This window comes from Micromonospora sp. NPDC005172 (assembly GCF_040608555.1).
In the GTDB taxonomy this organism is placed as follows: domain Bacteria; phylum Actinomycetota; class Actinomycetes; order Mycobacteriales; family Micromonosporaceae; genus Micromonospora.
The window spans coordinates 57,552-109,965 of the sequence record NZ_JBEXIL010000020.1 but is presented as its reverse complement, the minus strand read 5'-3'; the positions used below and the strand labels follow the sequence as shown (position 1 = coordinate 109,965).

Genomic DNA, 52,414 nt, shown 5'->3' with positions numbered 1-52,414 from the left:
CCCGGCTGCCGGCCGCGCCGAGGCGGTGCGGCAGGCCGCGCACGCCGGTCCGGGCATCGTCGGCGAGGTCGGGCAGCACGTTGGCGAAGTGCGCGCCGGCGCCGAGGCAGGCCGCCGCCGTCAGGAGCCAGACCGGCGGGGTCGGCTCACCGGGAAGCGCCAGCACCACGAAGCCCGGCAGCGCGCCGAAGGACACGGCATACGGCAGGACCGACAGCGCGGTGGCCTTGAGCGGCCAGTCGTAGAGCAGCGCGGAGACCAGGGCGACCGTGAGCCAGAGCGCCGCCGTGGGGTTCGTGGTCAGCGCCAGCAGCGGGCACGCCAGCGCGGCGACCGCGGCGGCCCAGGCCGTGCCGCGCCGGCCCACCGCGCCAGCGGCGACCGGCTTGTCGGTACGCCCCACAGTGGCGTCCCGCTCGGCGTCCAACGCGTCGTTGGTCCAGCCGACGGCGAGCTGGCTGGCGAGTACGGCCAGCACCACCGAGACGATTCCCACCGGCCGGTGCCCCACTCCCCAGGCCAGCAGACCGGACACTGTGGTCACCGCGGCGGCCGGTTCCGGATGGCTCGCTCTGACCAGCCCTAACACCCTCGACGACATAAGGGAAGTCTGGTCGTTACCGAGCAGTCGTGCCACGCTCGGAGCCATGCGAGACGTGGCGTCCACCGCTGAGCGGGTGCTGCCGCGCAACGACCCGCGCCAGTACGACGATCTGGCCGGCGAGTGGTGGCGACCAGATGGCGCGTTCGCGATGCTGCACTGGCTGGCCGAGGCCCGCGCGGCCCTCGTGCCGCCGGCGACGCGTCCGGACGCGGTCCTCGTCGATCTGGGCTGCGGGGCCGGACTGCTCGCGCCGCACCTCGCCGGCAAGGGTTACCGGCACGTCGGGGTGGACCTGACCCGTTCGGCGCTCGTCCAGGCTGCCGAGCACGGCGTACGCGTGGTCCAGGGCGACGTCACGGCGGTGCCGCTGCCCGACGGGTGCGCCGACGTGGTCTCCGCCGGTGAGCTGCTGGAGCATGTGCCGGACTGGCCGCGCGCGGTGGCCGAGGCGTGCCGCCTGCTGCGCCCGGGTGGGCTGCTGGTGCTGGACACGCTGAACGACACGGCGCTGGCCCGGCTGGTCGCGGTGCGGATCGCCGAACGGCTGCCCACGGTGCCCCGCGGCATCCACGATCCACGGTTGTTCGTGGACGCGCGGGCACTGGTGACCGAGTGCGCCCGACACGGTGTCGAGCTGCGCCTGCGCGGGATTCGACCGCAGGTCGGGGGGATGCTCGCCTGGTTGGTGCGGCGCGCCCGCGCCGCGCGGACGCCGGGTGCGCCGTCGACGGGTCGTGCGCCACGCATCGTGCCGACCCGGTCCACCGCCGTGCTGTACCAGGGCCAGGGGGTCCGCAGAGGATAGTCCGCTCGTGGCGGGGTATGGGACGCCGAGGAAGGAGCGATATGACGGTGCACGCGCTTGAGGCGGCCCGCCGTTTGACGCCGCGGTTCGCCGCGCGGGCGGCGGAGCACGACCGGAACGGCTCCTTTCCGATCGAGGACTTCCGTGACCTGCGGGAGGCCGGCCTCTTCGGGTTGATGGTCCCCCGCGCGCTGGGCGGCCAGGGCGCGAGCTTCGCGGAGTACACCGCGGTGGCGACCGAGCTGGCCCGGGGCAACGGCGCGACGGCGCTGGTGTTCAACATGCACGCCTCGGTCACCGGCGCGCTGGGCGCGGTCACCGAGGAGCTGGCCGAGGCCCTCGGTGTGCCGGACGAGGCGTTGGTCGCCCGGGACCGGCTGCTCACCGCGGCGGCCCAGGGCGCCTGGTACGGCGTGGCGATGAGCGAGCGTGGCACCGGTGCCCGGCTCTCGCAGCTGAGCACGGTCTACGAGCAGACCGACGGCGGCTGGCACCTCAAGGGCAGCAAGACCTTCTGCTCCGGTGCCGGTCACGCCGACGGCTACCTGGTGGCCGCGCGCAGCTCCACCGACCAGTCCGTGGTGTCGCAGTTCCTGGTGCCGGCCGGCGACGGTCTGACCGTCGAGCCGACCTGGGACGCCCTCGGCATGCGCGCCACCTCGTCGCACGACCTGCACCTGGACGTCACCGTGCCGGGCGACCGGCTGCTCGGCGGGGTCGAGGGGTTGGCGCTCGTGGTCGCCCAGCTGATGCCGCACTGGTTGGTGGCCAGCTACGCGGCGGTCTACGTGGGTGTGGCCCGCGCGGCCATCGACGCGGCCTCCGAGCACCTCAACGCCCGCAACCTGGCCGGTCTCCCGGCGGTGCGCTCGCGGCTGGGCCGGGCGGACGCGGCGACGGCGGCGGCGGAGCTGGCGGTGGCCGAGGCTGCCCGTCGGGTGGATGACGCGCCGGGTGACGCGGAGACCAACCGCTGGGTGTGGCGGGCGAAGCTGCTGGCCGGGACGACGGCCGCCGAGGTGGCGGCGTCGATGCTGGAGGCGGCGGGTACGTCGGCGACCCGGCGTGGTCATCCGTTGGAGCGGCTCTACCGGGATGCCCGGTGCGGCTCTCTGCACCCGGCCACCTCGGACGTCTGCGCCGACTGGCTGGGCATCGCCGCGCTGGGCGGCGACCCGGACCGCGACGGATCGGCACCTCGTTGGTGAGCCGGTGTCGCGGGACACGCACGGGAAAGGCGCCGGCCGCGGTGGCCGGTGGGAAGGCCAGGGGGAGGACAGCGTCTGACGAGAGGTGGGGATCGTGTCCGTACCAGTGATCGCGGGGCTCGGGACAGCGCAGCCGCCGTCCGCTTCCCAGGACGAGTTGTGGGAGGGTTTCTTCGCCAAGCACTTCTCCGGCAACACCCGGGCGTTGGCCGAGCGGATCTTCGCGAATTCGGGGGTGACCCGACGTCAGGCCGCGGTCAATCCGTTGATCGAGGACGTCTCGGACTGGCCGACCGAGCGCCGGATGCGTCGCTACCAGGTGGAGGCGCTGCCGCTGGGCAAGGAGGCGGTGGGGCGCGCGTTGACCGCCGCCGGCCTGGACGCCGGCGACATCGGGATGTTCATCGTCTGCTCCTGCACCGGGTACGCCACTCCGGGGCTGGACATCCTGCTCGCCCGCGACCTGGGCATGGCAGCGGACACCCAGCGCATGTTCGTCGGCCACATGGGCTGCTACGCGGCGCTTCCCGGGCTGGGCGCGGCGAGTGACTTCGTCACCGCCCGGGGCCGGCCCGCGTTGCTGCTCTGTGCGGAGTTGACAAGTCTGCACATCCAGCCGTCCACGGCCCGGGTGGACACCCAGCAGATCATCTCGCACGCGCTCTTCTCGGACGCCGCCGTCGCCGCCGTGGTGGTGCCCGGCGGCCGGGGGTACGCGTTGCGTGAGGTCGCGTCGGTCACCGACACCTCGACAGCGGACCACATGACCTGGGACGTCACCGACGCCGGATTCCGGATGGGGCTGTCGTCGAAGGTCCCGCAGGTCCTCTCCCGGCACGTTCGCGGTCTGGTCGACGACCTGCTGGCCCGGCACGGTGGCACCAGCTCCGACGTGGACGGATGGGCCGTGCACCCGGGCGGGCCGCGGATCCTCAACGTGGTCGAGCGGGAGCTGGCCCTGCCGCCGCAGGCGTTGGACGCGTCCCGGGCGACCCTCGACGAGCACGGCAACTGCTCTTCGCCGACGGTCCTGTTGATCCTGGACCGGTTGAGTCGTTCGACTCCGCCGCCCCGACGGGTCGTCATGCTGGCGTTCGGCCCGGGCCTCACCCTGTACGCCGTCCTGCTCGATCGACAGGAGTGAGCGCTCACGACCCGGCCGGTACGCTCCTCGCATGGATGCGGCGGCGGACGACCGGTTGCGCTCGGTGGTGCTGGTCGGGGTGGCTCTGGCCGCGCTGGCGCTGGGTGGCTGGTGGTGGCGTGCCGCTGCGCCCGCCCCGGTGGCCGGGCCGGTGGGTCCACCGGTGGTCGCGCCCAGCGTCAGCACCGAACTGGAGCGCATCGTGGCCAGTGGTGTGCCCGAGGACCGGGTGACGGTGTGGGTGGACCCGCAGACGGGCGAAGCCGTCCGGCTGGGCGGCGACCGTGGCCGGGTGATCGAGCTGGAGACGGATGCGAGTGCCGACACCGGCGCCGATGTGGGGGTCCTCGTACCCGGGAGCGACCTACCCTCGTTCCGCGACACGATCTGGAGAGAGCAGCGGGAGTTGGCGCCCGGTGAGGAGCGGACCCGACAGGCGTCCGACGACGGCGCGCGCTATCTGTTGCAGTACCGGTGCACCCGGCCCGGCACCCTGGCGGTGACGAGCACCGGGGCCGAAATTGTCGGTCCGCCGCGCATCGACTGCGACGGCACGCTCGCCTCGGCCCAGGTGCTGCCCGGCGGTGGGCCGTTCCGCGTGTCGCTGTCGGCCGTCGGGGACCGGCCCATCGACGTCCAGGCGCAGCTCGTCGCGCTGCCCCCGTCGTAGGCTGCGGGGTCGTTGCTCGTTCAGCGGGCCAGGGCGGTCAGATCATCCTGGTACGCGTCGACGGGCCCGACGCCGGGCAGCACCCGCGTCACCACGCCGGTGCGGCCGACCAGCAGCGCGTTGGCGGCACCGGGGCCCAGGAACGAGCGCAGACCGCCGGCGGGGTCGGCCAGCGCGCGGACGCCGTCGAGCGGCGGTGCGGTGGCGACGGCCCGGCCCTCGGTCACGGTGACGACCGTGACGCCGGCGGGCGCCGCCGCCACGGCCTCGGTGACGACGTCCGGGCAGCCACAGTCGTCCACCAGGATGATCATGGCGGGGAGCAGGCCACGGAGCGGCACGGGCGTCTGCCCGGCGTCGACCAGGTCCAGCGCGGGCAGCGCCCGGCCGGCGAGGGGCATGGGCGGCGTGGAGGGTGCCGGGGTGGGCCGGTCGGTGCTCCGGCCGGCGCGGGGCCAGGTGACGGCGAGCAGGCCGGTCAGGGTGGTGAGCACCGCCACCAGCAGGACGAGCAGCGGCAGGGCGAGTGCCCGGCGTCCGGCGTACCGGCCGGTGGCTCGGCGAAGGTCACGACGTACCTGGGCGGCTTCGCTGGCGAGAGCTGAGGCGTCGTCGGGAACGACGATGCGGCCCCACTCGGGTGGTAGGTCGGGCAGGCCGTCGGGCGGCCCGTGGCCCTCTGCGTCCGGCTTGCCCATCGGACCCCCCAGGAAGCGTCTCGAGAGCGGAGTGTGGCTCGGACTCCAGGGTCCCGCACCGGGGGCACCTCCCGCTACATCTGGGCGCGGTCCCGCACGCCGGGATACCATGGGAGGAGCGCATAGCCCTTGATCTCGACGTTCTGCTCATCCGTATCGGGAAGTCATCCGATCGTCACAGAGCGTGTTTGAACCACCGGTTTGACCGCCTGTCAAGCTGAAGAAAGACCTCTCACAGGGCCCCTGAGCTGCGCCAACGGTCAGGACATCGGTGAGACATCGTTGCCTGAGCGTGTTACCCTAGACACAGCGAAAGGGGTTTCGAACCTATGGTTTTCAGTGTCGGCGAGACCGTTGTCTACCCCCACCACGGGGCCGCACTCATCGAGGCAATCGAGACTCGGGTCATCAAGGGCGAGCCTAAGCAATACCTCGTCCTGAGGGTCGCGCAGGGTGACCTGACGGTCCGGGTGCCGGCTGAGAACGCCGAGATCGTGGGCGTTCGTGAGGTGGTCGGCGAAGAGGGCCTCGGTAAGGTCTTCGACGTTCTCCGGGCTCCGCACACCGAGGAGCCGACCAACTGGTCGCGGCGTTACAAGGCCAACCTGGAAAAGCTGGCCTCCGGCAACCCGCTGAAGGTCGCCGAGGTCGTGCGCGACCTGTGGCGCCGGGAGCGGGAGCGGGGCCTCTCCGCAGGCGAGAAGCGGATGCTGGCCAAGGCCCGCGACATTCTCGTCGGCGAGGTCGCGCTGGCTGAGAAGAGCACCAAGGACGAGGCGGAGACGCTGCTCGACAAGGTCCTCACCGAGGCCTAGTCCGCACACAGCATCGTCGTACCCACTTCGTAGCGAAGAAACCACCGAGGACCGCGACGTGACCGCGCAGCTCAACCCGCGCGGTGACGTCGCGGTCCTCGTGCCTGCGGCGGGTGCCGGCGTACGGCTCGGCCCCGGCCGACCCAAGGCGTTGCGTCTGCTCGCCGGCGAGCCGCTCCTGGTGCACGCGGTGCGCCGGCTCGCCGCCGCCGCATCGGTCCACACGATCGTGGTGGCCGCACCCGCGGCCGAGGTGGCGGGTGTCCGCGAGCTGCTGGCCCCGGTGGCACCGGTGACCGTGGTGGCCGGCGGCGCCGAACGGCAGGCCTCGGTCGCCGCCGCGCTCGCCGCCGTGCCGGCCGGCCCGACGATCGTCCTGGTACACGACGCGGCCCGCGCGTTGACCCCACCCGAGCTGGTCGAATCGGTCGCCGCCGCAGTTCGGAGTGGGCACGCCGCGGTGATCCCGGTCCTGCCGGTGGTCGACACGATCAAGGAGGTCGGTGCCGGCGAGGTGGTGCTGGGCACCGTCGACCGATCGGCCCTGCGCGCGGTGCAGACCCCGCAGGGTTTCCGCCGGTCGGTGCTGACCGCCGCGCACGCCGCCGCGGGTGATCCACTCACCGACGACGCCGGCCTGGTCGAGAAGCAGGGTGTAACGGTGACGTGTGTGCCCGGCTCGGAGTACGCGCTGAAGATCACCCGCCCGTTCGACCTGACACTGGCGGAGCATCTGCTCGCCGCCGACGCCTGACGCGTCACGCCGTGGCTCAGGACGGCGACGGGGGTCTCCGGCCCGGTGGACAGCGCCCCGTCGGGCGATTCGGCGCGGCAGGACCGGTTGTTCGTTCGCCGCGTACTCTCGGATCATGATCGTTCCTCGGGTGGCCATCGGCACCGACGTGCACGCGTTCGAGCCGGGCCGGCCCTGCTGGGTGGCCGGTCTGTTCTGGCCCGACCAGGATGGTCTGGCCGGGCACTCGGACGCCGACGTCGCCGCCCACGCCGCCTGCAACGCGCTGCTCTCCGCCGCTGGTCTCGGTGATCTCGGTTCCGCCTTCGGGGTGGGTCAGCCGGAGTGGGCCGGTGCGTCCGGGGTGGCGCTGCTGACCGAGACGGCCCGTCGGGTGCGGGCTGCCGGCCTGGAGATCGGCAACGTCTCCGTGCAGGTCATCGGCAACCGGCCCAAGATCGGTCGCCGTCGGGAAGAGGCCCAGCGGGTGCTCTCCGAGGCCGTCGGCGCACCCGTGACCGTCTCCGCCGCGACCACCGACGGGCTCGGTTTCGCCGGCCGCGAGGAAGGTCTGGCGGGCGTCGCCGTCGCCCTGGTGTACGACGCGCCGGCCGCCTAGGCTCGCCGCGATGTCCACCGATCCCGCTCCCGACCAGTTCGCCGCCGACGGCTACCTCGAACGCGCCCAGCTCCTCGCCGAGCTGGGCCGCCACGACGAGGCCGTCGGCGAGTTGACTGAAGGGCTCGCGTTGAAGCCCGCCGACCCGAAAGCCCTCACCATGCTGGCTCGGGTGCATCTCGCCGCCGACCGGCCGGTCGACGCGCTCGCCGCTGCGGACTCGGCCGTGGCCGCCGCACCGGACGCTCTGCCGGCGCTCGCCGCGCGGGCCATGGCGCTGGTCGACCTGGGGCGGTACGCGGAAGCGGCGGCCATCGCCGACCGGCTGTTGGCGCTCGGGCCGACCGACGCGTACGCGCAACGCAGCGCGGCGGCGATCCTGGCCGACGCGCGCAACGGCCAGCCGGCGCTGAACGCGGCCTGGCGTGGGGTCGAGCTGGCCCCCCAGGAGCCGCAGGCGCACCTGGTGCTCAGCCTGGTCGCTGCTCGGCTGGAGCTGTTCGACCTGGCCGAGCGGGCCTACCGGGAGGCGTTGCGGCTCGACCCCCGCCTCACCGAGGTCGGGCACGACGTCGGCGTCCTGCGCCTGGAGCAGCGCCGCTGGTCGGGGGCACTGGAACAGGTGGCGGAGACGGTCACTCCGGGCCCGAGCCGGATCGACTCCCCTCGGACGCTCGCCTACGGCCTGCATCGCCTGGTGCTCTACGGCGCGGGCTGGTCACTGGTCGCCGCGGTGGTGGTCGCGTTCGCGGCGTCGACGAGCGACGGGTTCTCCCGGGTCCTGGCGGTGCTCGCCGCGCTGACCGGCGCCGTCGTGGTGTGGCAGCTCGCGTCACGGCTACCGGGACTCACCCGGACCGTCCTGCCCGCCATGGTGCACGCCGACCGGACGATGGCCCTGGCCATCTACGCGGTGGCCGCCGCGCCACTGCTGCTGATCGTGTACGCGGTGGTCGGCTCGCCGTGGCCGCTGGTGCTGGCGATCGTCGCCACGGCAATAGCCGAGTTCGCGGTCTTCAGCCGAACAGCCTTCCGCTAGCCGCGACGCGCCCACGTCCAGGCGTACGCCTCGTCCTCGCAGGCGCGTGCCGCGTCGCAGAGGTCGAGGGGGCGGAAGGTGTCGACCATGACGGCCAGTTCGTCGAAGTAGTCCGCGCCGATGGAGCGCTCGGCGGCACCCGGCTGAGGACCGTGGGTGAACCCGGACGGGTGCAGCGAGATCGAGCCCTGCTCGATCCCGGAGCCGCGCCGGGCCTCGTAGTTGCCGCCGGTGTAGAAGAGCATCTCGTCGGAGTCGACGTTGTGGTGGTTGTACGGCACCGGGATCGACTGCGGGTGGTAGTCGACCTTGCGCGGCACGAACGAGCAGATGACGAAGTTCGGGCCCTGGAAGGTCTGGTGCACCGGCGGGGGCTGGTGGATGCGGCCGGTGATCGGCTCGAAGTCGTGGATGGAGAACGCCCACGGGTAGAGGTGTCCGTCCCAGCCCACCACGTCGAAGGGGTGGTTGGCGTACACGTGGCGGGTCCAGCCACGGCGGTGCCGGACCAGGACCTCGACCTCCTCGCCGTCGACGAGCAGGGGCGTGTCCGGGCCGCGCACGTCGCGTTCGCAGTACGGCGAGTGCTCCAGGAACTGCCCGCGTACGGAGAGGTAGCGCTTGGGTGGGCCGATGTGCCCGGACGCCTCGACGGTCAGCAGTCGGACGGGCGCGTCGCCGGTGGGGACCAGCCGGTGGATGGTCGAGGTGGGAATGACGACGTAGTCGCCGGCGACCGCGTCCAGGGCCCCGAACGGTGACTCGACCCGCATGGTGCCCGCCTCGACGTACAGGCAGTGATCGCCGGTGGCATCGCGGAACAGCGGCGACGGGCGGTCGGCGAGCACGTACCCGATGCGGACGTCGTCGTTGGCGAGCAGGTACTGCCGGCCGAGGATCGGGTCGGCGTCACCGGCGTCGAGCTTGTGGGTGCGCAGGTGGCGGGGCTTGAGCGGCAGGTTCGGCGCGCGGGTGAACGCGGGTGGGGTGAACTCGTCGGCGGCGATGATCGCGGTGGGCGCGTGCCGGTGGTAGAGCAGGGACGAGTCGGAGGAGAAGCCCTCCTGACCCATCAGCTCCTCGGCGTAGAGGCTGCCGTCGGGCTGGCGGAACTGGGTGTGGCGCTTGCGCGGCACCTCGCCGACGCTGCGGTAGTACGGCATGTCGCCTCCCGATCTATCCCGTTCACCGGCCGAAGGCGTCCGATAATCGGACGCTGTTGTCCGTTCCTCGTAGCGTCCCGTAGATTCTTGTTCCGTGTCAACGCAGGTGCCCGCGCTCCTTCACGCCCTGGTGGACGACGCTGCCGTCTTCCCACCGGGCAGCGCCACGCTGCACGACGCCGTGCAGGCGCACCGCAAGCACCGCACCGCCTGGTATGCCGACCTGGTCGGCCCGCTGCTCGTCCCCGCCTCGACCGTCGTGACCGGCGAGCTGAGCGGTCTCGTCGAGCCCGGCGAGGGCCTGGTGATCGGGCTGATCGGTGACACCGGGATCGCCGGCCTGCCGTTCGCGCTCTCCTTCCTGGCGCCGGACGGCGTCACGGCCCGCCAGGTCGAGGTGGCGGTCGCCAAACGGGGCGAAGACCCACTGCCCGGCACCACCGAGCTGCTGCGGCTGACCGAGGCCATGCCGGGCATCGAGGCCGTGTACGCCGAGCTGCCGTTGACCTTCGGGCTGACGGGTGCACTGGACGCGCTCACCGCCGCCCGGGCCGACGGCGTGCCGATCGCCGCCAAGTTCCGCACCGGCGGCCTCGCGGCCGAGCTGTTCCCCACCCCGGCCGAGCTGGCGGCGGTGATCTGCGCCTGCCGCGACCGCGCCCTGCCGTTCAAGCTCACCGCCGGGCTGCACCAGGGTCTGCGGCACCTGGACCCGGAGACCGGGTTCACCCACCACGGCTACACGAACGTGCTGGCCGCGACGCTCGCCGCCGCCGACGGGGAGAGCGTGCGGGTGGTCGCCGAGCTGCTGACCGCTCTCGACCCGCGTGTGCTGCTGGAACGCGTCAAAGGACGGCTGGACGCGCCGCGCCCACTCTGGGTCGGCTTCGGCTCGTGCAGCATCCTGGAACCACTTACCGATCTGATCCGGCTGGGGCTGGTGAACGGGGGCTACGACGCATGACCTGGGTGAGCGGCGTCGACGGTTCGCCGTACGGCGTGACGAACCTGCCGTACGGGGTGTTCTCCTCGGGCGGGGGCGAGCCGCGGATCGGCGTACGCGTCTCCTCGTGGGTGTTGGACCTGGCCGGGGCGGAGGCCGCGGAGCTGGTGCTCGCCGCCGGCACGCTGCGCCGGCCCGCCCTCAACGACTTCATGGCTCTCGGGCGTCCCCAGTGGACGGCGGTCCGGCAGCGGATCGTGGAACTGCTGACCGATCCGGCGCACCGGCCGGCGGTCGAGCCGCTGCTGGTGCCCCTGGCCGACGTGGAGATGCTGCTCCCGTTCGAGGTGGCCGACTACGTCGACTTCTACTCCTCGGAGCACCACGCGTCGAACGTCGGGCAGATCTTCCGCCCGGGTCAGCCGCCGCTGCTGCCCAACTGGAAGCACCTGCCGATCGGCTACCACGGGCGGGCCGGCACCGTCGTCGTCTCCGGCACGCCGGTGGTCCGGCCCACCGGGCAGCGGGCGTCCGCCGAGGGTCCGGTGACCGGCCCGTCGGTACGCCTCGACATCGAGGCCGAGGTCGGCTTCGTGGTCGGTGTGCCCAGCGCGCTCGGCGACCGGGTGTCGGTGGACGACTTCGCCGATCACGTCTTCGGGGTGGTGCTGGTCAACGACTGGTCGGCCCGGGACATCCAGGCCTGGGAGTACCAGCCGCTCGGCCCGTTCCTCGGCAAGTCCTTCGCCACCTCGGTCTCGGCCTGGGTGACGCCGCTGGAAGCGTTGGCCGACGCCTTCGTGCCTGCGCCGGACCAGGACCCGCCGGTCGTCGACTACCTGCGCGACGTGCCGCACCTGGGGCTCGACCTCCGGCTGGCGGTCGAGTGGAACGGCGAACGGGTCAGCGAGCCGCCGTTCGCCGGCATGTACTGGACGCCGGCCCAGCAGTTGGCACACCTCACCGTCAACGGCGCGTCCCTGCGCACGGGCGACCTGTACGCCTCGGGCACCGTCTCCGGCCCGGACCGCTCCCAGGTCGGCTCGTTCCTGGAACTGACGTGGGGTGGGGCCGAGCCCGCCAAGGTCGGCACCGAGAGCCGTACCTTCCTCGCCGACGGCGACACCGTCACCATCACCGCCACCGCGCCCGGTCCGGACGGCACCACCATCGCTCTCGGCGAGGTCACCGGAACGGTCCGCCCGGCCCGCTGACCCGGCCCGTCCCGCGGGCCTGCGCCCCGCCCGGACCGTCTGCCACCTAACTCGACTTCGGATTCACTCGACTTCGGCTTCCTTTGCTCTGCTTCACCCGACGCAACACCTGGGGCCGCTCAGTGTTGCGTCCGCTGAAGCAGAGCAAAGGGTCCGCCGGTTCACCTCGGCCCGCGCCGGAGCCGCCTGAGTGCCTGCCCGTCGGGCCGTCTCATCGATGAGACTCGTTATCGCACCGTCTGTGCGATAACCAGAAGCGGTTACCCCGTTGATCACGCGGATCACGTTGCCCCGCCACCCCTTCGGTCGGATTCCGTCCGGCCGGGTGGTGGGGCATCCCGACGCACACGGAGGTAACAACGATGCACGATCTCACCGGCGCGCTCTGGCGCACCAGCAGCCGATCCAACGACCAAGGGCTCTGCGTGGAGGTGGCGGACAACCTGGTCGACGTGATCGGCCTGGTCGCGGTCCGCGATTCCAAGGACCAGAGCGGTCCCACACTTGCTGTCAGCCCGCCGGGATGGACAGCATTCGTCGGCGCGATCAGGTCCGGTCGCTTCGAGCGCTGAGCGGTGTCGCACCGGTGAAACGGTGCGACATGGCCGCCGAAAAGGGACACGTGGCCTCCGGGTGGTGGAATTTCCGTCCGGGGGCCTCGTCCTGCCCGCACCTCCCGTACCGTCGACGGCACGGGAGGGTGACATGTCGACGGTCGCGGTTACCGGTTTCATCGAGGCGCATGCTGTCGATGTCTGGTGCCTGCTGACCGACCTGTCCGCCCGGGCCACCCGGCTGGCCGGGGCCGACACCGTCCACGTGCTGACCCCGGGTCCGTTCGGGCCGGGCACCGCCTGGCGGGAGGAGCGCGTCCAGCCCGGTGGCGGCACGGTTGTCGAGGAGTTCCTGGTGGTGGAGGCGTTCGCGCCGCAGCGGCTGGTGCTCTGCTCCTCCGGCGCCGGCGCGGACTACCGGATCACGTGGAGCCTGCGGCCGGTTCGCCGTCGCCGCCGCCCGTGCACAGCGATCACCGTCACCCAGGAGGCGGTGCCCACCGACCCGTACGGACGGGTGGTGGCACTGCTGCTCGGTGGCCTCGCCGCCCGCGCGGTCGAGGTGGCGCTCCGGCGTGACCTCGCCGACCTGGCCGTCGCGGCCCGGGCCCTCGGCTCGCTCGAAGCGGCCTGACCTTCCGCTCCCGCCAGAGGTTCGACCCGTACGACCTGGCCGGGCTCGGACCCGCTGCGCTGGGTAGGGTGCCGGGCGGAGGTGCGGCATGGGGTTCCCGAGGGGCCGGCGACGGCTCGTGCTGGCGGTGGCGGTGCTGCTCGCCGTGGCGGCCGTCGCGGTCGTCGTCCACCGGGTGCTCGCACCGGCCGAGGTGAGTACGCCGGCGCACGGTGCCTATCCGGCCGCGCCCCGACCGGCCGCCGGTGTGATTGGTCGACTGCCGGTCGCCCCGTTGATCGTGGACGGGACGCTGCGGGTGTACGCCGCCCACCGCCAGGTCTATGCCGACCGACCCGTGGACGGGCGGTACCGGACCACGCCCTACTGGTCGTACCGGCGGTGGCCGGCGGAGCTGACCGGGGTGGTGGCGAGCGGTAGCACCGTGGTCAGCCGCTGGTCGGACGGTCGGTTGGTCGCGCTCGACGCGTCCACCGGTCGGGTGCGGTGGCGAGCCGATGGCCCGAAGCCCACCGAGAGCCGGGCGGTGGCACGGCGTACCGGTGCGGCAGTCGTCTGGGATCCGCGCGGGCTGCACCTCGCCGACCTGACGGACGGTCGCACGGTGGTGGTGGTCAGCGGAGACGCCGAGGCACGCGGGGTCGAGGTGAACGGCGGTCAGCAGTTGTGGCGGGTCGACCTGCCCGGCCGGTGCCGCAGCGATGTCGGCACCACCGACGGGGGACAGCTGATCGGTCTGGACAGATGTGCCGGGCCCGCGACCGTCGAGTTCCGGGACGCGGCGACCGGCGCGGTGCGCGAACGGTGGCGACCGCCGGGTGGGTCGGACGAGTTGGTGGTGACTCCGCTCGGTTGTCGTACCGGCTGGTCGGACTGCCAGGCCCTGCGCACGGCGGGGCCGGGTGACGAGGCCGGTCGGGGGTGGCTGGTGGGTGCGGGCGAGCCGGTCGCTGCCTCCGCGCTCGACCCGGCCGGTGCCACTGTGGTGGGCGAGCAGGCCGTGGTGGTGCTCGACGGGGTGGCGGTGGGCCGCTCGGTGCGTACGGGCGCGGAGCTGTGGCGGCGTGCCGATCTCGGTGTGGCACGGGTCCTGGCGGCGCAGCCCGGCCGGGTGCACCTGCTGACCGAGGCCAACGACCTGGTGACGCTGGACCCGGTGACCGGTACGCAGCTGTCCCGCTTTCCGCTGGAGGTCGGACGGGACGGGACGGGGTGGCTGCCCGGGGCGGTGGGGGCCGAGGGCGGCTACGTCGCGGTGGAACGCCTGCGCAGGCCGGTCGACCCCGCCGGCGACGACAGGCGTTACTACCTGACGGCGGAAGCGGTGGTCCTGGCCGCCACCTGATCGTGGTGTTCCCGGTGGCTGCAGAGCTGAACTGTCCATACCCTTTGTCGGTAAAAGGTATGTTTTTCACGGTTCAGTTCTCCGGGAAGGGGTCAGTGCATGGGCAGGACAGGCAACTACCTCGTGGGTGGCGCGCTGGTCGCCGCGGCGAGCCTCGCACTGGCGGGTCCGCCGGCGCTCAACGCGGATGCCGCCTGGGCGCGCGGGTTCGGGGGCGTCCGGGTCGCGCCGTCGGCGGACACCGGCGTCACCTTCGAGATCCTGCCGGCGTCTCCGACGCCCACGCCGACACAACCCCCGCCACCCACGCCCACCCCCACGCAACCCACGTCGGCGCCGCCCCAGCCCACGCCCAGCCACGGTGGCCGACTGCCGGTCACCGGTTCGGGCGGTTCGACGTTGCTGCTCGCCGGTCTGGGTGTAACCCTGCTGGTGGTCGGTGGGTTCGCCGCCCGCCGGAGGAAGGCCTGACGTGCGCCTGCCGTCGGCGGTCGTGCGTCGCGTCGACGCCGGTGCGGCGTCGACGGCCCGACAGAAGTAGACAAACGGAGCCTATCTCCCCGATCTGGGTCAGGTTAGCGCCGCCTCCGCGGCGGCCAGAAACGCGTCGTTCTCGGCCGGGGTGCCGATGGTGACCCGGACGCCGTCCCCGGCGAACGGCCGGACGATCACCCCACGGGCCTCGCACGCCTTGCCGAACACCACGGCACGGTCGCCCAGCGGCAGCCAGACGAAGTTCGCCTGGCTGGTCGGCACGTCGGGCACGAACTTGCGCAGCGCCTCGGTGACCCGGTCCCGCTCGGCGACGACAAGCGCGCACCGGCGCTCCATCTCGTCCGCCTGGGCCAGTGCCGCGAGCGCGCCGGCCTGGGCTGCCGTGCTCGTGGAGAACGGCGTGACCACCTTGCGGACCGCCGCCGCCACGGCGGGCTGCGCGACCAGCCAACCGATCCGCAGCCCGGCCAGGCCCCACGCCTTGGACAGGGTGCGCAGCACCGCGACGTTCGGCCGAGCGACGTAGTCCAGGCCGTCCGGCACCTCGGGGTCGGTCACGAACTCCCGGTACGCCTCGTCGATGACCACCAGCACGTCGTCCGGCACGGAGTCGAGGAACCGGTCCAGCTCGGCCCGGCGTACGGCCGTGCCGGTGGGGTTGTTCGGGTTGCAGACCAGGATCATCCGGGTCCGGTCGGTGACCGCCGCCGCCATCGCGGCCAGGTCGTGACCGTGCCCGGCGTCGTTGGCGACCCGCACGCTTGTCGCGCCGCTGGTCGCCGCGATGATCGGGTACGCCTCGAACGACCGCCACGAGTAGAGCACCTCGTCGCCGGGCAGGCAGGTGGCCCGGACGAGGTGCTCGGCGAGCGCCACCGACCCGCAGCCGGTGGCGATCCGGTCGGGGTCCACGCCGTAGCGCTGTGCCAACGCGTCGCGCAGCGCGACGACGCCCATGTCGGGGTACCGGTGCGACGCGGTGACCGCTTCGGTGACGGCCTCGACCACACCCGGCAGCGGCCCGTACGGCACCTCGTTGCTGGCGAGCTTGATCGCCTCTGGCAGACCCAGCTCGCGGGCCAGGTCGGCAGGGCTGCGCCCGGGGACGTAGCTGGGCAGCGCGTCCAGGTCGGCGCGGGTCAGTCGCAGCGCCGGCTCGTGACGTCCGGAGTCGGTCATGGGGTGTCTCCCGAGGGCTGAGGGTGATCGTCGGTGGCGGGGGGACCGGTGGTCGCCGGGACCTCGACGACGACCGTCTGCGCGCGCCTGTCGTGCAGCGCCCGGCGCAGCGGGTGGTCGAAGAGGGGGGACAGGGAGACGACCAGTTGCAGCAGCAGGCCGAGCCCGAAGCAGTACCAGAGGAGTGTGGGCATGCCCAGCGTCGACCACCGACGCAGCGCCCGGCCGAAGCCCAGCGGCTGGTCGGCGGCGATGGGGACCGCGCGGATCCGCATGACCCGCTTACCGATTGTCTGTCCGTTGCCCGCCATCGCGGGCACCTCGTACGCCAGCCACAGCGCGGTGGCGATCACCAGGATCACGATCTGGAGGAGCCCGGCCTGCTCGCTGATCGGCGGCATCCCCTCGCTGGAGGTGTTGCCCTCCGAGGCGCGCCGGAACGCCTCCCGCCAGTACGGTGCCAGCTCGTCCAGCCACCGCCAGACGAACCAGCCGTTGACAAGCGCGTTCAGTGCGAAGACGAGGCTGAAGTCGATCAGTCGGGCGACGAGCCGCCGGCCGTAACCGGCCAATCTCAACCCGTGCGGACGCGGCTCGGGCGGCCGGCCGGGCCAGCCGGGGGCCCAGCCGGGCGGGGGGCCCTGCGGACCCCAGGCGGGAGGGCCGCCCGTTGGCGTCCAGCCGGGTGGAGGTCCCTGCGGTGGCCAGCCGGGCGGGCCGGCCTGTGGGCCCCAGCCGCCCGCGCCCGGGATGGGCTGCGAGCCGTACCCCGGATGCGGTGGTGGCCCGGGATGCGGTGGTGGCCCGGGATGCGGTGGCGACCCGGGGTGCGGCTGCCAGCCCGGCGTGGTGGTCACCGACGGGGAGGTGGCGGGCGCGGCCGGGACGACCGGTACGGGCGGGGGCTCGGGCGGCGGCGGCCCGTCGGGCGGGGTCGCGTCGACGGGAATGGGCGCGCCGAGCCAACCCTCGCCGTCCCAGTAGCGACGGGTCTCGGGGTCGGCGGGGTCGACGTACCAGCCGGGATCCACACTCACGCCGACGCTCCGCTGCCGTACCTGCTGGTTCGCTCGCTCACGCCGCAACCTTAACGACGACCGTTTTGGCGAACTTGTCGTGGAGGCACTGCTGCCAGGGCTTGTCCCAGAGTTGCCAGAATCCGTCGGCGTAACTCAGGCCGGGGACCAGCGAGCAGGCCAGGTACTGCACGAGCCAGCGGCGGCCGGCCATCCCTCGGTCGAGCGTGCCGTTCGGGTCGAGCGGCACCACGCGCAGCTTCATGATCTTCTTGCCGAGTGTCTGGCCGCCGCGCTTGAGGTACTCCACGTGGTAGAGCCAGTACAGCCCGAGCAGCACGACGAACAGCCCGACCTCGAACAGCAGCATCGGCAGGAAGAAGCTGGTGAAGAAGGTGGCCGGGTCGGGCTCCACGAGAGTGCCGTCCGGGTTGGTCCGGGTCATCTCGCTGAACATGCGCCACCACAGGATGAGGAAGACCGGCATGAACAGCACGAGCGACACGACGCTCGCCAGTGCCGTGTCGATGAGCCAGGCGAGCAGCCGGTCACCGAAGCTGGCCAGGGGCTGTCCCGCCGGGCTGAGCGCGGGCGGGACGGCCGGCCAGTACTGCGCGGGGTGCCCGGGTGGGGCGTACTGCGGCGGCACGGCGTAGCCCGGTGGGGCGTACTGCGGCGGCACCGCGTACCCCTGGGGGTGTGGGCCGGACGGCGGCGCGACGCCGCCGGCGGCGGGCGGAGGCCCACCCACCGGCGGCGTCTGGTAGGGCGGAGGCTGCGTCACGCTCGACAGTGTTACAGGTTGCCGCGCGCTTCCTGCTCCCGCTCGATGGCTTGGAAGAGCGCCTTGAAGTTGCCCTTGCCGAAGCCCAGCGAGCCGTGCCGCTCGATCAGCTCGAAGAAGACGGTCGGGCGGTCCTGCACGGGCTTGGTGAAGATCTGGAGCAGATAGCCGTCCTCGTCCCGGTCGACCAGGATCTTGCGCTCCTTGAGCTGCTCGATCGGCACCCGCACGTTGCCGATGCGGGCGCGCAGCTCCGGGTCCTCGTAGTACGAGTCCGGGGTGTCCAGGAACTCCACGCCGGCGGCGCGCATCGCGTCGACGCTGGCCACGATGTCGTTGGTGGCGACGGCGATGTGCTGGGCGCCCGGGCCCTGGTAGAACTCCAGGTACTCGTCGATCTGCGACTTCTTGCGGGCGATGGCCGGCTCGTTGAGCGGGAACTTCACCTTGCGGGTGCCGTTCGCGACGACCTTGCTCATCAGGGCCGAGTAGTCGGTGGCGATGTCGTCGCCGATGAACTCCGCCATGTTGGAGAAGCCCATCACCCGCTTGTAGAACTCCACCCACTCGTCCATGCGGCCCAGCTCCACGTTGCCGACCACGTGGTCGACGGCCTGGAAGAACCGCTTCGGCTGGATGCCGGCGTCGATCATCGGCTGCCGGTCGACGATCGGGCCGCGGGCCACGAAGCCCGGCAGGAACGGGCCGCGATAGCGGGAGCGGTCGACGAGCGTGTGCCGGGTATCGCCGTACGCGGCGATGGCGGCCATCCGCACGGTGCCGTGCTCGTCGGTCACGTCGTGCGGCTCGACGACGCTGGCGGCGCCCTGCGCGACGGCGTGGGCGTACGCGGCGTCGACGTTCGGCACCTCGAGCGCGATGTCGCTGATGCCGTCGCTGTGCTTGGCCACGTGCTCGGCGCCGTCGGCGTCCGGACGCACCGCGCCGGTCAGCACGAACCGTGCCGAGCCGCTGGTCAGCACGTACTGGGCGTGGTCGCGGTAGCCCTGCTCCGGCCCCCGGTACGCCACACAGGTCATGCCGAACGCGGTGGAGTAGTAGTGCGCCGCCTGCTTGGCGTTGCCGACGAGGAAGTGCACGTGGTCGAGCCCACGGACGGGAAACGGGTCGTGGCTGATGTCGTGGTCGACAGCGCCGACGAGCCGGTCGATGTCGACGTCCTCGGTCGACTGGGGTCGGTCGATCGCCTGGGTCATGGTGGCCTCCCTCGCGTACCGGCCGGCCTCGTGGGCCGGTTCTTCACCGAAGGATCGCGGTACGGGCACCGGCTGGGCAACTGTTGACATAAAGGCTGGTCAGGTTGCGCATTCGGTATGGTCTGGACCCATGAATGGTGAGCAGGCTGTACAGCTCGACGTGCTCGATGTCCGGTTGGTCGAACTGCTCGCCGAGGAGCCGCGGATCGGGGTGCTGGAGTGCTCCCGGCGGCTCGGCGTGGCCCGGGGCACCGTGCAGGCGCGGCTGGACAAGCTTGTCGACCGGGGCGTCATCCTGGGCTTCGGTCCGGAGATCTCGCCGGCCGCGATCGGGTTCGGGGTGACCAGCTTCGTCACCTTGGAGATCAGCCAACGGCAGGGCCACGACCCGGTCACGGCGCACCTCGCGGCGATCCCCGAGGTGCTGGAGGCGCACACCATCACCGGTTCCAGCGACCTGCTCTGCCGAATCGTGGCCCGTTCCAACACCGACCTGCAACGGGTCATCGACCAGATCGTCTCGTTCACCGGTATCACCCGCGCCTCGACGATCATCGCGCTCGCGGAGCAGATCTCGTACCGCACGCTGCCACTGGTCCGCAGCGCTGTAACACCTTCCGGCACAGAAAGCGCGGCGACACGGCGGCGCGGGCGTACGGAAGATCCGTGATCGTGGCTACGGTGTGCGGGTGGCGAAGGGGAGCGTGCGCGTCGGGCTGCTGGCCGGCCTCGCCGTGGTCGTCGCCCTCGCCGCCACCGGCGTCTGGAATCCGTTCCCGGGCATCTGGGACTGGGTGGACCGCAGCGAACCCATCTCCGAGCCGGACGTGGTCTGGCAGCAGCGGGTCGGTGGCACCCCGCGCAGCGTGACCATCGCCGGCGACGCCGTCGTGGTCGAGCAGCGCACCCGGGTGGAGGCCCGCAGCCTGGCCACCGGCGCCCAGCTCTGGGAGCGCAAGGCGGACTGGGCGGCGGTCGCCGGCGGCGACCGCGATCCGGTCGTCGCCGTGGGCAAACTCCTGGTCAAGGGGTACGAGCTGCTCGATCCGACCACCGGGGCGACCCGGCGGCGCGACAACGACGCCGTGGCCGTGTGGACGTACCGGAACCTGCTGCTGGACGCCCGCTGCTCGGACGCCACCGACTGCACCCTGAGCGCGTGGGACCCGCGCGGCACCGCACCACTGTGGACCGCCTTCCTGCCCGGCGTGCACAGCGGCCTCCTCGCCGACAACCCCGGCCTGCGCGGCACGCGCCGGCTGACCGCCACCCGCGTCGACGACGGGGTGGCCGGGCCCGAGGCCGCGCCTCCGCTGCTCGGCTTCCCGGTCGACGGCCGCGTGCACGTCGTCGACACCGCCACCGGTCGGGTGTTGCAGAACGTCGAGCCCGGCCGGGACGAGCGGATCTCGGTGGTGGGCGGCCGGATGCTCCGGATCGCCGCCCGGTCGCAGGACGGCACCTGCTACTTCGCCATCTCGGCCCGTGACCCGGCGACCGGACAGGAGGCGTGGCAGCGGGCCGGGGTCAACCTGCGCACCGCCGACACCGCCGGCTGCGTCCAGCGCGAGGACCCGCAGGGCGCACGGAACGTGCTGATCGGCGTCGGCCCGGACGGCCGCGAGGCGGTCATCGACGGGTACGACGGGCGACTGCTCTGGGTCGGCGAGGCGAGCACCAAGCTCGTCGCCGTCGACGACCGCTACGCGGTGTTCCGCTCCGCGGACAAGCGCTCGGTGGTGTCCCGCGAACTCGGCGCCGACCGGGTGCGCTGGACCCGGCCGGCCAGCGCCAAGGCGGGTGCTGCGCTCACTCCGTACGCGGCGGTGCTCGCCGACGAGAAGCCGTCGAGGCTGGTCGCCCTCGACCCGCGCACCGGGCGGGAGCTGGCCGTGCTGCGGACCTCCGCGAACGCCCTCGCCGTCGGCTCGCAGGGCATGATCATCGGCGAGGGTCGGGAGATCGGGTACGTCCGCTTCGGCACCACGCCCGGAGCTCCCGTCCCGCCTCCCGGCAACGGCGGCAACCCCGGCCCGGGCGGCACCCGTCCCGGGCAGGGCGACGACGGCAACGGTGACTGCGGGCCCAAGGGTGAGCTGTGCACCGAACCGGACGGCGGCAAGGACGGCTGAGCGGGCGGTACTCCGGCGCGTCGAGCGCGGCCGGCCCGGGCGGATGAGAGCGGCGTCCCAGACCCCGCCCGGCGGGTGGGAATGATCGACCGGTCTGCCCTAGGCTTGCCGCTCATGAGCAGTGCCGCCGCATTCTCGTACGCCCCCCTGCTGCCGACCGGCCCCGACCAGACGGAGTATCGCCTGGTCACCGACGAGGGAGTGGACGTCGTACACGGCCCGGGGGGTCGTCGTTTCCTCACCGTGGAGCCGGCCGCGCTCACCGCGCTGACCGCCGAGGCGATGCACGACATCGCCCACTTCCTGCGCCCCGCGCACCTGGCGCAGCTCCGGGCGATCATCGACGACCCGGCCGCGTCGCCGAACGACCGGTTCGTCGCGCTGGACCTGCTGCGCAACGCCAACATCGCCGCCGGTGGGGTGCTGCCCATGTGCCAGGACACCGGCACCGCGATCGTGATGGGCAAGCGCGGCCGACACGTGCTGACCGACGGCGCGGACGCCGAGGCCATCTCCCTCGGTGTCTACCAGGCGTACACGAGGCTCAACCTGCGCTACTCCCAGCTCGCCCCGCTGACCATGTGGGACGAGCGGAACACCGGCAGCAACCTACCGGCCCAGGTGGAGCTGTACGCCGAGGACCCGGACGGGCACCCGGACGCGTACAAGTTTCTCTTCATGGCCAAGGGCGGCGGTTCGGCCAACAAGTCGTACCTCTACCAGGAGACCAAGGCGCTGCTCAACCCGACGCGGATGATGCAGTTCCTGGAGGAGAAGCTGCGGCTGATCGGCACCGCCGCCTGCCCGCCGTACCACCTGGCCATCGTCATCGGCGGCACCTCCGCCGAGTACGCGTTGAAGACCGCCAAGTACGCCTCGGCGAAGTACCTGGACGCCCTCCCCACGCAGGGCTCGATGAGCGCCCACGGCTTCCGCGACCTGGAGCTGGAGGCGCAGGTGCTGGAGTTGACCCGTAACTTCGGCATCGGCGCGCAGTTCGGTGGGCGCTACTTCTGCCACGACGTACGGGTGGTCCGGCTGCCCCGGCACGGCGCGTCGTGCCCGGTGGCGATCGCCGTCTCCTGCTCGGCCGACCGACAGGCGGTTGCCAAGATCACCCCGTCGGGCGTCTGGCTGGAGCGCCTGGAGACCGACCCGGCGCGGTTCCTGCCCGAGGTCACCGACGACGCGCTCGAGGCCGAGACGGTCGTCCGGGTCGACCTGAACCGGCCGATGGACGAGATCCGCGCCGAACTGTCCAAGTACCCGGTGAAGACGCGGCTGTCGCTGTCCGGCCCGCTCGTGGTGGCCCGGGACATCGCCCACGCCAAGATCGCCGAGCGGCTGGACGCCGGTGAGCCGATGCCGCAGTACCTGCGTGACCACGCCGTCTACTACGCCGGCCCGGCGAAGACCCCCGAGGGGTACGCGTCCGGCTCGTTCGGCCCGACCACGGCCGGCCGGATGGACGCGTACGTGGAGAAGTTCCAGGCCGCCGGCGGCTCCCAGGTGATGCTGGCCAAGGGCAACCGGTCGGGTCAGGTGACCCGTTCCTGCCAGCAGCACGGTGGCTTCTACCTCGGCTCGATCGGCGGTCCCGCGGCCCGTCTCGCCCAGGACTGCATCAAGCACGTGCAGGTGCTCGAATATCCGGAGCTGGGCATGGAGGCGGTCTGGAAGATCGAGGTGGAGGACTTCCCGGCCTTCATCGTGGTCGACGACAAGGGCAACGACTTCTTCGCCGAGGTCACCAAGCCGGTGCTCACCATCGGCCACCGCTGACCGCTCCCTAACGCGAGGAGGCGCCAGGCGAACGCCTGGCGCCTCTTGCGTCGGTAATCGGGCTACGTCGAGCGGTGATCGCCGGACTACTCTGCTGGATGGTGTCCGATCGACGCGGAGGAGCAGATGCGGTTCGGGATCCTCGGGCCTCTGCGGGTTGGCGGTGGCGGGTCCACCGTCACTGCCGGCCGGGACCGGGTCGTACTGGCGATGCTGCTGCTCCGTGCCGGCCGGCTGGTGCCGGTCGACGAACTCATCGACGCGGTGTGGGAGGAGAGCCCTCCGGCCACCGCCCGTGCCCAGTTGCAGACCTGCGTTTCGCGGCTGCGGCGTCGCCTGACTGACCTGGGACTGCCCTCGCAGACCATCGTCACCGATCCGGCGGGGTACGGCGTTCGGATCGGACCCGCCGACCTGGACGCGCACGTCTTCAGCCAGGCAGTGGAGGAGGCCCGGTCCGCCGGTGGGGCTGGTCGTCTGCTCGACGCGCGTCTGCGGTATCGCGCCGCGTTGGGTCTGTGGCGGGGGCCGGCCCTGGGTGGTATCACCAGTCGCAGTGTTCGTCGTCGGGCGCAGACGCTCGACGAGCAGCGCCTGAGTGTGCTGGAGGAGTGCGTCGACGTCGAGTTGCGTCTCGGTCGGGCCGCTGAGCTGATCGAGGAGTTGGCCGAGAGCGTCGACCAGCATCCGCTGCGGGAGCGTCTGCGGGGTCAACTGATGCTCGCGCTGTCATCGGTGGGTCGGCAGGCAGACGCGCTCGCGGTGTACCGGGAGGGTCGGCGGGTCTACGCCGACGAGTTGGGCATCGAACCGGGTGCCGCGTTGCAGGAGTTGCACCAGCGGGTGCTCGCCGGTGACCTGGCCTTGGCCGGCCGGGAGACCCGGCCCGTCGTCCCGGTCCGCTCGCTACCCCGCGCGATCGGCGACTTCACCGGCCGGCAACAGACGCTGACGCGTCTGATGAAGGACGTGGAGGGCGGCGCGCGTATCCAGCTCATCGACGGCATGGCCGGCAGTGGCAAGACCACTCTGGCGGTGCACGTCGCCACCGTCCTCGCGGACGACTATCCGGACGCTCAGCTCTACATCGACCTGCACGGGCACAGCGAGAGTATTCCGGTGACACCGTCCGCGGCCCTGGCCATGCTGCTGCGACAGCTCGGTATGCCTGCCGACCAGGTCCCCACCAGTCAGGACGGCCGGTTGGCGCTGTGGCGGACGGAGCTCGCCGGCCGACGGGCCCTGGTGGTGCTGGACAACGCGGCCACCGCCGACCAGGTGACACCGCTGCTGCCCAACGGGTCGCACTGCCTGGTGCTCATCACCAGTCGTCGCCGGTTGGTCGGTGTGGACGAGGGTCGACCATCCTCGCTGCCCGTGCTCGACAGCGACGAGGCGGTCGAACTCCTCGGGCACGTGGTCGGTCCCGACCGGGTGGCAACCGAGCCGGAGGCGGCCCACGAGGTCGTCCTCCGCTGCGGGTACCTCCCGCTCGCCATCCGGCTGGCTGGTGCCCGACTGGCTCACCGGCCCCGCTGGCGGATAGCCGACCTCGCGGAGCGGCTGAGGAGCCGCTCCGATCCGTTGACCGAGTTCGAAGCGGGCGACCGGTCCGTCGGTCGGGCCTTCGCGCTGTCGTACGCCCAGGTGTCGACGGCGGCGCAGCGTGCGTTCCGGCTGCTGGGCCTGTACCCGGGAGTACGGTTCGACACCTCGGTCGCGGCCGTCCTCGTCGACCTGTCCCTGCCCGGCACACAGGATCTCCTGGACGAACTGGTCGACGCGCACTTGATGGAGGAGGCAGAGCCCGGCCGCTACCGGCTGCACGACCTGGTCCGCGAGTACGGTCGGACATTGATGGCTGACCCGGAGCGGGCGGGGGAGAGGCGGGACGGCATCGAGCGCCTGCTCGACCACCACCTGCACGTCGCCATGGCGATCGCCCGCAGCGGAGAACTCTCGGCCGCTCGGCCGCTGCTTGCCGGAACGGAGCCGATCCGTCCCGACCTGGCCACGATCGCGGCCGAACAGGGGAGCGCCTGGTTCGACGAAAACCTGGCCCTGTGGCCCGCCCTCGTCCGCTTGGCAGAAGGGGAGGGGTTCCTGCGGCACTGCTGGCAGTTGGCGAGGGCCTGCTGGAACGCCCAGTTCGAGAGCGGCCGCCTCGACGAGTTGATCGAGACGCACTCCGCCGGCCTGCGTGCCGCGGAGGAGTTGGGCGACGAGAAGGCACTGGGGACGCTGCTCAACTATCTCGCCTCGGCCCACTACCGGCTGAGTAACTTTCCCGAGGCGATCCGGGTGATGGAGAGATCGCTTGAGATCTTCCGCCAGCTCGGTCTGCATCGCGAGTATCGCAACACCCTCGGTAACCTGGGCATCTCGTATGCCGCGAACTTCGAGTTCCACCGGGCCACCGAGGCACACGACGCCGCTCGGACGCTGGCGACACGCATGCGTGACGACTTGGCGTTGGCGAACGAACTCAACAACCAGGCGATGACACTGCTGCTGTGGGGCTGGCTCGACGAGGCAGTGCGCGCCGCCCGCAAGCACCTGGGGATCGCACGGGAGCTCGGCGACCCGCGCCGGATCTCCAACGCCCTTGGGCACCTCGGCATGGCCCGGCACCGGTTGGGCGACCTCGAGCCGGCCAGCCGGCTGCTGTGGGCGGCGTTGCGCATGAAACGACAGGTGGGCGCCCGATTCGGTGAAGGCGAGGTGCTGAACGAGATCGGGACGATGGAACGGGAGGCTGGCCGTCCGGAGCGGGCCGCCGAACTGCACCGCGCGGCGCTCGTCGCGATGACCGACGTGGGGGACCGGACCGCCCAGTGCGTTTCGCGCATCCTGCTGGCCCGAGCCATCCTGGCCCAAGGGGACGTGACGAGTGCTCTCGACCTGTACCGACGGGTGTTCGCGGACGCGACCCGGTTGGGTGTCCGATACGAGCAGGCTCGGGCGCTGGAGGGTATCGGCCGGTGTCTGGGTACGACCGACCCGGCCGGGGCCCGCGCGTACCTGGGCCGAGCGCTGGACCTGTACCGCCAGATCGACGTGCCGGACCGGCACGAGGTGGAACGGCTGCTCGCCGAGTTGGGTTGACCGATCACTGCTGTCGGCGACGGGCGCGGCAGGATCTCGTCACGCGACGAGGCGCCAGGCTTTCGCCTGGCGCCCCTCCCGTCGGTAGCACTTCCACCGACATCGGTACGCCCGCCCACTGGGGGGTGGGGCGGTCGCACCGCCCCCGTCGGATGTCGTCACCGCCAACCTTGGACCAAGTCTGCGATGTATCGCACTCGATCCGCTCTCAGATCACTATCACCGGATCACGTCGAGCTGTGATCGTCGGACTACGCTGCTGGATGTTGTGTGATCGACGCGGGGGAGCAGATGCGGTTCGGGATCCTGGGGCCTCTGCGTGTCGGTGGTGGGGAATCCACTGTCACTGCGGGCCGGGACCGGGTTGTTCTGGCGATGCTCCTGCTTCGTGCGGGTCGGTTGGTGCCGGTGGATCGACGTGCCGGACCGGCACGAGGTGGAACGGCTGCTCGCCGAGTTGGGCTGACGGATCATCTGCGGGTCGGGCACGGGCGCGGCAGGATGGAACGCGTGACGACTCCAGAGACGACCGGCTACCGGATCGAACGCGACTCGATGGGCGAGGTGGAGGTACCCGCCGAGGCGCTGTGGCGGGCGCAGACCCAGCGCGCGGTGCAGAACTTCCCGATCTCCGGGCGGGGCATCGAACCCGCCCAGATCAAGGCCCTGGCCCAGATCAAGGGCGCGGCAGCCGAGGTCAACGGTGAGTTGGGCGTGATCGACGCCAACGTGGCCGCCGCGATCGCCGCCGCCGCCGCGCACGTCGCCGAGGGCGGGTACGACGACCAGTTTCCGGTCGACGTGTTCCAGACCGGTTCCGGAACGTCGTCAAACATGAACGCCAACGAGGTGCTCGCGACCCTGGCGAGCCGCGAGCTGGGCTCCCCGGTGCACCCCAACGACCACGTCAACGCCTCCCAGTCCAGCAACGACGTGTTCCCATCCTCGATCCACCTGGCGGCCACCCAGTTCATCGCGGAGGATCTGCTGCCGTCGCTGGCCCACCTCGCCGAGGCGCTGGAGGGCAAGGCGTCCGAGTTCGAGACGGTGGTGAAGGCGGGGCGTACGCACCTGATGGACGCCACGCCGGTCACCCTCGGGCAGGAGTTCGGCGGGTACGCCGCCCAGGTCCGCTACGGCATCGAGCGGTTGGAGGGCTCGCTTCCCCGGCTGGCCGAGCTGCCGTTGGGCGGTACCGCCGTGGGCACCGGGATCAACACGCCGCTCGGCTTCGCCGCAGCCGTGATCGGCAAGTTGCGCGAGTCGACCGGTCTGCCGCTGTCCGAGGCGCGCAACCACTTCGAGGCGCAGGGCGCCCGCGACGCCCTCGTGGAGACCTCCGGGCAGCTGCGGACCATCGCGGTGGGCCTCTACAAGGTCGCGAACGACATCCGCTGGATGGGTTCCGGTCCCCGGGCCGGCCTGCGGGAGCTGCGCATCCCCGACCTCCAGCCCGGCTCGTCGATCATGCCGGGCAAGGTCAACCCGGTGGTCGCCGAGGCGATGCGCCAGGTCTGCGCCCAGGTCATCGGCAACGACGCGACAGTCGGTTTCGCCGGCTCCCAGGGCGACTTCGAGCTGAACGTGATGCTTCCGGTGATGGGCCGCAACCTGCTGGAGTCGATCCGGCTGCTGGGCGCGGCGAGCCGGCTGTTCGCCGACCGCCTGGTGGCCGGCCTGGTCGCGGACGCCGAGGTCTGCCTCGCGTACGCCGAGGGGTCACCGTCGATCGTCACCCCGCTGAACCGCTACCTCGGGTACGACGAGGCGGCCTCCATCGCCAAGGAGGCGCTGGCGAAGCAGGCGTCCATCCGCGAGGTCGTCATCTCCCGAGGGCACGTCGACTCCGGCAAGCTCACCGAGACCCAGTTGGACGAGACCCTGGACCTGCTCCGGATGACCCACCCCTGACCGGCTTGCCGGGTGACTTTTCGCCGACCGCCTCAGGGCGGGTCGCCGCGCGGCGTCGCCCAGGCGAGGAACCGCGTGTAGAGGGCCTTCGGGTCCGGGCCGTCGTGCGGGTTGAGCCGGTACAGGTCGGCGACCGCGTCGTGCAGAACCGTGCACAGGTAGATGCTCAGGGCGATCCGGTCGTGGGCGTACTCCTGGCGGAGGGCCAGTCGGGCGACCGGGCACGGCCACGGCGCGGCGCAGACCCGGCAGAGCCACAACGGCCGCAACGGCAGGTGCGGTCGACGGGGTGCGATCGTGCGGTCGTCCGGGCCGGTCCGGGACATGTGTGGGAGTCCTCTCAAGCTGACCCGCTGGTGACCTCACCCCCGCACCCGATCAAGATCGTGCTCGATCCTGGATGTAGTGGCCTCGGCACGTGCGGATGCCACTGTTTCCACGATCGAGCACGATCTTGCGGGGTGGGACCGCCCGGCACGGGGGTTCGGGCGGTCCCGTACGACGCCGCTGGGCCCGGGGGACGGGGAGCGGCGTCGCACTTCACAGTCTGGTGATCGGACGACTACGGTCGGAAGGGATCGGCCGACCTGTCGTGGCTGCCCTGTTCCCGGGCGGTGCCGGCTCTGGTGGCCGTCTGGAGTTGATCGCCGGCGGGTTGGAGAGTGGTCGGGCATGGCCGATGGACAGATGACGGCGGCGGCGTTCCTGGTCGCGGAGCTGCGCCGGGCGCGCGCTCGACGGGGTTGGAGTCAGGACGAGTTGGCCAAGGCGGTCAACTACTCGCCGTCGATGGTCAGCGCGGTCGAGCTGGGCCAGCAGCCGCCCACAGCGAAGTACCTGGAACTCCTCGACCGCGCCCTGGACACCGGCGGCCTCTTCAGCCGCATGGCCACCGAACTGGTCAGCCTGGACAAGGCTCAGGTCTGGCTGCGTGGCTGGCGTGCGATCCTGGCGGAAGCAAGGGCACTGCGCTGGTTCGACCCGCTGCACATTCCTGGGTTGCTGCAAACCGAGGGCTATGCCCGTGCGATCTTCGAGTCTGATCGGCTGCTCGACGCCGAAGAGGTGGAGCGTCGGCTGGCAGACAGGCTGGACAGCCAGCAGGTTCTTTACCAGGACCGACCGCCGCACCTTGTCGCGGTAGTCGACGAGGCAGTTCTTCGGCGGCGCGTTGGCGGCCGGAAGGTGATGTGTGAGCAGGCCCTGCACCTGGCTCGGTTGGGGACCGAGCATCCTCGGGTGCAGCTACATGTGGTGCCGCGCAGCGCGGAGGAGTACCCCGGCCTGAACGGCCCGTTCATACTTGCCACGCTTGCCGACCACAGCGACCTTGCCTACCTTGGTGGTCAGATCGGCGGCCAGGAACTCGATCTGCCGGCCGATCTGCTCCACCTACAATGGACCTGGGAAGCGACCCTCGGGCAGGCGTTACCTCCGCAGGAGTCGATCGAGTTGTTGAGAGAAGTGGCGGAGTCGTGGAGCTGACCCGAGCCCAGTGGCGGAAGAGTAGCCGCAGTGGTTCCAACGACCAGTGCGTCGAGGTGGCTACGAATCTGGGGGGCGTGGTCGGGGTGCGAGACAGTAAGGACCCGGACGGACCTGTGCTGGTGGTCGACGCGTACTCCTGGCGGCTCTTCGTGGTCGCGCCCCCGCGCTGACGCGACAGCCCTGCCCGCGACGGTGGTCGCGGGCCTTTGCTCCGCAACTTCAGTGTTACTGCTGCTTCCGCGCGGTTTGAAGCAGCAGTTTCCCCGAAGTTGCGCGGATCTTGCGGTATTCGGCTCGACGGTGTCCGAGCGCGGCGGGATGATGCGGGGCGTGTGGGACGGCGATGGCGTGTCGACCGAGCGGTTGCGGATGCGCCGGCTGACCATTGCCGACGTGGACGCGTTGGTCGAGTTGGACGGCGATCCCGAGGTGATGCGTTTCCTGACCGGCGGCGTTGCGACCCCGCGCGCCACAGTCCTCGACGAGCACCTGCCGAGGCTGCTCGCGCAGCACGAGCGGCATCCCGGCCTGGGGCGTTGGGCGGCGCTCGACAGGGCCTCCGGTGAGTTCCTGGGCTGGTTCGCCCTCGATCCCTCGGAGGATGGCGCGGAGGCCGAGTTGGGCTACCGGCTGCGCCGCCCGGCGTGGGGGCGCGGTCTCGCGACCGAGGGGTCGCGTGCGCTGGTCCGTCACGCCCTCGACGTCGTGGGTGTGCGGCGGGTGTGGGCGCAGACGATGGCGGTCAACGAGCGGTCCCGCCGGGTCATGGAGAAGGCAGGACTGCGTCACGTGCGCACCTTCCACCTGGACTTCGACGACCCGATTCCGGGGACCGAGCACGGCGAGGTGGAGTACGAGCTGCGGGCCGACGTCGCTCAGGACCGGCCGGCGGCTCTGCGGGCCCGGTAGGCGGTCACGGCCGCGCGGTTGCCGCAGCCGGCCTCGCAGAATCGGCGCGACCGGTTGCGGGACAGGTCGACGACGACGTTGTCGCAGTCCGGGTACTCGCAGGTCCGCAGTCGGCTCAGCTCGCCCATCCGCACCAGGTCGGCGAGCGCCATCGCCGCCTCGACCGCCATCCGGGTGGCCAGCGGCGCGTCGCGGGGCACGGCGTGCAGATGGTAGGGCTCGTCGTCGTGCTCGATGAGCTGCGGCAGCGCCCGGTGTTCCCGCAGCAGACTGTTGATGATGTCGACGACCTCGGGCGGTTCGGCGTGCCAGACCCGGCGTAGGCGGGGCCGCAGCTGTCGTACGGCACGCAGTTCGGCGTCGGTGTGCTCGTGCCGTCCGCTGTAGGCGTGCTGGGTGAAGAACGCGTCCAGCGCCGCGACGTCGGGCAGGAGCTCGCCGTCCCGGCCCGCGGTGTTGACGAGCGCGGTGGCGGCAATCAGCGAACATTCGGTGTCATGAGCAAATAGCAACTTGACTCCTGTCATGATGGCCGTCTAACGTCACAAGCATAAGGATAGTTTGCTCATGACACCCGTGTCGAAGTGAGGAGCGCGAGATGCAGTCCCGACCCGCCGCCGGCGCCGCGCTGGCGCTGCTCTCCGCCGTCACGTTCGCCACCTCGGGCACCTTCGCGCGGTCGCTCATCGAGGCCGGCTGGTCGGCCGAGGCCGCGGTCGTCGCCCGCGTCGGTGTGGCCGCCCTGGTGTTGGCGATCCCCGCCCTGTTGTCGCTGCGCGGCAGGTGGCACGTGCTGCGCGGCAACAGCGCGGCGGTCGTGATGTTCGGGCTGCTGGGGGTGGCCCTGGCGCAGGTGTGCTTCTTCAACGCCGTGCGCTACCTGCCGGTCGGCATCGCGCTCCTGCTGGAATACCTGGGCATCATCCTCGTCGTCGGCTGGATGTGGCTGCGGCACGGCCAGCGCCCCCGCCGGCTCACCGTGTTCGGTTCCGCCGCCGCGCTGTGCGGGTTGGCGTTCGTCCTGGACCTCACCGGCAACGCCAGCTTCGACCCGGTCGGCCTGCTGTGGGGGCTGGGTGCCGCGTTCGGCCTGGCCGGCTACTTCGTGCTCGCCGGACGGGTGGACCCCCGGCTGCCCTCGGTCGCCATGGCCAGCGGCGGGATGGCCGTCGGCGCCGCCGTGCTGCTCCTCGTCGGGCTGACCGGGCTGCTGCCGCTGCGCGCCACGTTCGGTGAGGTCAGCTTCGCCGGGCACCGCACCACCTGGCTGCTGCCCATCGTCGGGCTCACCCTCGTCGCCGCCGTGATCGCGTACCTCACCGGCATCGCCGGCACCCGCATCCTCGGTCCCCGGCTGTCGTCGTTCGTGGGACTGACCGAGGTGCTGTTCGCGGTACTCATCGCGTGGCTGTTTCTCGACGAACTGCCCACCGCCTGGCAACTCCTCGGCGGCCTGCTGATCGTCGCCGGGGTCGCCCTGGTGCGCCTCGACGAACTGCGCGGCGTACCCGTGCCCACCGCGGAGGAGCCCGCGTTGGCAGCCTCCGCCCGGTGAGATCACCGCACGGTGGGAGAGTGGGTGCCGTGCTGACCACCGTGGTGTTCGACGCCGACGAGACCCTGCTCGACCTGCGGCCGGCGGTGACCGGCGGACTGGTGGCCGTCCTCGACGAGATGCGGCGGCGCACCCCGGCCGCAGTCGGCGTGACCCTCGCCGAGTTGGAGTCCGACTGGGGGGCGGTCTTCGGCGAGTTGAGCGCCGCGCCGGTGCTGGAGATCCGCCGCGCCGCGCTGGCCCGATCGCTGGCCCGCGCCGGCCTCGGCCAGCACCTCGACGAGATCGCCGCTCTCTTCTTCGCCCGCCGGTTCGCCCTCACCCGGCCCTTCCCGGACGTCCCGCCGGCGCTGGCGACGCTGCGCGGCCGGTACACGCTGGGTTTCGCCACCAACGGCAACAGCCGCGCCGAACGCTGCGGGCTCGCCGGCGAATTCGCCTTCGAGTTGTACGCGCACGAGAACGGCCTGCCCAAGAAGCCCGCCCCGGGGTTCTACGCGGCGGTGGTCGAAGCCGCCGGGGTACCCGCCGAACAGATCGTGTACGTCGGTGACTCGTGGGAGCACGACGTGGTGGCGCCCCGGCAGGCTGGCCTGCGGTCGGTGTGGCTCAACCGGCACGCGCTGCCCCGCCCGGCCGGGTTCACGCCCGACGCCGAGGTGTCCACTCTGAGCGATCTTCCGAAGGTCCTGGCCGAGCTGCCGTCGGCATCGTCCGACCGGCCGGACGTGGGCATCGAGCTGGGCGGATGAAGGAGAGATTCACCGGCATAACGGACGTTCACCTGGCGTAAAACCGCCGGGTGCTGTGTGATGGCGCCACGTCCCTCAACGAGAGGATTCGATGTGGTGAGCAAGCGCTTCACCGTCGGTGCCGTCGCGACCGCGGCGGTACTGGCACTTACGGCAGCGAGCCTGGGTGTACCGGCCAGCGCCGCACCGAGCACCTCCCGCACCTTCACCGTCGTCGCCGAGGACGGGGTGGCCGCCGACACGGCCGTCGCCGCCATCCGGGCCGCCGGCGGCACCGTGGTGTCCTCGTCCGACGAGGTCGGCATGTTCCAGGTCACCAGCGACCGGGCCGACTTCGCCGCCCGGGCGGCCGCCGCGCCGACCCTGATCGGCGCCGCCGAGCAGAAGGCCATCGGCCGCAAGCCCAAGCTGGACCGGGTCGAGCAGGAGCACCTGTTGACGGCGTCGGCCGCAGCGGGCGCCGCAGCCCGGCATGGCGCCACGATGGACCCGCTCGACGGCAAGCTCTGGGGCCTGGAGATGATCCGGGCCGACAAGGCCCGCAAGGTCGAGCCCGGTGACCGCCGGGTGACCGTCGGCGTGCTGGACACCGGCGTCGACGCGAGCAACCCGGACATCGCGCCCAACTTCAACTGGGCGTTGTCGCGCAACTTCGCGCCCGACCGGATCGACGTGGACGGCCCCTGCGAGGTGCCGAGCTGCCTCGACGCGGTGGGCACCGACGACGGCGGGCACGGCACCCACGTGGCCGGCACCATCGGCGCGGCCGCCAACGGCTTCGGCCTCTCCGGTGTCGCCCCGAACGTCTCGCTGGTCGAGCTGAAGGGTGGCCAGGACTCCGGCTACTTCTTCCTCGACCCGGTCGTCAACGCGCTGGTCTACGCCGGGCGCTCCGGGATCGACGTGGTCAACATGTCGTTCTACGTCGACCCGTGGCTCTACAACTGCACCGCCAACCCGGCCGACTCTCCCGAGGCGCAGGCCGAGCAGCGGGCCATCATCAAGGCCATGAAGCGCGCGCTGGTCTTCGCCCACAACAAGGGCGTCACCCTGGTCGGCGCGCTCGGCAACAACAACGAGGACCTGGGCGCGCCGCGCACCGACACGTCCAGCCCCGACTACGGCGCCGACCCGTACCCCCGCCCGATCGACAACAACAGCTGCTGGGACCTCCCCACCGAGGGCCCGCACGTGATCGGCGTGTCCTCGGTCGGCCCGTCCGGCAAGAAGTCTGACTTCTCCAACTACGGCACCGAGCAGATCTCGGTCGCCGCGCCGGGTGGCTGGTTCCGCGACGGCTTCGGCACGGACACCTTCCGCACCGACGCCAACATGATCCTGTCGTCCTACCCGAAGCACGTGCTCCAGGAGGAGGGCTCGGTCGACCCCGACGGCAACATCGTCGCCGGCTTCGAGGAGTCCGTCTTCAAGCAGTGCAAGCGCAACGGTGAGTGCGGCTACTACACCTACCTCCAGGGCACCTCGATGGCGTCCCCGCACGCCGCCGGTGTGGCCGCGCTGATCGTCAGCCGGTACGGCAAGCCGCAGGGCCGGGGTGGCTTCGGCATGTCCCCGGACCAGGTCGAGCAGCACCTCTACCGCACGGCGGCCGAGCACGCCTGCCCGGAGCCGCGCCTGCAGCAGTACCGCAACGAGGGCCGTGACGAGACCTACGACGCGTACTGCGCCGGTGGCCTCAACTTCAACGGCTTCTACGGGTACGGAATCGTCGACGCGTACGCGGCGGTGAAGACCCCGCTCAAGCTCAACGCCCGCCCGTAACGCACCAGCCGCAGGGCCCGGTCGACACGCGTCGGCCGGGCCCTGTCGCGTGCGGCACACGTCCGGCGCGGCGGGCGGCGGGGCGGCGGGCGGCGGCGCGTCGGGCGGCGGGGCGGCGGGCGGCGGCGCGGCGGGCGGCGGCATGATCGACTCCAGGTCGCCGATGTGGCGGTGTCAGGTGGCGGAGATACCCCCTTATCGGGGAGCTGGAGTCGATCACGGTTGGTGTGGTCAGCGGCGCCAGCCGCGGGAGAGCAGGGCCGACCGCACCTCGTCGAGCACGGCCGGGAACTCCCTGTGGAGCCTCCTGCTGGTCACGTGCAGCACCAGCCAGCCTGCCCCGACGAGGAGATTGAGCCGCCGACGGTCGAGGTGCAGTTGCTCCGGATCGCCGTGCCACCGGCCGTCGTACTCCACCGCCACGCGGAACTCGGGCCAGGCCAGGTCGGGATGGACCACCAGTCCGCGAGGCAGCCGGATCGGGTGCTGGGTGACCGGTCGAGGGAGGCCGCCCATCACCAGACGCACCCGCAGTTGCGACTCGGGCGGCGATTGCGCCCCCGGATCGGCGAGATCGAAGATCCAAAACGCACGTCGTCCGCCGGGCCGGTCGGCATTGGCGGTGGCGACAGTGGCCAGCGCGGTGCGGGTCAGGCCGGCCGCGAGCAGCGAGTCGACGATTCCGACCGCGCGCAGCGGATCCAACCAGACCGCCGTCTCCCACGCCGCTGATGCGGGATCGGTCTTGCGGAGGGTAGCGCCGCCGGATCGTGCGCCGGGCAGGGAGCGCACTTGCATGGACGGCTGCGGGCCGGTGGCCGGCGTGCGCAACGGCGTCGCGGCGGTATCGGGGCCTAGCACGTGTACGTGCAGGCCGGGCCGAGAATCGACGCGGGCGGCCTTCGGCACCAGCACGTGCACGTCGTCGTCAAAGCCGGCGGCATGCTCGACGCCGTGCAGGTAGGCGGACGACGGGCCGGCGATCAGCGCCTGCGGTGGCAGCCGTAGGGCAGCGGCACGGCAGGCCAGCTCGTGGTTGCGTTCCAGGCGGGCGTCCGCGTACACGTCATGGCGGAGTCGAACCCACGACGAGCCGCGTAGTTGGTGCCTGGTGATCAGACCTTGTTGGGTCACCGCGGAGCCACGGAAGACCTGCCAGGCGAGGGCGGGAGGCCGGTGGGGGTGTGGGGGCATGCGGCCAGCTTGCGATTCCCGACGCTGCGGCGAACACCCCCTGTGGACAGTGCCGCAGGCGCGCGCCGCACCTGCCTGTGGACAACCGCCGAGAGGCCGATGCACGTGCTATACGGCGAGATCATCACTAGGTCGGCGTAGTGGCGCTATCGAAGGCTCGTGATGGCGCCACATCGGTGATCTGGAGTGGATCAAGCGTCAGTGGAGGGTCGCCGCCACGGCTGTCGCGGCGGCGAGCACCTGGGGGCCGACCAGATCGACGTCCAGCGGGGCGAGCGCGACCACGCCGACGCTGGCCTCCAGACCCGGTACGCCCAGCACCGGCGCGGCCACCCCGTACGCCCCGGACTCCAGCTCACCGCTGCTGCTCACCGGCTCGGACGCGCCGCCCCTGCCGGCGAGGATGGCCCGACCCGCCGCACCCCGATCCAGGGGGTGCCGCGCCCCGGTCCGGTACGCGACGTGGAACGACGTCCAGCTCGGCTCGACCACGGCCAGGGCGACACCCTCGTCGCCCTCGACCACCGTCAGGTGCGCGGTGGCGCCGGCCTGCTCGGCGAGCCGGCGTAGCGCGGGCATCGCCCCCTCGGCGAACAGCGGCTGGGCGCGTCGGGCCAGGTGCAGCACCCCGGCCCCGAGGCGGAGCCGCCCGTCGTCGGCGCGGCGCAGCATGCCGTGCCCGATCAGTGGGCCGACCAGCCGATAGACGGCCGCCCGTCCGACGCCGAGTCGGTTCGCCGCCTCGCTGACGGTCAGCCCCGTCGGCGTGTCGGCGACCAGGTGCAGTAGCCGTAGACCCCGGTCGAGCGTCTGGGACGTCTCCCCGGTCCGGTTGGACCCTGCCGTCGCATCCACAGCACGCAGCGTACGACCCGGCACCGGCGGACCCGGACAGGCGTGGACGGCTACCCTTGTACGGTGACGCTACGCCTGTATGACACCGCCACCCGATCGGTGCGGGACTTCGTCCCGCGGGAAGCCGGCAAGGTGGGGGTCTACCTGTGTGGTCTCACCCTCCAGGCGCCGCCGCACATCGGCCATCTTCGCTCGGGCGTCAACTACGACGTGCTGCGCCGATGGTTGCTGGCCGCTGGCTACGAGGTCACGTTCATCCGCAACCTGACCGACATCGACGACAAGATTCTCGTCAAGGCGGGGGAGCAGGGTCGACCGTTCTGGTCGATCGCGTACGCCAACGAGTTGAAGCTCGCCGCGTCGTACCGGGCGTTGAACGTGCTCCCACCCACCTACGAGCCGCGCGCGACGGGGCACATCCCGGAGATGCACGAGCTGATCACGAAGTTGATCGCGGACGGGCACGCGTACTCCGCCACCGATGGCTCCGGCGACGTCTACTTCGACGTGGCGTCCTGGCCGGCGTACGGATCGCTGTCGGGTCAGAGCCCGGACGCGATGCAGTCGGCCGGCGACGCGCCGGACCGGGGCAAGCGGGACCCGCGCGACTTCGCGCTGTGGAAGGGCGCCAAGCCGGAGGAGCCGGCGGACGCGTACTGGCCGTCGCCGTGGGGGCTGGGCCGTCCGGGTTGGCACATCGAGTGCTCGGCGATGTGCTGGCGTTACCTGGGCCCCGAGTTCGACATTCACGGCGGTGGTCTGGATCTGACGTTCCCGCACCACGAGAACGAGATCGCCCAGTCCAAGGCTGCCGGGCTGCCGTTCGCCCGCTACTGGGTGCACCACGGCCTGCTCAGCATCGGTGGGGCCAAGATGGGCAAGTCGGCGGGTAACGCCCTGGACCTCGCGTACGTGGACTCGCTGGGTGTGCGGCCGGTGGAGCTGCGCTACTACTACGCCGCCGCGCACTACCGCTCGGTGATCGACTACTCGGAGGACTCGCTGCGCGACGCGGCCACCGCGTACCGGCGGATCGAGGGGTTCGTGCAGCGGGCCGCCGAGCGGGTGGGCGCCGGGCAGCTCGGCGAGCTGCCGGCCGGCTTCGTCGCGGCCATGGACGACGACCTCAACACGTCCGCCGCGTTGGCCGTGCTGCAACAGCACCTTCGGGACGGGAACACCGCGCTGGGCACCGGCGACGATGTGACCGTCCGCACCACCCTGGCCACGGTACGGGCGATGCTGGATATCCTCGGCATCGACCCCCTCGACGAGGCGTGGACCGGCGGCGATCGCTCGGACGATCTGCGTGCCGTGGTGGACTCCCTGATCGCGCTGGCCCTGGAGCAGCGCGCGCAGGCCCGGGGCCGCAAGGACTGGACCGCCGCCGACGCCGTGCGTGACCAGCTCAAGCTGGCCGGCGTGGTGGTCGAGGACACCCCCCAGGGCCCCCGTTGGACTATTGGAGAGCAGGACTGATGGCCGGCAACTCGCAGCGCCGTGGCCGGCGTTTGACGCCGAAGGCGGGCGCCCCCAAGGGCACCGGCGGCAAGAACAAGGACTCCCTCGCCGGTCGGGGGCGCACTCTGCCCGCCGACGAGCGACCCTGGCACAAGGGTTACTCGGGCACCGAGAAGCTGCCCCAGCGCACCGCCTGGAAGCAGGACAAGGAGCGCCGGGCGGCGGCCGAGGAGGGGCGTGCCCCGAAGATCGGCCAGCCGGGCAGCAAGGACACCACCTGGGGCAGGGGCGGCGGTCGGGGCGTACCGGCCGGGCGGGCCACCGGTCGTGGTGCCGCGGGCCGGGGCGGTGCGCCCGTCGGCCGCAGCGGTCCGCGGGTTGCGCCCGGGCGCAAGTCCAACCCGTCCAAGGACACCCCGGAGCTGTTGGTCGGGCGTAACCCGGTGCTGGAGGCGCTGCGCGCCCAGGTGCCGGCGACGGCGCTCTACACGGCCCAGGGCATCGACATGGACGACCGGATCAACGAGATCATCCGTACGGCCGCCGACCGGGGTATCGCCAACCTGGAGATCAGTCGCGCCGAGCTGGACCGGATGACCGGTGGGGTGTTGCACCAGGGCGTCGGGTTGCAGGTGCCGCCGTTCGCGTACGAGCTGTTCGAGGACCTGGTCGCCGCGTCGCTGGAGCAGCAGGCGCCGCTGCTGGTCGCGCTCGACGGGGTCACCGACCCGCGCAACCTGGGCGCGGTGATCCGTTCGGCCGCCGCGTTCGGCGCGCAGGGTGTCTTCGTACCCGAGCGACGGGCCGCCGGGATCACCGCGACCGCCTGGCGGACCAGCGCCGGCGCGGCCGCGCGCGTGCCGGTGGCCCAGGTCACCAACCTGACCCGGTCGTTGAAGGCGTGCCGGGACGCGGGCTTCATGGTGGTCGGCCTGGACGCCGACGGCGACACCGACCTGTACGACCTGGAGGCCGCCGTCGGTCCGCTGGTGGTGGTCGTCGGCTCCGAGGGGCGCGGGCTGTCCCGGCTGGTCGGGGAGACCTGCGACCTGACCGTCAGCATCCCGATGATCTCCGAGGTGGAGTCGCTCAACGCCAGTGTGGCCGCCGCGGTCACCCTGGCCGAGGTCGCCCGCCGCCGCTCGGTCGAGCTGTAACGACGTCGACGAAGCCCCCTTCCCGAACCGGGAGGGGGGCAGGGCCTGTTTCATAAGAACTCGCCGCCCGGACTCCGCCTCGGCTCGACCGCCCTTATGAAACAGGCCCTCGTCGTCAGATCTGGTGGGTCCAGGCGACGAAGAGCACCGCCCCGGCCGCCGCGATCAGCAACGTGGTCGGCAGCAGCCAGGCCGGACTCCGCTCCCCGTCGAGGCGTCGGGTCAGTCGTTGGTGCACGGCGGCGATGCCGATCAGCGCGGCCAGCCCGCCGGCCGCCAGTGGCAGCCCGACGAGGAAGTGCGCGAGCCACGCGCCGCCCCGGCTCGGGCCACCCCACGAGTGGTCGTACGGGCCGGGATCGACCAGGCCGTACAGGACGCCGCGCAGCACCATCAACACCTCGACCCCGAGGGGCAGCAGCGCCACAAGGCCGAGCAGCAGGCTGAGCAGCGCGTGGCCCAGTACCGCGAGCGTGCCGGGTCGCCGGCCGGGCGCGCCTGCCGGGGGCGCGGCGAGCAGGCCGGTGCGCAGGGCGCGCCACCGCTCCACAGCGGCATCGCGCCCACCCGTCGGGGCTTTCACCAGCGTGAACAGCGCGACCGGCGTCAGCGTCGCGCAGTAGGCCAGGCTACGACCGGCCCGGCGGGCGAGCCGGTACGGCCGGGAACGGGACGTCGGTTGAGCGGTGGCGGTGGCGGACACGGCGACTCCTCGGGCTCGATTTGCCGCGAACGCTATGGGCGCGGCACGCCCCGCCGCGTCACCCTCGGGAGCCACCCTCGCGCTGGCTCCCGAGGGTGAGGACCCATCCCGGGTACGACGAAAGGGGCGGCCCACCGAAGCGGACCGCCCCTCGCGTGTACGGCGTTACGTCAGATCCGGCTGCCGGTGGCGGCGTGGAAGACGTGGCTGCGACCGGCGACCGGCTTGACGAACACGGTGTCACCCATGTTCGGCATGCTGCGCCGGTCGGTACGGACGACGAAGCGCTCCGAGTTGCCACCCAGCGCGGCGTGGCCGTAGACGTTGGCGTCCGAACCGAGGTCCTCGACCAGCTCGACCACGACCGGCATGCCGCCCTCGGTCGGGCTGACCAGCTCGCAGTCCTCCGGGCGGAAGCCCACGGTGACCTTGCCGTCGCCACCTTCGGCGCGGGCCGCCTCGACCTGCTCGCGGGTCAGCGGGATGCGCAGCTCGGCGAACTCGGCGCCCTGCTCGTGCAGCGGGACGGTCTTGATGTTCATGGCCGGGGAGCCCATGAAGCCGGCGACGAACACGTTGGCCGGGGTGTCGTAGAGCGCCCGCGGCGTGTCGACCTGCTGGAGGACACCGTCGAGCAGCACGGCGACCCGGTGACCCATGGTCATGGCCTCGACCTGGTCGTGCGTCACGTAGACGGTGGTGACGCCCAGCTTGGCCTGGAGGGACGCGATCTGCGTACGGGTCTGCACACGGAGCTTGGCGTCGAGGTTCGACAGCGGCTCGTCCATGAGGAAGACCTGCGGCTCGCGGACGATCGCCCGGCCCATCGCGACACGCTGACGCTGACCACCGGAGAGCGCCTTCGGCTTGCGGCTGAGGTACTCCTCGAGTTGGAGCAGCGCGGCCGCCTCCTTGACTCGCCGGTCGATCTCCGACTTGGAGGTCTTGCGCAGCTTCAGGGCGAACGCCATGTTCTCGTACACCGTCATGTGCGGGTAGAGGGCGTAGTTCTGGAAGACCATCGCGATGTCGCGGGCCTTCGGGGGAAGGTGGGTGACGTCGCGCTGGTCGATGTAGATCGAGCCGGCGTCGACGTCCTCCAGCCCGGCGAGCATCCGCAGGCTGGTGGACTTGCCGCAACCCGACGGGCCGACGAGGACGAGGAACTCACCGTCGCCGATCTCGAGGTTCAGCTCGTTGACGGCGGGACGCTCGGTGCCCGGGTAGATCCGGGACGCCTTGGAATAGGTGACCGTAGCCATGGTGGTGCGCTTCCTTTCACCGGCAGGAACGTGCCGGACGATCCGAGTGAAGGAGCGACCGGCACGAACCCGTGCCGGTCAGCGGACGGCGGGTCGACCGCGGGGGCGGCCGGGCTGTCGTCCGTGTGACTGCACCGTAAACGGCTTTCCCCGCGCTGCCAAGACGAGGGACCCTCGGAAGTGATCCAACGACCACGCATTACGGGCAGTCGGGCACGGGCGGGCATCAATCGGCGTCGTGGTGGGACGTCGGGCGTCGGGTTGTTGACGTTTCCCGTGCTCGGGAGGCCTCGCGAGCGGGATATCCGGACGTCAGTCGCTATGCTGGCCTCGACACACGCGCCCCTGTAGCTCAGCTGGCCAGAGCACTCGCCTTGTAAGCGAGATGTCGCCGGTTCGATCCCGGCCGGGGGCTCCATATCCACTCAGGCGCTTCCCCGGACCGCAGGACCGGGAGCGCGGTGATTGACAGGTATGCGCAGCCGTCCCGCCCGGAGTGGTGGGGTCACCTCAGCCACTCAAAGCCATCACACACCTTGGGGCCGCCCGTCTCCAAGCCCACGGCCAGCCGCACGACGCCGGTCGTTTCGTCGGGGTAGGCCAGGGTGACCGGGAAGGTCAGGTAAGTGCCGTCGATGCCGGTGGACTCCGCCGGCTCGCCGATGGAGAACGACACGAACGGGCGCTGCTCGCGAAGGAACGCGGCGTAGTCCGACTCGGCGTACTCCGGTACGACGTCCGAGCAGAGCTGCTGGTAGGCCGCGCCGTAATCGGCGGCCTGCACCCGCTTTAGGTACGTGGTCAGGGCGGACGTGGCCTTGCTCCGGTCCTGTCGTTGGTGCATCTCACCCTGCCAGGTGAAGACTCCGCAGCACAGCAGCACGCAGGCCACTGACAGGAGCGCCAAGAGCAGGCGGCGTCGAGTGCGCCCAGCCAACAGGACCATGGAGCGGAGACTATCGGTCACAAGAGCAAGGAAGCCGCTCGTCCAGTGGAGTGTGGTCTTCAGCGATGACAGCGGCGATCGTCAAAGGAACGAGCTCCGCAGGAGACCTACGGAGCTCAACTAGCTTGGCCGAAGCGGCGTTTGGCGCCTAGCAGGTCGCCAAGTGCTTGACAGCCTCCGATGCCTTTTGCGCGATTCGCCTGCGAGTTGCGGGCAGTGGCGGCTTCTGGGCAAGAGCTACCCGCATCGCCTCCGCGCAGAACTCCAGACAGGCGAGAGCGGCGTCGTCGGCGCTCAAGTCGGCGGGAAGCTGCCACTCACGTTCGAACACGAGGCGGTTGTCGTAAGCAACGCCCATTGTCGTGTACCGAGGTCGTGAGGACTTGACGACGATGGTGTCGAGATAGTCCGAGTCGTCGTCCGCGTTGAGATGCTCTTCGTCGGGGTTCGTCAGCGGTACGTAGAGCCATACCGAGACATGCTCATCGTCGGAGAGTATTCGCCAGAAGAGGCAGGTCTCGCCCTGTGCTCGAGCAACCCCGAGGGTCGGCACTCCGTTGTATCGATCGATGATCTCAACGGCTTCGACGGTAGGTAGTGGTGCCCAAGCGAGTTTCCCAAGCTCGGGCGCAGGTCCGTAGCTACTCACGAGTACCACCTCCTCCGTGCGGTTCAGTGAAGCAGTCAGAGAACTTCTTGGCTTGTCGACGATCTTTCGTGCTTCGTCAACACCTACCCGTCCCAGAGCAGTGACACGTCTGGCTCGTTGATCTCTGCGCGCGGCCGATCCCTGAATCGGGTGGGGGAATCGAACGGCCCCTTCCCGCACTGGGTCAATTGCGCGCTGTCTGGGACATCTAGTGATCTTCCCGACCGCCTTGGCATGCATCCATCCCCGGGCTACTGCTGTTGCTGAACGCGATACAAGGATTACGGACAGCAGTATCGTAGGAGGCACTCCCGAGGTCAAACCTCCCAAAACTCTCGAACCTTCCGGTATGCAACGAGAGTAACGCGGCGGAGCTATTCTATGTGTCAACTTCTGGTCACCGTGCGCTATCGCTCTTCGATCTCCTTCGAAGCTCGGCTCCAGGCGCACCGACATCTGCCCGCCAGCGGCGCTGTCGGCTTGGGCCATCGATGGTCGGCCACTCCTATAGTTCGGGTACCACCGACGATCGAGGAGTCGCATGAGCCCGCTCGGCGCGATCGCCGGCAGCCTCCAGGACAACCGCGCCTACTTACCCGTCGTACGCGATGCGCAGTTGCTGGCCCGCCCGTGGGTGCCGCCGGGCGGTCCGCGGTGAGTCGGGCCGTGGAGGAGTCGAACCGGGCGATGCTGCGCGCCCGCGACGCGATGGACCGTGCGTACGCCGAACCGCTGGACATCCCGGCGCTGGCCCGGATCGCGCACGTCTCCGAGGCGCACTTCATCCGGACGTTCCGGGCGACCTTCGGTGAGACGCCGCACCGATATCTGCAACGCCGTCGGGTCGAGCGGGCGATGACGCTGTTGGTGGAGACCGGCCGGGACGTGACGGACATCTGCTACGCGGTCGGGTTCGGCAGTCTGGGCACGTTCAGTCGGACTTTCCGGCAGATCGTGGGGGAGTCGCCCTCGGATTTCCGACGTCGCCGCGAGGCTGCCGGCGATGTGCCGTCCTGTTTCACCAAGGCGTGGACGCGTCCCAGCAGTTTTGGATAAGCAGCAGGTCAAGGCCGCCCTCTAGGGTCGTTGGCATGACGATGAACGCGATCAGCCGCTCCCAGATCTACGTGCTCGACCAGGACGAGGCGCTTGACTTCTACGTCAACAAGCTCGGCATGGAGGTCAACACCGATCAGGATCTCGGCTTCATGCGCTGGCTGACGGTCAACCTGCCGGGCGACCCGGAGCGCGAGATCCTGTTGGAGAAGCCCGGCCCGCCGGCGCTGGACCCGGGGACGGCCGAGCAGGTGCGGGAGTTGCTCACCAAGGGTGCCCTGGGCGGGTACCTCTTCATGACCACCGACGACGCCCACAAGACCCACGAGGACCTGGTGGCGAAGGGCGTCGAGATCACCGACGAGCCGACCGAGCGTCCGTACGGGATCGACTTCGGCATCCGGGACCCGTTCGGCAACAAGATCCGTATCGGCCAGATGTTCCCCCGGGCGTAGCCACAAGATCAGATAATCGGAGGGCGCGGGCCAGCACCGCGCCCTCCGGTGTGTTGGGGTGTACGGCATGCGCACGCGGCTCCTGTACCTGACCCGACACGGCGAGCAGGACCTCACCGGGCACGCCGACACGGGTTCGACCGAGCCGGACACCGGCCTGTCCGAGCGCGGCCGTCGGCAGGCGGCGCTGCTCGCCGAGCGCCTGCGGGGCCGGTCGTTCGCGGCCGTCCACCACGGGCCGCTGCGCCGGGCCGCGCAGACCGCCGAGGTGGTCGCCGAGGCACTGCCCGGCGTTCCGGTGTACGCCTCCGAGCTGGCCGGTGACCACCTCCCGCACGACACGGACCCGACCGGCCTGCCGTCGGCGTACGCCGAGTTCCTGGCCGGATTCACGGCGGCCGAGCGTGCCGACGGGCCGCGCGTGACGGCGGACGCCGTGCGGCGCTTCACCGGACCGGTCGCCCCCGATGGCGTGGTGGCCGAGGGGGAGCTGGTCCGGGAGCTGGTGGTGACGCACACCTTCCTGATCGCCTGGCTGGTCCGGCACGCCCTCGACGCGCCGGAGCGGCGGTGGCTGGGCTTGAACCACCACAACGCGGGGTTGACCGTCATCCGGTACGGCGTGGCCGGGCCGCCGAACCTGATCGCCGTCAACGACGTGGCGCACCTGCCCCACGAGCTGCGCGGCACCGGCCTCCCCCCGGACTACCTCGTGTGACTGCCGGTCAGGCGGTGACCCGTAGCAGCAGCTCGACGATCGCCCGGGTGGCCGGGGGAGGTCCGGGGTCGGCGGGGCAGTCGACGTACCCCGTCTCGACACCGCCGACGGTCAGGCGGTAGCTGAACGCGTCCGCGCAGCTTGACGTGGTGGCCGTGCGGCGGGCCTCGGTCGTCAGCCGGGCATCGGCGGCCAGGCCGCGGAGCCGGCCGAGGTCGGCGGCGTCGAGTTTTCCGGTACGACGGCCACCGGCCCGGTCCACCACCGTCCACCGGCCGTCCGCTTCGATGGTGATGTTGTCGCCGCGTCCGGCGAAGCCGCCCGAGCGGAACAGCGTCACGCGCCCGGCCGCCGCATCTGTGGCACCCGGTCCAGGCGGCACGGGCCCGGTCGGCGCGGTGCCGGTTGGCACGGTGCCGGTTGGCGTGGTGCTGGTCGGTGTCGCGGTCGTTGGCGGCGGGGTGCCGGTGGCCGATGGTTGGTCAGCGGCGCTGCCGGCCCGGTCGGTGCCGGTGCAGCCGGCCAGGAGGGCGGCCAGGAGCGCGATCGTGACGCCGGTCGTCGAGGCGGGTCTCATGTCCGTCGGACGTGCCGATGCCTGCGTTGGTTCCCCTGTCAAGGCCCTCATCCGTTCGGCCAGTCTCAATGTCTGGGAGCGGTCCAAGACTTTTCTTTTCTTCAATGCATAGCTATATCTACATGCGTGACTACCCCCGTCACACCCTTACTCCTTCCAGGAGGGCACGTGAAACGACCCATCGCGGCCGTCAGCGCAGCGCTGCTCACCAGCGGCCTGCTGACCTGCGTCGCCACCGCGGCGCAGGCCGCCCCACCGCCCGCTCCCGCGCCGGACGCCTCCGCCGCGGCCCGGGCGGCAACCGTCCTGCGAGCGAACCCCGGCGCCGTCCAGGGTTCGAGCGCCGAGTCCTACCAGGTGCTCAGCACCCGGGTGGACGCCTCCGGCGCGGCGCACACCCGCTACTCCCGCACCTACCAGGGGCTGCGGGTGTACGGCGGTGACTTCGTCATCCACACCGCGCCGAACGGCACCTACGCCGGCAGTTCGGTCGGACTCGCCGCACCACTGACCCTCCTCACCGCGCCACGGGTCAGCGCCGACGCGGCGAAGAAGACGGCCCGCGCCGGGTTCACCGGCACGGCCGAGGCCGTGGGCAGTCCGGAACTGTTCGTCGACGCCACTTCTGGCAAGGGCCGACTCGCGTGGGAGACGGTCGTCAGCGGCTGGCAGCCGGACGGGCAGACACCGTCGCGACTGCACGTGATCACGGACGCCACCTCCGGCGCGACCGTCGGGTCGTATGACGAGATCGAATCGGTCACCGGCAGCGGCCAGGGCATCTACACCGGCACGGTCAGCATCGACACGACGCTCTCCGGCAGCACGTACCAGATGATCGACCCGGTACGCGGCAACGGCCGTACCTGCGACATGAACAACGGCACGTCGTCCTGCACCACGTTCACCGACGCCGACAACGCGTGGGGCACCGGTGCCAACTCGAACCGGCAGTCGGCCGGCGTCGACGCGCACTTCGGCGCCGCCAAGACGTTCGACTACTTCAAGAACGTGCACGCGCGTAACGGCATCTTCGGCAACGGCAGTGGTGTGCCGAGCCGGGTCCACTACGGCAACAACTACGTCAACGCCTTCTGGGACGGCGCCCAGATGACCTACGGCGACGGCTCGGGCAACTCCCGCCCGCTGGTCGCGTTGGACGTGGCCGGGCACGAGATGAGCCACGGTGTCACCGAGGCGCTGGCCGGGCTGGTCTACTCCGGCGAGTCCGGTGGCCTGAACGAGTCCACCAGCGACATCTTCGGCAACATGGTGGAGTTCTACGCCGCCGCGCCGAGCGACCCGGGCGACTACCAGGTCGGTGAGAAGATCAACATCAACGGCAACAACACGCCGTTGCGCTACATGTACAACCCGTCGCTGGATGGCTCGTCCGACTCCTGCTGGTCCACCAGCACGAAGAACAAGGACGTGCACTACTCCTCCGGCGTCGGCAACCACTTCTACTTCAACCTCGCCGAGGGCACCGGCGCCACGTCGTACGGCACCTCGCCGGTCTGCGGCTCGGCTCCCGCGGTGACCGGCATCGGCCGCGCCAAGGCCGAGAAGATCTGGTACCGGGCCCTGGACGTCTACTTCACCAGCAACACGTCGTACGTCAACACCAGCAACCCGGCGAACACCGCCCGCGCCTACAGCCTGCGGGCGGCCACCGACCTGTACGGCAGCTGCTCGACCGAGTACAAGGCCGTGCAGGCCGCCTGGACGGCGGTGAACGTGGCCGGCAACGACGGGACCTGCTCCACCGGCAACGACTTCTCCGTGTCGCTGTCGCCGACCGCCGGCTCGGTGAACCCGGGCAGCGCGGTCTCCACCACCGTGTCGACCGCCACCACGAGTGGTTCGGCGCAGACCGTGACGTTCTCCGCGTCCGGCCTACCCAGCGGCGCGAGCGCCGCGTTCAGCCCCGCCTCGGTGACCTCGGGCGGCTCGTCGACCCTCACCATCAGCACCTCCGCGAGCACCTCACCGGGCACCTACTCGATCACCGTGAACGGCGCGGGCGCGGTCACCCGCAGCGCCACCTACACGCTGACCGTGAACGGCACCGGCGGCGGCTGCACCTCCTCGGGCCAGAAGCTGGCCAACCCGGGCTTCGAGTCGGGCGCGACCGGCTGGACGGCCAGCTCCGGGGTCATCACCAACTCCAGCGGCCAGGCGGCCCACGGCGGGTCGTACAAGGCGTGGCTGAACGGGTACGGCAGCACCCACACCGACACGCTCGCCCAGTCGGTGGCGCTCCCGACGGGCTGCTCGTCGTACACGGTCAGCTTCTGGCTGCACATCGACTCGGCCGAGACCACCACCAGCACGGCGTACGACAAGCTCAACGTGCAGGTGCTCAACTCGGGCGGGACGGTGCTGGCCACGCTGGCGACGTACTCGAACCTGAACAAGGCCTCCGGCTACAGCCAGAAGTCCTTCTCCCTGGCCGGGTACGCCGGCCAGACCGTCACCCTGAAGTTCACCGGCACCGAGGACTCCTCGCTCCAGACGTCCTTCGTGGTCGACGACACGGCGGTCAACGTCTCCTGACCTGACCAACGCCCGGACCCGGCGGCCACCGCAACGGTGGTCGCCGGGTCTGGCAGTCTTGGGCGGTTGGCGTGGGAAGAGGGGGCTTGCGTGTCGGACGCGGAGTTGACTGTCGCGGTGGCCGGACCGGTGGCGACGGTCGTGATCCACAACCCGGCTCGCCGGAACGCGATGACGGCGGCCATGTGGCGGCAACTCCCCGAACTGCTCGACCGGCTGGAACCCGACCCCGACGTGCGGGCCCTGGTGCTCACCGGCGCGGGCGACGCCTTCTGCGCCGGTGCCGACCTCGGTGATCTGGCCGAGCTGCTGGAGGCCGGCGACACCAGCATCGCGGTGGCCGCCGAGGAGCGGCTGGCAAGCTTCGCCAAGCCAACCATCGCGGCGATCCGGGGTGCCTGCGTCGGGGGCGGCGCGCAGCTCGCGGTCGCCTGTGACCTGCGGATCGCCTCGGACGACGCCCGGTTCGGCGTACCCCCGGCCCGGCTCGGCCTGGTCTACCCTGCGCCGACGACGCGCCGGCTGGCGCGACTGGTCGGCCCGTCCGCGGCGAAGCACCTGCTCTTCACCGCCGAGCTGATCGACGCCGAGCGCGCCCTACGGATCGGCCTGGTCGACGAGGTCCTGCCGGGCGACCGTCTCGCCGGGCGGGTGGACGACCTCACCGCCACGATCGCCCAGCGGTCACCGCTGAGCGTCGCCGCCGCCAAGGAGATCGTCGACGACCGGGCCGGACCGGCGCGGATCGCCTGGTGGCACCGGAAGGTCGCGGACAGCGGCGAGGCCCGGGAGGGCGTGGCGGCCATGGCGGAGCGCCGTGCTCCCCGCTTCGCCTGGCAGGCGCCGAGCGAGCGCTGACGCTGGTCGCCCACGCCCGTCGTCGCCGTCTGCGGCCGAGGCGTCGCTGAGGTGGATCCGCCGCGCTGGGCCCCGGTGCCGGCTCCGCCCGGTAGCGCCCGCCACCTGCCTTCGCTCCCTTTGCTCTGCTTCAGCGGAGGCAACAGCCACGGGTCGTGGGTGTCGCCTCCGTTGAAGCAGAGCAAAGGGCGTGCTCAGGTACTCGGGGGCCTCGCCTGCCGGGCCGGCCACGCCCCGGTCGGGTTCCACCCATTGCGAAACCTCGATCCCGCGTGGTGCCCGCCCCGGGTCGTACGGCAGGCTGTCCGTCGTGCAGCGTGATCAGTTGCTTGCGGGCCGCTACCGGCTCCTGGAGCGTCTCGGCAGCGGCGGCATGTCGGCGGTGTACCGGGCGTACGACGAGGTGCTCGAACGGGACGTGGCGGTGAAGGTGCTCGTCGCCTCGGACCCCAACGCCCGGCAGCGAATCCGGGCCGAGGCCAAGGCGGCGGCCCGGTTGTCGCACCCGCACGTGACGAACGTCTACGACTTCGGCGAGTCGCTTCTGGACGGTGCCCAGGTGCCGTTCGTGGTGCTGGAACTGCTCAACGGCGACACCCTCGAACGACGGCTGGCCGCCGGCCCGCTGCCGCCCCGCGCCGCGCTGCGGGTCTGTGCCGAGGTGGCATCCGCCATCGAGGCAGCGCACGCGCAGGGGCTGGTGCACCGGGACGTGAAGCCGAGCAACGTGATGCTCACCCCCACCGGCGCGAAGGTGCTCGACTTCGGTATCGCGGCGGCCGCCGGTGACTCCGAGATCGACTTCGACGGCCGGCTGCTCGGTACGCCCGCGTACCTCGCCCCGGAGCGACTGGCGGCCGGCGAGGTCCTGCCGGCCTCCGACGTGTACGCGCTCGGCCTGCTCCTGCACCGGACGCTCACCGGCCGACTGCCGTGGGCTGCCGAGACGCAGACCGGAATGCTCCGTGCCCACGTGCACGTCGATCCGGACCCGCTACCCGAGATCGACCGGGTGCCCGCAGAGGTCCACCGGCTCTACCACTGGTGTCTGGCTCGCAACCCCGACGACCGGCCCCCGGCCGCCGAAGTGGCCCGCATCCTGCTCACGGTCGTCTCCGGGCTGGCCGGCGAGACCGCCGCTGCCGGGTCGACCGCTGCCTCCGGTGCGACCGCTGCTTCCGGGCCGTCCGGCGGGGACAGGTCGGCCGCCACCGGCTCGCCCGCTGCCCCCTCGGCCGGAGCTGGTGAGGTTGGCGCTGGTGAGGCCGGGGCGGATGGGGCCGCGGGTGAGGACCCGGAGCGTAAGGCCGCAGCGGGTGAGGACCCGGAAGTTGGTGGCGGCGTGGCGGCCCCGACGGCTGACGGCGTGAACCGGGCTGCTTCCGGCGCTCCCCAGCGACGGTCCTGGCGTCGCCGACGGGTGGCGCTGGTGGTCGGCGGTGCGGTGATCGCCGCGGTAGCGGTGGCTGGTTCGCTCGGCGACTACGGCACGCGGCGGCACGACGGGACGAACCCGCGAACCGGGATCGGCACGGGCGGCACCACCACGGTGGGCCTGCCGGAGACCGTCGCGCAGCCCGAACCGTCCACTGTGCGTCCGCCCGCCGACCCGACCGCCCCTGCTACGTCGGCCGCTCCCCGACCTGGCCCCGGAGCGGGCCCGGGCCGGCCGTCGGCCCCGGGTCAGCCGCCGCCGACCCTCGCGCCGACTGTCGCGCCCACGGACGCGTCAACGCCCGCCGAATCCCCGGGGCTCACGGTGCGAGCCCAGGGCGGAACGGTCACCGTCCGCTGTGTCGGGGGTTCGGCCGAACTGCTCACGGTCAACCCCGCGTCGGGTTACCGGGTGACGCCGTACGACGCGGGGCCGGCGAAGCAGGTCAGGGTGGAGTTGACCTCACCCGAGCACACCAGCGAGATCCGCGTCCACTGCGCCGCCGGGCGGCCGAAGCCGAAGGTCAGTGAGCGCGCCACCTGACCTGGGGGCCGGCGGGTGCCGCGCCGGGGTGTACCCCCGGACGCGGCCCCCCGTTCCCGCCGGCCGGTCGATCACCGCCCGGCGAGCGCCGACCAGCCCGGGGTCACCGGCTCCCGGCGCAGCGGCATGCCCGCCTCGGCCGGGGTCCGGTCGCCCTTGCGCTGGTTGCAGCCGTAGCAGGCGGCGGTGGTGTTGCGCCACGTGTTCCGGCCACCTCGGGAACGCGGCAGGATGTGGTCGATGGTCGACGCCGGACCATCGCAGTACGCGCAGCAGCGCTCGTCGCGGCGCAGCACTCCGGCCCGGGACCAGGCCGGTCCGGAGTTGAACCGCCACCGGGTGACGACATAGCGGACCAGCCGCACCACCCGGGGCAGCGGGAAGACCCCGATCAGCCGATCCGGCTCCGCCTCGTGGATCTCGGCCACCCGTCGGCAGAGCATCCGTACGGCGTGTTGGACGGTGACCCGGTGCAGCGGGCCGAGGTCGGCGTTGACGACGAGGACGGCGTCCACCGGGACTCCTTTCGACAGTGGCGACGGACAGCAAAGAGCCGCCCGGTCCGGCGTTCGGACGGGCGGCTCGGCGCGTACGGGTACGCGTCAGTCGGGCCGGCCCGGCCGGGGACCTTCCACAAGGCGACCGCGGCCGCGCAGCAGCGACGACGGCACGGTGGTGACGTGCGACATCGTCATGATCTGCTCCCGCGGTGGTGGTTGACCTTGCGCGATCACGGTAGGTCCGCACGGGAGCGGGGGGCAACGTATTTCGATCGGCCGCCCGGCTCCTCGGGACGACGCTGCCGCCGGGTTTGGGGAGCGACCCCGGCCGCGCTGCGGGCGGTGGTCAACGGGCGGTCCAGCCGCAGTGCCATCCGGGCGGTGAGTTCGCTGTCCAGCAGCGGCCGGTTGATCTCGCTGGCGACCGCCAGCGCAGGTCCGGAGACCGAGCGCCAGATGGCGGCCAGCCCGGCACCCAGGCCGAGGAGGGCGACGGCGGCCCGCGTGGTCGGTGAGCCGGCCGCCGCGGCGGCACTGACCCCGACCAGCGCGAAGAGCACCACCAGCAACGGCACCAGCACCGGCCAGAAGATGCCCCGGGCGGCCTGGGCCACCAGCCGCCGGTCCCGGATGATCAGGTTTCGGGCGACCACCGCGTAGTCCTCCTCGTCGAGCAGGTCGCGCGGGTGCAGTCCGCCGGTAAGCACGCCGCGCCAGAGGTCGCCCTGGTTGCGCAGTTCGCGGCTCAGCTCGGCGGGCTCCGGTTCCGCCGGATCACCTCGACCCGCCCGTTCGACGGCGACCGCCCACGCGGCCAGCGAGCGGCGTACCACCGCGGCCGAGTACGGGGGAAGCACGCTGGCCAACTCGTCCAGCCACCGGCTGATCTGGATCTGCCGGCCGTCGAAGCGGCGCAGCAGTTGGGCGGCGTCGCCGGGGCGAACCGTGTCGGCCAGCGACCGGCCCAGCCGGTAGGCCAGCCCGACCCGGAGGTTGGTGGCCATCGCCCAGCGCAGCACGTCCACGTTGAGGTCGTCGAGGGCGAGCAGCAGCGGTTCGGTGTCGATCAGACCGGGCTGTTCCAGGTCGGGCAGCCGGTCCGGGTCGGGCATACGGTCCAGGTCGGGCAGGTGGGTGCGGGCGGCGGACGTGTCGGGCAACGAGCCGCTGTGCCGGGTGAGGGCCGAGATCTGG

The 52,414-nt window shown here is 71.5% G+C and carries 52 protein-coding genes and 1 tRNA gene (1 of these 53 running past the window's edge); 35 read left to right on the top strand and 18 right to left on the bottom strand.

Going from position 1 to position 52,414, the window contains the following annotated elements:
- Window positions 1-649, bottom strand: a 649-nt coding sequence (locus tag ABZV06_RS16610) for a UbiA family prenyltransferase (protein ID WP_355622209.1), incomplete at its 3' end; no start/stop codon positions are given.
- Between ABZV06_RS16610 and ABZV06_RS16605 the strand changes: the two genes are divergently transcribed.
- From ABZV06_RS16605 to ABZV06_RS16590, 4 genes are all read left to right on the top strand, one after another.
- Window positions 648-1,409 carry a methyltransferase domain-containing protein gene (locus tag ABZV06_RS16605; RefSeq protein ID WP_355238435.1) on the top strand — a complete coding sequence of 254 codons (762 nt, stop codon included), beginning with the start codon at window positions 648-650 and terminating at the stop codon, window positions 1,407-1,409. The genes ABZV06_RS16610 and ABZV06_RS16605 overlap by 2 nt on opposite strands.
- 41 nt (window positions 1,410-1,450) lie before the next feature.
- A complete protein-coding gene (locus tag ABZV06_RS16600) occupies window positions 1,451-2,617 on the top strand; it encodes an acyl-CoA dehydrogenase family protein (RefSeq protein ID WP_355622206.1) in 1,167 nt (388 codons plus the stop codon).
- Between the two features lie 85 nt (window positions 2,618-2,702).
- Window positions 2,703-3,761 (top strand): type III polyketide synthase, encoded by a 1,059-nt coding sequence (locus ABZV06_RS16595; RefSeq protein WP_355238429.1) that lies wholly within the window; start codon window positions 2,703-2,705, stop codon window positions 3,759-3,761.
- Between the two features lie 31 nt (window positions 3,762-3,792).
- Entirely contained in the window at window positions 3,793-4,431 is a 639-nt protein-coding gene (locus tag ABZV06_RS16590; RefSeq protein WP_355622203.1) for a hypothetical protein, read from the top strand.
- A 20-nt stretch (window positions 4,432-4,451) separates the two neighbouring features.
- Here the strand turns inward: ABZV06_RS16590 and ABZV06_RS16585 are convergent, their stop codons facing one another.
- Window positions 4,452-5,129 (bottom strand): hypothetical protein, encoded by a 678-nt coding sequence (locus ABZV06_RS16585; RefSeq protein WP_355238423.1) that lies wholly within the window; start codon window positions 5,127-5,129, stop codon window positions 4,452-4,454.
- A gap of 329 nt (window positions 5,130-5,458) precedes the next feature.
- On the opposite strand from ABZV06_RS16585, the gene ABZV06_RS16580 reads away from it, so the two are divergent.
- The 4 genes from ABZV06_RS16580 to ABZV06_RS16565 all read left to right on the top strand — a co-directional run bounded on the left by ABZV06_RS16580 (window position 5,459) and on the right by ABZV06_RS16565 (window position 8,335).
- Window positions 5,459-5,944: a CarD family transcriptional regulator gene (locus ABZV06_RS16580; protein WP_007073334.1), complete on the top strand. Its 486-nt coding sequence runs from the start codon at window positions 5,459-5,461 to the stop codon at window positions 5,942-5,944.
- Between the two features lie 58 nt (window positions 5,945-6,002).
- Window positions 6,003-6,698, top strand: a complete 696-nt coding sequence (ispD, locus tag ABZV06_RS16575) for a 2-C-methyl-D-erythritol 4-phosphate cytidylyltransferase (RefSeq protein WP_355622200.1) — start codon at window positions 6,003-6,005, stop codon at window positions 6,696-6,698.
- Window positions 6,699-6,810: 112 nt separating this feature from the next.
- Window positions 6,811-7,296: a 2-C-methyl-D-erythritol 2,4-cyclodiphosphate synthase gene (gene ispF / locus ABZV06_RS16570; RefSeq protein WP_355238832.1), complete on the top strand. Its 486-nt coding sequence runs from the start codon at window positions 6,811-6,813 to the stop codon at window positions 7,294-7,296.
- 10 nt (window positions 7,297-7,306) lie between these two features.
- On the top strand, window positions 7,307-8,335 hold the full coding sequence (locus tag ABZV06_RS16565; protein WP_355622197.1) for a tetratricopeptide repeat protein: 1,029 nt from the start codon (window positions 7,307-7,309) through the stop codon (window positions 8,333-8,335).
- Here the strand turns inward: ABZV06_RS16565 and ABZV06_RS16560 are convergent.
- Window positions 8,332-9,498 (bottom strand): homogentisate 1,2-dioxygenase domain-containing protein, encoded by a 1,167-nt coding sequence (locus ABZV06_RS16560; RefSeq protein WP_355238413.1) that lies wholly within the window; start codon window positions 9,496-9,498, stop codon window positions 8,332-8,334. The genes ABZV06_RS16565 and ABZV06_RS16560 overlap by 4 nt on opposite strands.
- Before the next feature lie 94 nt (window positions 9,499-9,592).
- On the opposite strand from ABZV06_RS16560, the gene ABZV06_RS16555 reads away from it, so the two are divergent.
- The 6 genes from ABZV06_RS16555 (at window position 9,593) to ABZV06_RS16530 (ending at window position 14,659) form a co-directional block, all read left to right on the top strand.
- The gene (locus tag ABZV06_RS16555) at window positions 9,593-10,462 is read left to right on the top strand and encodes a hypothetical protein (RefSeq protein WP_355622195.1); all 870 of its coding nucleotides are present in this window, start codon (window positions 9,593-9,595) and stop codon (window positions 10,460-10,462) included.
- On the top strand, window positions 10,459-11,655 hold the full coding sequence (fahA, locus tag ABZV06_RS16550; RefSeq protein WP_355238407.1) for a fumarylacetoacetase: 1,197 nt from the start codon (window positions 10,459-10,461) through the stop codon (window positions 11,653-11,655). Before ABZV06_RS16555 ends, fahA begins: the two co-directional genes overlap by 4 nt.
- 362 nt (window positions 11,656-12,017) lie before the next feature.
- Window positions 12,018-12,227 (top strand): DUF397 domain-containing protein, encoded by a 210-nt coding sequence (locus ABZV06_RS16545; RefSeq protein ID WP_355050986.1) that lies wholly within the window; start codon window positions 12,018-12,020, stop codon window positions 12,225-12,227.
- A 133-nt stretch (window positions 12,228-12,360) separates the two neighbouring features.
- Window positions 12,361-12,843, top strand: coding sequence for an SRPBCC family protein (locus tag ABZV06_RS16540; protein ID WP_355622192.1), 483 nt, complete (start codon window positions 12,361-12,363; stop codon window positions 12,841-12,843).
- Between the two features lie 88 nt (window positions 12,844-12,931).
- Window positions 12,932-14,188, top strand: a complete 1,257-nt coding sequence (locus tag ABZV06_RS16535) for a PQQ-binding-like beta-propeller repeat protein (RefSeq protein ID WP_355622189.1) — start codon at window positions 12,932-12,934, stop codon at window positions 14,186-14,188.
- A 99-nt stretch (window positions 14,189-14,287) separates the two neighbouring features.
- Window positions 14,288-14,659, top strand: coding sequence for an LPXTG cell wall anchor domain-containing protein (locus tag ABZV06_RS16530; protein WP_355238398.1), 372 nt, complete (start codon window positions 14,288-14,290; stop codon window positions 14,657-14,659).
- 99 nt (window positions 14,660-14,758) lie between these two features.
- Here the strand turns inward: ABZV06_RS16530 and hisC are convergent, their stop codons facing one another.
- Genes hisC through hppD form a run of 4 tightly spaced genes read right to left on the bottom strand, consistent with a single transcriptional unit; the run spans window position 14,759 to window position 18,879 of the window.
- Window positions 14,759-15,862: a histidinol-phosphate transaminase gene (gene hisC, locus ABZV06_RS16525; RefSeq protein WP_355238394.1), complete on the bottom strand. Its 1,104-nt coding sequence runs from the start codon at window positions 15,860-15,862 to the stop codon at window positions 14,759-14,761.
- Window positions 15,859-16,899 carry an RDD family protein gene (locus tag ABZV06_RS16520; RefSeq protein WP_355622186.1) on the bottom strand — a complete coding sequence of 347 codons (1,041 nt, stop codon included), beginning with the start codon at window positions 16,897-16,899 and terminating at the stop codon, window positions 15,859-15,861. The genes hisC and ABZV06_RS16520 overlap by 4 nt, the downstream gene beginning before the upstream one ends.
- Before the next feature lie 37 nt (window positions 16,900-16,936).
- Entirely contained in the window at window positions 16,937-17,662 is a 726-nt protein-coding gene (locus tag ABZV06_RS16515; protein WP_355622183.1) for an RDD family protein, read from the bottom strand.
- An 11-nt stretch (window positions 17,663-17,673) separates the two neighbouring features.
- Window positions 17,674-18,879, bottom strand: coding sequence for a 4-hydroxyphenylpyruvate dioxygenase (gene hppD, locus ABZV06_RS16510; protein ID WP_355238385.1), 1,206 nt, complete (start codon window positions 18,877-18,879; stop codon window positions 17,674-17,676).
- A gap of 130 nt (window positions 18,880-19,009) precedes the next feature.
- On the opposite strand from hppD, the gene ABZV06_RS16505 reads away from it, so the two are divergent.
- From ABZV06_RS16505 to ABZV06_RS16480, 6 genes are all read left to right on the top strand, one after another.
- Window positions 19,010-19,549: an Lrp/AsnC family transcriptional regulator gene (locus tag ABZV06_RS16505; RefSeq protein ID WP_355238382.1), complete on the top strand. Its 540-nt coding sequence runs from the start codon at window positions 19,010-19,012 to the stop codon at window positions 19,547-19,549.
- Between the two features lie 46 nt (window positions 19,550-19,595).
- Window positions 19,596-21,011, top strand: a complete 1,416-nt coding sequence (locus ABZV06_RS16500) for a PQQ-binding-like beta-propeller repeat protein (protein ID WP_355238829.1) — start codon at window positions 19,596-19,598, stop codon at window positions 21,009-21,011.
- Window positions 21,012-21,125: 114 nt separating this feature from the next.
- Window positions 21,126-22,793 (top strand): fumarate hydratase, encoded by a 1,668-nt coding sequence (locus ABZV06_RS16495; RefSeq protein WP_355238379.1) that lies wholly within the window; start codon window positions 21,126-21,128, stop codon window positions 22,791-22,793.
- Window positions 22,794-22,919: 126 nt separating this feature from the next.
- Window positions 22,920-25,898 (top strand): BTAD domain-containing putative transcriptional regulator, encoded by a 2,979-nt coding sequence (locus ABZV06_RS16490; RefSeq protein ID WP_355622181.1) that lies wholly within the window; start codon window positions 22,920-22,922, stop codon window positions 25,896-25,898.
- 328 nt (window positions 25,899-26,226) lie between these two features.
- Window positions 26,227-26,364 (top strand): hypothetical protein, encoded by a 138-nt coding sequence (locus ABZV06_RS16485; RefSeq protein WP_355238373.1) that lies wholly within the window; start codon window positions 26,227-26,229, stop codon window positions 26,362-26,364.
- A gap of 35 nt (window positions 26,365-26,399) precedes the next feature.
- Window positions 26,400-27,809 carry a class II fumarate hydratase gene (locus tag ABZV06_RS16480; RefSeq protein WP_355622178.1) on the top strand — a complete coding sequence of 470 codons (1,410 nt, stop codon included), beginning with the start codon at window positions 26,400-26,402 and terminating at the stop codon, window positions 27,807-27,809.
- 32 nt (window positions 27,810-27,841) lie between these two features.
- On the opposite strand, the gene ABZV06_RS16475 is transcribed toward ABZV06_RS16480, so the two are convergent.
- The gene (locus ABZV06_RS16475; RefSeq protein WP_355238367.1) at window positions 27,842-28,135 is read right to left on the bottom strand and encodes a hypothetical protein; all 294 of its coding nucleotides are present in this window, start codon (window positions 28,133-28,135) and stop codon (window positions 27,842-27,844) included.
- A gap of 346 nt (window positions 28,136-28,481) precedes the next feature.
- On the opposite strand from ABZV06_RS16475, the gene ABZV06_RS16470 reads away from it, so the two are divergent.
- The 3 genes from ABZV06_RS16470 (at window position 28,482) to ABZV06_RS16460 (ending at window position 30,206) form a co-directional block, all read left to right on the top strand.
- On the top strand, window positions 28,482-29,294 hold the full coding sequence (locus ABZV06_RS16470) for a helix-turn-helix transcriptional regulator (protein WP_355622175.1): 813 nt from the start codon (window positions 28,482-28,484) through the stop codon (window positions 29,292-29,294).
- Window positions 29,285-29,467 (top strand): DUF397 domain-containing protein, encoded by a 183-nt coding sequence (locus tag ABZV06_RS16465; RefSeq protein WP_355238361.1) that lies wholly within the window; start codon window positions 29,285-29,287, stop codon window positions 29,465-29,467. Before ABZV06_RS16470 ends, ABZV06_RS16465 begins: the two co-directional genes overlap by 10 nt.
- A gap of 151 nt (window positions 29,468-29,618) precedes the next feature.
- Complete coding sequence (locus ABZV06_RS16460; protein ID WP_355622215.1) at window positions 29,619-30,206, top strand: GNAT family N-acetyltransferase; 588 nt, start codon at window positions 29,619-29,621, stop codon at window positions 30,204-30,206.
- Here the strand turns inward: ABZV06_RS16460 and ABZV06_RS16455 are convergent.
- On the bottom strand, window positions 30,173-30,733 hold the full coding sequence (locus ABZV06_RS16455) for a CGNR zinc finger domain-containing protein (RefSeq protein ID WP_355622173.1): 561 nt from the start codon (window positions 30,731-30,733) through the stop codon (window positions 30,173-30,175). The genes ABZV06_RS16460 and ABZV06_RS16455 overlap by 34 nt on opposite strands.
- 71 nt (window positions 30,734-30,804) lie before the next feature.
- Here ABZV06_RS16455 and ABZV06_RS16450 point away from each other — a divergent pair, with 71 nt between their 5' ends.
- The 3 genes from ABZV06_RS16450 to ABZV06_RS16440 all read left to right on the top strand — a co-directional run bounded on the left by ABZV06_RS16450 (window position 30,805) and on the right by ABZV06_RS16440 (window position 34,295).
- Window positions 30,805-31,761 (top strand): DMT family transporter, encoded by a 957-nt coding sequence (locus ABZV06_RS16450; RefSeq protein ID WP_355622170.1) that lies wholly within the window; start codon window positions 30,805-30,807, stop codon window positions 31,759-31,761.
- A 29-nt stretch (window positions 31,762-31,790) separates the two neighbouring features.
- Window positions 31,791-32,513 carry an HAD family hydrolase gene (locus ABZV06_RS16445; protein WP_355238823.1) on the top strand — a complete coding sequence of 241 codons (723 nt, stop codon included), beginning with the start codon at window positions 31,791-31,793 and terminating at the stop codon, window positions 32,511-32,513.
- 96 nt (window positions 32,514-32,609) lie between these two features.
- Window positions 32,610-34,295: a S8 family serine peptidase gene (locus ABZV06_RS16440; RefSeq protein ID WP_355238352.1), complete on the top strand. Its 1,686-nt coding sequence runs from the start codon at window positions 32,610-32,612 to the stop codon at window positions 34,293-34,295.
- Between the two features lie 231 nt (window positions 34,296-34,526).
- Here the strand turns inward: ABZV06_RS16440 and ABZV06_RS16435 are convergent, their stop codons facing one another.
- Together ABZV06_RS16435 and ABZV06_RS16430 are read right to left on the bottom strand one after the other, a co-directional pair.
- On the bottom strand, window positions 34,527-35,489 hold the full coding sequence (locus tag ABZV06_RS16435) for a hypothetical protein (RefSeq protein ID WP_355238349.1): 963 nt from the start codon (window positions 35,487-35,489) through the stop codon (window positions 34,527-34,529).
- A gap of 198 nt (window positions 35,490-35,687) precedes the next feature.
- Window positions 35,688-36,344, bottom strand: a complete 657-nt coding sequence (locus tag ABZV06_RS16430) for a helix-turn-helix domain-containing protein (RefSeq protein WP_355238346.1) — start codon at window positions 36,342-36,344, stop codon at window positions 35,688-35,690.
- Between the two features lie 63 nt (window positions 36,345-36,407).
- Here ABZV06_RS16430 and cysS point away from each other — a divergent pair, with 63 nt between their 5' ends.
- Both cysS and rlmB read left to right on the top strand, forming a co-directional pair.
- Entirely contained in the window at window positions 36,408-37,823 is a 1,416-nt protein-coding gene (gene cysS / locus ABZV06_RS16425) for a cysteine--tRNA ligase (protein WP_355622167.1), read from the top strand.
- Window positions 37,823-38,962: a 23S rRNA (guanosine(2251)-2'-O)-methyltransferase RlmB gene (gene rlmB, locus ABZV06_RS16420; protein ID WP_355238340.1), complete on the top strand. Its 1,140-nt coding sequence runs from the start codon at window positions 37,823-37,825 to the stop codon at window positions 38,960-38,962. The genes cysS and rlmB overlap by 1 nt, the downstream gene beginning before the upstream one ends.
- Before the next feature lie 115 nt (window positions 38,963-39,077).
- Here the strand turns inward: rlmB and ABZV06_RS16415 are convergent, their stop codons facing one another.
- Both ABZV06_RS16415 and ugpC read right to left on the bottom strand, forming a co-directional pair.
- Entirely contained in the window at window positions 39,078-39,665 is a 588-nt protein-coding gene (locus ABZV06_RS16415) for a hypothetical protein (protein WP_355622164.1), read from the bottom strand.
- Between the two features lie 170 nt (window positions 39,666-39,835).
- Window positions 39,836-40,927 (bottom strand): sn-glycerol-3-phosphate ABC transporter ATP-binding protein UgpC, encoded by a 1,092-nt coding sequence (ugpC, locus tag ABZV06_RS16410; RefSeq protein WP_355238334.1) that lies wholly within the window; start codon window positions 40,925-40,927, stop codon window positions 39,836-39,838.
- A 341-nt stretch (window positions 40,928-41,268) separates the two neighbouring features.
- On the opposite strand from ugpC, the gene ABZV06_RS16405 reads away from it, so the two are divergent.
- Window positions 41,269-41,345 (top strand) — tRNA-Thr (locus ABZV06_RS16405).
- An 87-nt stretch (window positions 41,346-41,432) separates the two neighbouring features.
- On the opposite strand, the gene ABZV06_RS16400 is transcribed toward ABZV06_RS16405, so the two are convergent.
- Window positions 41,433-41,873 carry a hypothetical protein gene (locus tag ABZV06_RS16400; RefSeq protein WP_355238332.1) on the bottom strand — a complete coding sequence of 147 codons (441 nt, stop codon included), beginning with the start codon at window positions 41,871-41,873 and terminating at the stop codon, window positions 41,433-41,435.
- Between the two features lie 148 nt (window positions 41,874-42,021).
- On the bottom strand, window positions 42,022-42,522 hold the full coding sequence (locus ABZV06_RS16395) for an Hsp20/alpha crystallin family protein (protein ID WP_355622161.1): 501 nt from the start codon (window positions 42,520-42,522) through the stop codon (window positions 42,022-42,024).
- A 654-nt stretch (window positions 42,523-43,176) separates the two neighbouring features.
- Between ABZV06_RS16395 and ABZV06_RS16390 the strand changes: the two genes are divergently transcribed.
- The 3 genes from ABZV06_RS16390 (at window position 43,177) to ABZV06_RS16380 (ending at window position 44,751) form a co-directional block, all read left to right on the top strand.
- Window positions 43,177-43,578, top strand: coding sequence for an AraC family transcriptional regulator (locus ABZV06_RS16390; RefSeq protein ID WP_355622158.1), 402 nt, complete (start codon window positions 43,177-43,179; stop codon window positions 43,576-43,578).
- A gap of 35 nt (window positions 43,579-43,613) precedes the next feature.
- The gene (locus ABZV06_RS16385) at window positions 43,614-44,033 is read left to right on the top strand and encodes a VOC family protein (protein ID WP_355238324.1); all 420 of its coding nucleotides are present in this window, start codon (window positions 43,614-43,616) and stop codon (window positions 44,031-44,033) included.
- Between the two features lie 67 nt (window positions 44,034-44,100).
- Window positions 44,101-44,751 (top strand): histidine phosphatase family protein, encoded by a 651-nt coding sequence (locus ABZV06_RS16380; protein ID WP_355238321.1) that lies wholly within the window; start codon window positions 44,101-44,103, stop codon window positions 44,749-44,751.
- Window positions 44,752-44,758: 7 nt separating this feature from the next.
- Here ABZV06_RS16380 and ABZV06_RS16375 read toward each other — a convergent pair whose 3' ends face one another.
- Entirely contained in the window at window positions 44,759-45,328 is a 570-nt protein-coding gene (locus tag ABZV06_RS16375) for a hypothetical protein (RefSeq protein WP_355238318.1), read from the bottom strand.
- A 168-nt stretch (window positions 45,329-45,496) separates the two neighbouring features.
- Here ABZV06_RS16375 and ABZV06_RS16370 point away from each other — a divergent pair, with 168 nt between their 5' ends.
- The 3 genes from ABZV06_RS16370 to ABZV06_RS16360 all read left to right on the top strand — a co-directional run bounded on the left by ABZV06_RS16370 (window position 45,497) and on the right by ABZV06_RS16360 (window position 50,720).
- On the top strand, window positions 45,497-47,884 hold the full coding sequence (locus tag ABZV06_RS16370; RefSeq protein ID WP_355622155.1) for a M4 family metallopeptidase: 2,388 nt from the start codon (window positions 45,497-45,499) through the stop codon (window positions 47,882-47,884).
- Window positions 47,885-47,974: 90 nt separating this feature from the next.
- Window positions 47,975-48,742, top strand: a complete 768-nt coding sequence (locus ABZV06_RS16365) for an enoyl-CoA hydratase/isomerase family protein (protein WP_355622152.1) — start codon at window positions 47,975-47,977, stop codon at window positions 48,740-48,742.
- A 310-nt stretch (window positions 48,743-49,052) separates the two neighbouring features.
- Complete coding sequence (locus ABZV06_RS16360) at window positions 49,053-50,720, top strand: serine/threonine-protein kinase (protein ID WP_355622149.1); 1,668 nt, start codon at window positions 49,053-49,055, stop codon at window positions 50,718-50,720.
- A 71-nt stretch (window positions 50,721-50,791) separates the two neighbouring features.
- Here the strand turns inward: ABZV06_RS16360 and ABZV06_RS16355 are convergent, their stop codons facing one another.
- Complete coding sequence (locus ABZV06_RS16355) at window positions 50,792-51,235, bottom strand: HNH endonuclease (RefSeq protein ID WP_355242369.1); 444 nt, start codon at window positions 51,233-51,235, stop codon at window positions 50,792-50,794.
- Between the two features lie 215 nt (window positions 51,236-51,450).
- Window positions 51,451-52,414: the 3' portion of a hypothetical protein gene (locus ABZV06_RS16350; protein WP_355242372.1), read on the bottom strand. It continues 272 nt past the right edge of the window; the window shows 964 of its 1,236 coding nt (coding positions 273-1,236); its start codon lies beyond the right edge, outside the window — the gene reads right to left on this strand; its stop codon occupies window positions 51,451-51,453.

Bases quoted from the DNA above. Each gene is read 5' to 3' on its own strand.
- ABZV06_RS16605 (WP_355238435.1), top strand. From the start codon at position 648: ATGCGAGACGTGGCGTCCACCGCTGAGCGGGTGCTGCCGCGCAACGAC.
- ABZV06_RS16600 (WP_355622206.1), top strand. From the start codon at position 1,451: ATGACGGTGCACGCGCTTGAGGCGGCCCGCCGTTTGACGCCGCGGTTC.
- ABZV06_RS16590 (WP_355622203.1), top strand. From the start codon at position 3,793: ATGGATGCGGCGGCGGACGACCGGTTGCGCTCGGTGGTGCTGGTCGGG.
- ABZV06_RS16585 (WP_355238423.1), bottom strand. From the start codon at position 5,129: ATGGGCAAGCCGGACGCAGAGGGCCACGGGCCGCCCGACGGCCTGCCC.
- ABZV06_RS16580 (WP_007073334.1), top strand. From the start codon at position 5,459: ATGGTTTTCAGTGTCGGCGAGACCGTTGTCTACCCCCACCACGGGGCC.
- ABZV06_RS16565 (WP_355622197.1), top strand. From the start codon at position 7,307: ATGTCCACCGATCCCGCTCCCGACCAGTTCGCCGCCGACGGCTACCTC.
- ABZV06_RS16560 (WP_355238413.1), bottom strand. From the start codon at position 9,498: ATGCCGTACTACCGCAGCGTCGGCGAGGTGCCGCGCAAGCGCCACACC.
- fahA (WP_355238407.1), top strand. From the start codon at position 10,459: ATGACCTGGGTGAGCGGCGTCGACGGTTCGCCGTACGGCGTGACGAAC.
- ABZV06_RS16545 (WP_355050986.1), top strand. From the start codon at position 12,018: ATGCACGATCTCACCGGCGCGCTCTGGCGCACCAGCAGCCGATCCAAC.
- ABZV06_RS16540 (WP_355622192.1), top strand. From the start codon at position 12,361: ATGTCGACGGTCGCGGTTACCGGTTTCATCGAGGCGCATGCTGTCGAT.
- ABZV06_RS16535 (WP_355622189.1), top strand. From the start codon at position 12,932: ATGGGGTTCCCGAGGGGCCGGCGACGGCTCGTGCTGGCGGTGGCGGTG.
- ABZV06_RS16530 (WP_355238398.1), top strand. From the start codon at position 14,288: ATGGGCAGGACAGGCAACTACCTCGTGGGTGGCGCGCTGGTCGCCGCG.
- hisC (WP_355238394.1), bottom strand. From the start codon at position 15,862: ATGACCGACTCCGGACGTCACGAGCCGGCGCTGCGACTGACCCGCGCC.
- hppD (WP_355238385.1), bottom strand. From the start codon at position 18,879: ATGACCCAGGCGATCGACCGACCCCAGTCGACCGAGGACGTCGACATC.
- ABZV06_RS16505 (WP_355238382.1), top strand. From the start codon at position 19,010: ATGAATGGTGAGCAGGCTGTACAGCTCGACGTGCTCGATGTCCGGTTG.
- ABZV06_RS16495 (WP_355238379.1), top strand. From the start codon at position 21,126: ATGAGCAGTGCCGCCGCATTCTCGTACGCCCCCCTGCTGCCGACCGGC.
- ABZV06_RS16490 (WP_355622181.1), top strand. From the start codon at position 22,920: ATGCGGTTCGGGATCCTCGGGCCTCTGCGGGTTGGCGGTGGCGGGTCC.
- ABZV06_RS16480 (WP_355622178.1), top strand. From the start codon at position 26,400: ATGGAACGCGTGACGACTCCAGAGACGACCGGCTACCGGATCGAACGC.
- ABZV06_RS16475 (WP_355238367.1), bottom strand. From the start codon at position 28,135: ATGTCCCGGACCGGCCCGGACGACCGCACGATCGCACCCCGTCGACCG.
- ABZV06_RS16470 (WP_355622175.1), top strand. From the start codon at position 28,482: ATGGCCGATGGACAGATGACGGCGGCGGCGTTCCTGGTCGCGGAGCTG.
- ABZV06_RS16460 (WP_355622215.1), top strand. From the start codon at position 29,619: ATGCGGGGCGTGTGGGACGGCGATGGCGTGTCGACCGAGCGGTTGCGG.
- ABZV06_RS16455 (WP_355622173.1), bottom strand. From the start codon at position 30,733: ATGACAGGAGTCAAGTTGCTATTTGCTCATGACACCGAATGTTCGCTG.
- ABZV06_RS16450 (WP_355622170.1), top strand. From the start codon at position 30,805: ATGCAGTCCCGACCCGCCGCCGGCGCCGCGCTGGCGCTGCTCTCCGCC.
- ABZV06_RS16435 (WP_355238349.1), bottom strand. From the start codon at position 35,489: ATGCCCCCACACCCCCACCGGCCTCCCGCCCTCGCCTGGCAGGTCTTC.
- rlmB (WP_355238340.1), top strand. From the start codon at position 37,823: ATGGCCGGCAACTCGCAGCGCCGTGGCCGGCGTTTGACGCCGAAGGCG.
- ugpC (WP_355238334.1), bottom strand. From the start codon at position 40,927: ATGGCTACGGTCACCTATTCCAAGGCGTCCCGGATCTACCCGGGCACC.
- ABZV06_RS16400 (WP_355238332.1), bottom strand. From the start codon at position 41,873: ATGGTCCTGTTGGCTGGGCGCACTCGACGCCGCCTGCTCTTGGCGCTC.
- ABZV06_RS16385 (WP_355238324.1), top strand. From the start codon at position 43,614: ATGACGATGAACGCGATCAGCCGCTCCCAGATCTACGTGCTCGACCAG.
- ABZV06_RS16380 (WP_355238321.1), top strand. From the start codon at position 44,101: ATGCGCACGCGGCTCCTGTACCTGACCCGACACGGCGAGCAGGACCTC.
- ABZV06_RS16375 (WP_355238318.1), bottom strand. From the start codon at position 45,328: ATGAGACCCGCCTCGACGACCGGCGTCACGATCGCGCTCCTGGCCGCC.